This is a genomic window from Roseovarius salinarum (assembly GCF_002834145.1).
GTDB lineage: Bacteria > Pseudomonadota > Alphaproteobacteria > Rhodobacterales > Rhodobacteraceae > Roseovarius > Roseovarius salinarum.
Map to the genome: position 1 here is coordinate 54,725 of NZ_PHNT01000004.1, position 55,821 is coordinate 110,545.

Annotated in this window: 55 protein-coding genes (2 of these 55 only partly in view); 41 read left to right on the plus strand and 14 right to left on the minus strand. The window is 68.7% G+C overall.

Annotated elements, in window-relative coordinates:
• From recF to CEF10_RS05705, 5 genes are all read left to right on the plus strand, one after another.
• A protein-coding gene (gene recF / locus CEF10_RS05685; protein ID WP_101067166.1) for a DNA replication/repair protein RecF crosses the window boundary here: on the plus strand, positions 1-165 show its final stretch. Its footprint begins 945 nt before the window's first position; 165 of the gene's 1,110 nt are visible here — the last part of the coding sequence; its start codon lies beyond the left edge, outside the window; it ends in the stop codon at positions 163-165.
• Entirely contained in the window at positions 162-596 is a 435-nt protein-coding gene (locus CEF10_RS05690) for a VOC family protein (protein ID WP_101067167.1), read from the plus strand. Before recF ends, CEF10_RS05690 begins: the two co-directional genes overlap by 4 nt.
• Entirely contained in the window at positions 593-1,213 is a 621-nt protein-coding gene (locus CEF10_RS05695; protein ID WP_101067168.1) for a LysE family translocator, read from the plus strand. The genes CEF10_RS05690 and CEF10_RS05695 overlap by 4 nt, the downstream gene beginning before the upstream one ends.
• A gap of 98 nt (positions 1,214-1,311) precedes the next feature.
• A complete protein-coding gene (gene gyrB / locus CEF10_RS05700; RefSeq protein ID WP_101067169.1) occupies positions 1,312-3,729 on the plus strand; it encodes a DNA topoisomerase (ATP-hydrolyzing) subunit B in 2,418 nt (805 codons plus the stop codon).
• Between the two features lie 441 nt (positions 3,730-4,170).
• A complete protein-coding gene (locus CEF10_RS05705) occupies positions 4,171-4,461 on the plus strand; it encodes a hypothetical protein (RefSeq protein ID WP_101067170.1) in 291 nt (96 codons plus the stop codon).
• A 78-nt stretch (positions 4,462-4,539) separates the two neighbouring features.
• On the opposite strand, the gene CEF10_RS05710 is transcribed toward CEF10_RS05705, so the two are convergent.
• From CEF10_RS05710 to CEF10_RS17160, 3 genes are all read right to left on the minus strand, one after another.
• Positions 4,540-4,905, minus strand: coding sequence for a cupin domain-containing protein (locus CEF10_RS05710; protein ID WP_101067171.1), 366 nt, complete (start codon positions 4,903-4,905; stop codon positions 4,540-4,542).
• A 47-nt stretch (positions 4,906-4,952) separates the two neighbouring features.
• A complete protein-coding gene (locus CEF10_RS05715) occupies positions 4,953-5,354 on the minus strand; it encodes a group I truncated hemoglobin (RefSeq protein ID WP_101067172.1) in 402 nt (133 codons plus the stop codon).
• A 164-nt stretch (positions 5,355-5,518) separates the two neighbouring features.
• Positions 5,519-5,644 carry a tautomerase family protein gene (locus tag CEF10_RS17160; protein WP_108723455.1) on the minus strand — a complete coding sequence of 42 codons (126 nt, stop codon included), beginning with the start codon at positions 5,642-5,644 and terminating at the stop codon, positions 5,519-5,521.
• A gap of 184 nt (positions 5,645-5,828) precedes the next feature.
• Here CEF10_RS17160 and CEF10_RS05725 point away from each other — a divergent pair, with 184 nt between their 5' ends.
• Entirely contained in the window at positions 5,829-6,527 is a 699-nt protein-coding gene (locus tag CEF10_RS05725) for a winged helix-turn-helix transcriptional regulator (protein ID WP_101067173.1), read from the plus strand.
• A gap of 76 nt (positions 6,528-6,603) precedes the next feature.
• Here the strand turns inward: CEF10_RS05725 and CEF10_RS05730 are convergent, their stop codons facing one another.
• Positions 6,604-7,512 carry a hydrogen peroxide-inducible genes activator gene (locus CEF10_RS05730; protein ID WP_101067294.1) on the minus strand — a complete coding sequence of 303 codons (909 nt, stop codon included), beginning with the start codon at positions 7,510-7,512 and terminating at the stop codon, positions 6,604-6,606.
• A 91-nt stretch (positions 7,513-7,603) separates the two neighbouring features.
• Between CEF10_RS05730 and CEF10_RS05735 the strand changes: the two genes are divergently transcribed.
• The 7 genes from CEF10_RS05735 (at position 7,604) to cydX (ending at position 15,717) form a co-directional block, all read left to right on the plus strand.
• Positions 7,604-8,263 (plus strand): peroxiredoxin, encoded by a 660-nt coding sequence (locus tag CEF10_RS05735; protein WP_408638422.1) that lies wholly within the window; start codon positions 7,604-7,606, stop codon positions 8,261-8,263.
• 71 nt (positions 8,264-8,334) lie between these two features.
• On the plus strand, positions 8,335-9,213 hold the full coding sequence (locus CEF10_RS05740) for an MBL fold metallo-hydrolase (protein WP_101067174.1): 879 nt from the start codon (positions 8,335-8,337) through the stop codon (positions 9,211-9,213).
• A 137-nt stretch (positions 9,214-9,350) separates the two neighbouring features.
• Entirely contained in the window at positions 9,351-11,015 is a 1,665-nt protein-coding gene (locus CEF10_RS05745; RefSeq protein ID WP_232796416.1) for an ABC transporter ATP-binding protein/permease, read from the plus strand.
• Positions 11,012-12,661, plus strand: coding sequence for an amino acid ABC transporter ATP-binding/permease protein (locus tag CEF10_RS05750; protein WP_101067175.1), 1,650 nt, complete (start codon positions 11,012-11,014; stop codon positions 12,659-12,661). The genes CEF10_RS05745 and CEF10_RS05750 overlap by 4 nt, the downstream gene beginning before the upstream one ends.
• A gap of 129 nt (positions 12,662-12,790) precedes the next feature.
• Positions 12,791-14,401, plus strand: coding sequence for a cytochrome ubiquinol oxidase subunit I (locus CEF10_RS05755; protein ID WP_101067176.1), 1,611 nt, complete (start codon positions 12,791-12,793; stop codon positions 14,399-14,401).
• A gap of 5 nt (positions 14,402-14,406) precedes the next feature.
• Complete coding sequence (gene cydB, locus CEF10_RS05760) at positions 14,407-15,567, plus strand: cytochrome d ubiquinol oxidase subunit II (RefSeq protein WP_101067177.1); 1,161 nt, start codon at positions 14,407-14,409, stop codon at positions 15,565-15,567.
• Positions 15,568-15,582: 15 nt separating this feature from the next.
• A complete protein-coding gene (gene cydX, locus CEF10_RS05765; protein ID WP_101067178.1) occupies positions 15,583-15,717 on the plus strand; it encodes a cytochrome bd-I oxidase subunit CydX in 135 nt (44 codons plus the stop codon).
• Between the two features lie 63 nt (positions 15,718-15,780).
• On the opposite strand, the gene CEF10_RS05770 is transcribed toward cydX, so the two are convergent.
• Positions 15,781-16,257, minus strand: a complete 477-nt coding sequence (locus CEF10_RS05770) for a MarR family winged helix-turn-helix transcriptional regulator (protein ID WP_101067179.1) — start codon at positions 16,255-16,257, stop codon at positions 15,781-15,783.
• Between the two features lie 304 nt (positions 16,258-16,561).
• Here CEF10_RS05770 and ectA point away from each other — a divergent pair, with 304 nt between their 5' ends.
• The 9 genes from ectA to CEF10_RS05815 all read left to right on the plus strand — a co-directional run bounded on the left by ectA (position 16,562) and on the right by CEF10_RS05815 (position 26,463).
• Positions 16,562-17,050 (plus strand): diaminobutyrate acetyltransferase, encoded by a 489-nt coding sequence (gene ectA / locus CEF10_RS05775; protein ID WP_408638423.1) that lies wholly within the window; start codon positions 16,562-16,564, stop codon positions 17,048-17,050.
• Between the two features lie 50 nt (positions 17,051-17,100).
• Positions 17,101-18,390, plus strand: a complete 1,290-nt coding sequence (ectB, locus tag CEF10_RS05780) for a diaminobutyrate--2-oxoglutarate transaminase (RefSeq protein WP_101067181.1) — start codon at positions 17,101-17,103, stop codon at positions 18,388-18,390.
• Between the two features lie 4 nt (positions 18,391-18,394).
• A complete protein-coding gene (locus CEF10_RS05785) occupies positions 18,395-18,787 on the plus strand; it encodes an ectoine synthase (protein ID WP_101067182.1) in 393 nt (130 codons plus the stop codon).
• 41 nt (positions 18,788-18,828) lie between these two features.
• The gene (locus CEF10_RS05790; protein ID WP_101067183.1) at positions 18,829-20,274 is read left to right on the plus strand and encodes an aspartate kinase; all 1,446 of its coding nucleotides are present in this window, start codon (positions 18,829-18,831) and stop codon (positions 20,272-20,274) included.
• Between the two features lie 138 nt (positions 20,275-20,412).
• Complete coding sequence (locus CEF10_RS05795) at positions 20,413-21,117, plus strand: GntR family transcriptional regulator (protein ID WP_101067184.1); 705 nt, start codon at positions 20,413-20,415, stop codon at positions 21,115-21,117.
• Positions 21,107-22,015 carry a dihydrodipicolinate synthase family protein gene (locus CEF10_RS05800; RefSeq protein ID WP_101067185.1) on the plus strand — a complete coding sequence of 303 codons (909 nt, stop codon included), beginning with the start codon at positions 21,107-21,109 and terminating at the stop codon, positions 22,013-22,015. The genes CEF10_RS05795 and CEF10_RS05800 overlap by 11 nt, the downstream gene beginning before the upstream one ends.
• Positions 22,012-23,502, plus strand: a complete 1,491-nt coding sequence (locus CEF10_RS05805) for an aldehyde dehydrogenase (RefSeq protein WP_101067186.1) — start codon at positions 22,012-22,014, stop codon at positions 23,500-23,502. The genes CEF10_RS05800 and CEF10_RS05805 overlap by 4 nt, the downstream gene beginning before the upstream one ends.
• Positions 23,503-23,567: 65 nt before the next feature.
• On the plus strand, positions 23,568-25,118 hold the full coding sequence (locus CEF10_RS05810) for a trimethylamine methyltransferase family protein (RefSeq protein WP_101067187.1): 1,551 nt from the start codon (positions 23,568-23,570) through the stop codon (positions 25,116-25,118).
• Positions 25,119-25,122: 4 nt separating this feature from the next.
• Complete coding sequence (locus CEF10_RS05815) at positions 25,123-26,463, plus strand: NAD(P)/FAD-dependent oxidoreductase (RefSeq protein ID WP_101067188.1); 1,341 nt, start codon at positions 25,123-25,125, stop codon at positions 26,461-26,463.
• Positions 26,464-26,519: 56 nt separating this feature from the next.
• Here CEF10_RS05815 and cueR read toward each other — a convergent pair whose 3' ends face one another.
• Both cueR and CEF10_RS05825 read right to left on the minus strand, forming a co-directional pair.
• Positions 26,520-26,906, minus strand: coding sequence for a Cu(I)-responsive transcriptional regulator (cueR, locus tag CEF10_RS05820; RefSeq protein WP_101067189.1), 387 nt, complete (start codon positions 26,904-26,906; stop codon positions 26,520-26,522).
• Complete coding sequence (locus CEF10_RS05825; RefSeq protein ID WP_101067190.1) at positions 26,903-29,410, minus strand: heavy metal translocating P-type ATPase; 2,508 nt, start codon at positions 29,408-29,410, stop codon at positions 26,903-26,905. The genes cueR and CEF10_RS05825 overlap by 4 nt, the downstream gene beginning before the upstream one ends.
• Before the next feature lie 156 nt (positions 29,411-29,566).
• On the opposite strand from CEF10_RS05825, the gene ade reads away from it, so the two are divergent.
• The gene (gene ade, locus CEF10_RS05830; protein WP_101067191.1) at positions 29,567-31,276 is read left to right on the plus strand and encodes an adenine deaminase; all 1,710 of its coding nucleotides are present in this window, start codon (positions 29,567-29,569) and stop codon (positions 31,274-31,276) included.
• A gap of 3 nt (positions 31,277-31,279) precedes the next feature.
• Here ade and CEF10_RS05835 read toward each other — a convergent pair whose 3' ends face one another.
• The 4 genes from CEF10_RS05835 to cbbR all read right to left on the minus strand — a co-directional run bounded on the left by CEF10_RS05835 (position 31,280) and on the right by cbbR (position 35,356).
• Positions 31,280-31,687 (minus strand): PaaI family thioesterase, encoded by a 408-nt coding sequence (locus tag CEF10_RS05835; RefSeq protein WP_101067192.1) that lies wholly within the window; start codon positions 31,685-31,687, stop codon positions 31,280-31,282.
• Entirely contained in the window at positions 31,684-32,715 is a 1,032-nt protein-coding gene (locus CEF10_RS05840; RefSeq protein ID WP_101067193.1) for a phosphotransferase family protein, read from the minus strand. Before CEF10_RS05840 ends, CEF10_RS05835 begins: the two co-directional genes overlap by 4 nt.
• Positions 32,715-34,355, minus strand: a complete 1,641-nt coding sequence (locus CEF10_RS05845) for a long-chain fatty acid--CoA ligase (RefSeq protein WP_101067194.1) — start codon at positions 34,353-34,355, stop codon at positions 32,715-32,717. The genes CEF10_RS05840 and CEF10_RS05845 overlap by 1 nt, the downstream gene beginning before the upstream one ends.
• Before the next feature lie 62 nt (positions 34,356-34,417).
• Positions 34,418-35,356, minus strand: a complete 939-nt coding sequence (cbbR, locus tag CEF10_RS05850; protein ID WP_101067195.1) for a LysR family regulator CbbR — start codon at positions 35,354-35,356, stop codon at positions 34,418-34,420.
• A gap of 111 nt (positions 35,357-35,467) precedes the next feature.
• Here cbbR and CEF10_RS05855 point away from each other — a divergent pair, with 111 nt between their 5' ends.
• The 14 genes from CEF10_RS05855 to CEF10_RS05920 all read left to right on the plus strand — a co-directional run bounded on the left by CEF10_RS05855 (position 35,468) and on the right by CEF10_RS05920 (position 49,742).
• Positions 35,468-36,469 carry a class 1 fructose-bisphosphatase gene (locus tag CEF10_RS05855; RefSeq protein ID WP_408638429.1) on the plus strand — a complete coding sequence of 334 codons (1,002 nt, stop codon included), beginning with the start codon at positions 35,468-35,470 and terminating at the stop codon, positions 36,467-36,469.
• A 32-nt stretch (positions 36,470-36,501) separates the two neighbouring features.
• Positions 36,502-37,374 (plus strand): phosphoribulokinase, encoded by an 873-nt coding sequence (locus CEF10_RS05860; RefSeq protein WP_101067197.1) that lies wholly within the window; start codon positions 36,502-36,504, stop codon positions 37,372-37,374.
• Between the two features lie 13 nt (positions 37,375-37,387).
• Positions 37,388-39,379 (plus strand): transketolase, encoded by a 1,992-nt coding sequence (gene tkt / locus CEF10_RS05865; protein WP_101067198.1) that lies wholly within the window; start codon positions 37,388-37,390, stop codon positions 39,377-39,379.
• A gap of 19 nt (positions 39,380-39,398) precedes the next feature.
• On the plus strand, positions 39,399-40,397 hold the full coding sequence (gene gap / locus CEF10_RS05870; protein ID WP_101067199.1) for a type I glyceraldehyde-3-phosphate dehydrogenase: 999 nt from the start codon (positions 39,399-39,401) through the stop codon (positions 40,395-40,397).
• A 1-nt stretch (position 40,398) separates the two neighbouring features.
• Positions 40,399-41,607, plus strand: coding sequence for a phosphoglycerate kinase (locus tag CEF10_RS05875; RefSeq protein WP_101067200.1), 1,209 nt, complete (start codon positions 40,399-40,401; stop codon positions 41,605-41,607).
• Positions 41,608-41,620: 13 nt separating this feature from the next.
• Entirely contained in the window at positions 41,621-42,700 is a 1,080-nt protein-coding gene (fba, locus tag CEF10_RS05880; RefSeq protein ID WP_101067201.1) for a class II fructose-bisphosphate aldolase, read from the plus strand.
• 24 nt (positions 42,701-42,724) lie between these two features.
• The gene (locus CEF10_RS05885; protein ID WP_101067202.1) at positions 42,725-44,191 is read left to right on the plus strand and encodes a form I ribulose bisphosphate carboxylase large subunit; all 1,467 of its coding nucleotides are present in this window, start codon (positions 42,725-42,727) and stop codon (positions 44,189-44,191) included.
• A gap of 110 nt (positions 44,192-44,301) precedes the next feature.
• Positions 44,302-44,691 carry a ribulose bisphosphate carboxylase small subunit gene (locus CEF10_RS05890; RefSeq protein ID WP_101067203.1) on the plus strand — a complete coding sequence of 130 codons (390 nt, stop codon included), beginning with the start codon at positions 44,302-44,304 and terminating at the stop codon, positions 44,689-44,691.
• Positions 44,692-44,767: 76 nt separating this feature from the next.
• Positions 44,768-45,694 (plus strand): CbbX protein, encoded by a 927-nt coding sequence (gene cbbX / locus CEF10_RS05895; RefSeq protein WP_101067204.1) that lies wholly within the window; start codon positions 44,768-44,770, stop codon positions 45,692-45,694.
• On the plus strand, positions 45,691-46,389 hold the full coding sequence (gene rpe / locus CEF10_RS05900) for a ribulose-phosphate 3-epimerase (RefSeq protein ID WP_101067205.1): 699 nt from the start codon (positions 45,691-45,693) through the stop codon (positions 46,387-46,389). The genes cbbX and rpe overlap by 4 nt, the downstream gene beginning before the upstream one ends.
• Before the next feature lie 22 nt (positions 46,390-46,411).
• Complete coding sequence (locus CEF10_RS05905; protein WP_101067206.1) at positions 46,412-46,957, plus strand: thioredoxin family protein; 546 nt, start codon at positions 46,412-46,414, stop codon at positions 46,955-46,957.
• On the plus strand, positions 46,954-47,613 hold the full coding sequence (gene gph / locus CEF10_RS05910) for a phosphoglycolate phosphatase (protein ID WP_101067207.1): 660 nt from the start codon (positions 46,954-46,956) through the stop codon (positions 47,611-47,613). Before CEF10_RS05905 ends, gph begins: the two co-directional genes overlap by 4 nt.
• A 2-nt stretch (positions 47,614-47,615) precedes the next feature.
• On the plus strand, positions 47,616-48,317 hold the full coding sequence (locus tag CEF10_RS05915; protein ID WP_101067208.1) for an HAD-IA family hydrolase: 702 nt from the start codon (positions 47,616-47,618) through the stop codon (positions 48,315-48,317).
• A 21-nt stretch (positions 48,318-48,338) separates the two neighbouring features.
• Positions 48,339-49,742 carry an acetylornithine deacetylase/succinyl-diaminopimelate desuccinylase family protein gene (locus tag CEF10_RS05920; RefSeq protein WP_101067209.1) on the plus strand — a complete coding sequence of 468 codons (1,404 nt, stop codon included), beginning with the start codon at positions 48,339-48,341 and terminating at the stop codon, positions 49,740-49,742.
• A gap of 11 nt (positions 49,743-49,753) precedes the next feature.
• On the opposite strand, the gene panC is transcribed toward CEF10_RS05920, so the two are convergent.
• Positions 49,754-50,596, minus strand: coding sequence for a pantoate--beta-alanine ligase (gene panC, locus CEF10_RS05925; protein ID WP_101067210.1), 843 nt, complete (start codon positions 50,594-50,596; stop codon positions 49,754-49,756).
• Positions 50,593-51,420, minus strand: coding sequence for a 3-methyl-2-oxobutanoate hydroxymethyltransferase (gene panB / locus CEF10_RS05930; protein WP_101067211.1), 828 nt, complete (start codon positions 51,418-51,420; stop codon positions 50,593-50,595). The genes panC and panB overlap by 4 nt, the downstream gene beginning before the upstream one ends.
• Before the next feature lie 127 nt (positions 51,421-51,547).
• Here panB and CEF10_RS05935 point away from each other — a divergent pair, with 127 nt between their 5' ends.
• Positions 51,548-52,294 (plus strand): SDR family oxidoreductase, encoded by a 747-nt coding sequence (locus CEF10_RS05935; RefSeq protein WP_101067297.1) that lies wholly within the window; start codon positions 51,548-51,550, stop codon positions 52,292-52,294.
• A gap of 8 nt (positions 52,295-52,302) precedes the next feature.
• Here CEF10_RS05935 and CEF10_RS05940 read toward each other — a convergent pair whose 3' ends face one another.
• Positions 52,303-52,974: an NnrU family protein gene (locus CEF10_RS05940; protein WP_101067212.1), complete on the minus strand. Its 672-nt coding sequence runs from the start codon at positions 52,972-52,974 to the stop codon at positions 52,303-52,305.
• A gap of 144 nt (positions 52,975-53,118) precedes the next feature.
• On the opposite strand from CEF10_RS05940, the gene CEF10_RS05945 reads away from it, so the two are divergent.
• The 3 genes in view from CEF10_RS05945 to dxs are tightly spaced (at most 33 nt apart) and all read left to right on the plus strand, a layout consistent with a single transcriptional unit that may run on beyond the window.
• Positions 53,119-53,361: an exodeoxyribonuclease VII small subunit gene (locus CEF10_RS05945; RefSeq protein WP_101067213.1), complete on the plus strand. Its 243-nt coding sequence runs from the start codon at positions 53,119-53,121 to the stop codon at positions 53,359-53,361.
• A gap of 4 nt (positions 53,362-53,365) precedes the next feature.
• On the plus strand, positions 53,366-54,232 hold the full coding sequence (locus CEF10_RS05950) for a polyprenyl synthetase family protein (RefSeq protein WP_101067214.1): 867 nt from the start codon (positions 53,366-53,368) through the stop codon (positions 54,230-54,232).
• Between the two features lie 33 nt (positions 54,233-54,265).
• On the plus strand, positions 54,266-55,821 hold the 5' portion of the coding sequence (dxs, locus tag CEF10_RS05955) for a 1-deoxy-D-xylulose-5-phosphate synthase (protein ID WP_101067215.1). Its footprint extends 376 nt past the window's final position; 1,556 of the gene's 1,932 nt are visible here — the first part of the coding sequence; its start codon is at positions 54,266-54,268; the stop codon falls past the right edge of the window.

The following is a 55,821-nucleotide window of genomic DNA, read 5'->3' on the forward strand; positions in this document are numbered from 1 at the left end:
GCGGATCGTCGCGCCGCGCTATACGATGAGGTCTGCGCGCTGGGCGCGCAGGCGTGGATGACCGCGACCGGGCCGGAGCTGTTCGCGGAGCTGGGTGACCGGGCCCAGCATCTGCATGTGACTGAAACCAACGGCGAAAGCCGCATCGAGGAGGTGGACCCATGACCCTGCCGCAGCGCGTAAGCGTGATCACCCTCGGCGTCGCGGACCTTGAGCGCGCGCGGGCCTTCTACGAGGCGCTGGGCTGGACCCCGGCAATCGTGCAGGAAAGCATCGTGTTCTTCCAACTGCAGGGGCAGGTTCTTGGCCTGTTCGGGCGTGCGGATCTCGCGGCGGACCAGGGCCGTGCCGGGGCAGACCTCGGCACCGGCGCCGCGAGCCTTGCGCAGAATTTCGCCAGCGAAGCGGAGGTCGATGCCGCCTACGCGGCTGCGCTTGCGGCCGGGGCAACGGCGCTCAAGGCCCCGCAAAAGGCATTCTGGGGCGGTTACGCGGGGTATTTCGCCGATCCTGACGGCCATGTCTGGGAACTGGCGTTCAACCCGTTCTGGCCGCTCGATCCGGATGGCACGTTAAGCCTGCCGGAGGCGCAATGACGATCTCGGCGGGCGATGCCGCGCTTTATGCCGGCGCGCTTCTCGTGCTGTTCCTGACGCCCGGGCCGGTCTGGGTGGCGATGCTGGCCCGGTCGCTGTCTGGCGGGTTCCATGCCGCCTGGCCGCTGGCGCTGGGCGTGGTGGTGGGCGACGTGCTCTGGCCGTTTCTTGCCATCCTCGGCGTCAGCTGGATCGTCTCGGTTTTCTCCGGGTTCATGACGGCACTCCGCGTCGTGGCTTCGCTGGTATTCCTCGGGATGGGCGCGATGCTGATCCGGCACGCCGACGCGACGATCACCGCCGACAGCCGGCTGACGCGGCCGGGCATGTGGGCGGGGTTCATGGCCGGGCTCGCCGCGATCCTGGGGAACCCGAAGGCGATCCTTTTCTACATGGGGGTGTTGCCCGGGTTCTTCGACCTGGGCGCCATCACCCCCGCCGACATCGCCGTGATCGTCGCACTGTCCTTCGCGATCCCGCTGGTGGGCAACCTGGGGCTTGCGCTTTTCGTGGACCGGATCCGCGGCCTGATGACCTCTCCGGCGGCGCTGCGCCGGACGAACGTGATCTCGGGCGCCCTGCTGATCGCGGTGGCGCTGATCATCCCCTTCAGCTAGGCGCGGCATCGCCCGTGTGCGCGCAAAATGTAGCGTATTCGCGTGACATTCTGCCCCACGGATCGTATAAGATGGCGAAAATCTCAAGGAAGGTCCGAATGTCCGAAGCCGCCCGCAGCGAAGATGCATACGGCGCAGAATCCATACGGGTTCTCAAGGGGTTGGAAGCTGTTCGCAAGCGCCCCGGCATGTATATCGGAGACACCGACGACGGCTCCGGCCTGCACCACATGGTATACGAGGTCGTGGACAACGGCATCGACGAGGCACTGGCCGGTCACGCCGACGCGGTGACGGTGACGATCCATCGCGACGACAGTGTCTCGGTCACCGACAACGGACGCGGCGTTCCGGTGGAAATCCACGAGGACGAAGGCGTCTCGGCCGCCGAGGTCATCATGACGCAACTGCACGCCGGCGGGAAGTTCGACCAGAACTCCTACAAGGTATCGGGCGGCCTGCACGGGGTGGGGGTCTCGGTGGTCAACGCCCTGTCCGACTGGCTGGAACTGCGGATCTGGCGGGCCGGCAAGGAACACCTTGCCCGGTTCGAGCATGGCGAGACGGTGGAGCACCTGCATGTCGTGGACGACGCCGGCGACCGCACCGGCACGCAGGTGCGCTTCCTGGCCTCCACCGACACGTTCTCGAATCTCGACTACAACTTCGAGACCCTGGAGCGGCGCCTGCGCGAACTGGCGTTCCTGAACTCGGGCGTGCGGATCGTGCTGCGCGACGAACGCCCGGAGGAGCCGCTCGAGGCCGACCTGCATTACGACGGTGGCGTGCGCGAATTCGTCAAGTACCTGGACCGGCACAAGACCCCGATGCTACAGGACCCGATCTTCGTCGAGGGTGAGCGCGACGGCATCTCGGTCGAGGTCGCGATGTGGTGGAACGACAGCTACCATGAAACCGTGCTGCCATTCACCAACAACATCCCGCAGCGCGACGGGGGCACCCACATGGCCGGTTTCCGCGGGGCGCTGACCCGGACGATCCAGAAATACGCGCAGGACAGCGGGATCGCCAAGAAGGAAAAGGTCAGCTTCACCGGCGACGACGCCCGCGAGGGGCTGACCTGCGTTCTGTCGGTCAAGGTGCCCGATCCCAAGTTCAGCTCGCAGACCAAGGACAAGCTCGTCAGCTCCGAGGTGCGGCCGGCGGTCGAGGGCCTCCTGGGCGAACGGCTGTCGGAGTGGTTCGAGGAGCACCCGAACGAGGCCAAGACCATCGTCGGCAAGATCATCGAGGCCGCCCAGGCCCGCGAGGCGGCACGCAAGGCGCGCGAGCTGACGCGGCGCAAGACGGCGATGGACGTCAATTACCTTGCCGGCAAGCTCAAGGACTGTTCGGAAAAGGACCCGGCCAAGACCGAGCTGTTCCTGGTCGAGGGTGACAGCGCCGGCGGGTCGGCCCAGACCGGCCGTGACCGGGCCACACAGGCGGTGCTGCCGCTGCGCGGCAAGATCCTGAACGTGGAGCGCGCGCGCTTCGACCGGATGCTGTCCAGCCAGGAGATCGGCAACCTGGTCATGGCGCTGGGCACGGGGATCGGGCGTGACGAGTTCGATATATCGAAACTGCGCTACAACAAGATCGTCATCATGACGGACGCCGACGTGGACGGCGCGCACATACGGACGTTGCTTCTGACGTTCTTCTACCGCCAGATGCCCCAGATCATCGAGCAGGGGCACCTCTACATCGCGCAGCCGCCGCTCTACAAGGTCTCGCGCGGCAAGTCAGAGGTCTATCTCAAGGACGAACCGGCACTCGAGGACTACCTCATCCAGCAGGGCACCGAGGAGGCCGTTCTGCGGCTCGGCTCGGGCGAGGAGATCATCGGTGCGGACCTCGTGCGCGTCGTGGAAGAGGCACGCCAGGCCCGCCGCATCCTCGAGGCGTTCCCGACGCACTATCCCCGTCATATCCTGGAGCAGGCAGCGATCGCCGAGGCCTTCCTGCCGGGCCGTGCCGATGCCGACCTGCAGGGCGTGGCCGATGCCGTGGCCGCGCGGCTGGACATGATCGCGGTGGAATACGAGCGCGGCTGGCAGGGGCGGCCCACGCAGGACCACGGCATTCGCCTGACCCGCGTGGTGCGCGGAGTGGAAGAGGCCCGCACGCTCGACGGGCCCATCCTGCGCGGCGGCGAGGCGCGGATGATCGGCCAGATGACCGGCTCCCTGCGAGAGATATACGAAACCCCGGCCACCCTGGTGCGAAAGGACCGCAGCCAGTTGATCCACGGGCCGCTGGGCCTTCTCGACGCGATCCTGAAGGAAGGCGAGAAGGGCCTGACCCTGCAACGCTACAAGGGCCTGGGCGAGATGAACCCGGACCAGTTGTGGGAAACCACGCTCGACCCCGAGGCGCGCACGCTGCTTCAGGTCAAGATCGACGATGTCGCCGAGGCCGACGACCTGTTCACCAAGCTGATGGGCGACGTGGTCGAGCCGCGGCGGGAGTTCATCCAGTCCAACGCGCTGAGCGTCGAGAACCTCGATTTCTGAAGTGCTATACGGCGGCCTGACAAAAACGGCGCCCCCGAAGGCATAGTAATGCCGTTGCGGCTTGTATGGTGGCGCCCGTGTATCCATGGCTGCTGTGCAACTCCATGAAACACGAGAACGTGCCGCGCCTGCCGGAGGCGCGCCACGACAGAGGCTAATGACCGGTGCTTCGGGCAAATTTCCAGGCCCGGGGGTTCAGGGGGCGTGGTGATCGAGACATGCCCTGGCTACCACGTGCGAAAAAATTTGCTTGGAGATCACGAAAAATGCCATCACGCCGAGGCCGCTAACCATCTGAAAGACCGAGTGACCTGACGAAAAAAATACGCGCTTGCCTGGAGCGCGGCGCCTTCCTGTCCCCGCGCCTTCAGCACGTTTGGTTGCCCGCGCTGTTCCTCTTGCTGGTGATCACGCACGTCGCCCGGCCCTGACATCCCGGGGATGAGCGCCGGGGCCACATTCGCACTGGTCGGCACGGCTGTGCTTGTCGGCGGCCCGATCCACGAGATCGGTGCCGGCCTCGCGGTCGCGGGCGGTCCCGGAGTTCTGGGCGTGTTGCTTCGGCTGGGGCGACGCCAAGCTTTTGCCCTGTCGTTCATTGCCCTGATAGGGATTGCGCCGGGGGCGCTTCTGGATGCGCTGGTCAAGTTCGTGCTGGCCGCCGTGTCTTTCGCGTCCGTCCGGGGTGGCAGCTATCTCATCCTGCTTCTGGCGCGCCGGCGTGTGCTTTGAGCCTGCGATGTGGCCCGGTCCGATGCGCGGCCGCCGTAGCCGTAATGGGCCAGCGCCGGGCCGAGACGCGCCGGTCGCTCAGTGTTCGTGGGCAGGCCCCTCGAACAGGATCATCTCGACGCGTTCCGAGCCATCGACGCAGGCGTCATGACCGGGCGGAATCTCGAAGAAATCGCCGGTCTCGATCAGCGTTTCGGCGCCGGTTTCAACCATGCGCACCATCAGCCGGCCGGCGATGCAATAGCCCGTGTGGCGCATGGGGCATGAATCGGGCGAGCCGAGCAGCGGCTTTTCATCGTTCTCCCAGGTCCATCCGGGCTCGAAAACCGCGTACATGCCGGCGGTGCCGTCCCGCATCCTGACGATGTTGATGCCGCCCATTTCCTGCATGTCGAGCGCCTCGTCGGGGCGTTCGAACCGTCTTGTCTCGATCGTGTTGTCCATGGCTTCTCAGCCTTCTTCTGCCTGCTGGCGGGGCCCGGCCCCTTCTCCTAAACGTGAAGGATTTCGGATTTCAGCGGATAGAGGATTGCCAGAACCTCGTTCCGCGTCTCTTGGTCATGGCCCAGCCCCTCCATCGTGGCGAGTGTATCGTCGATTGCGGCCATGTATTCCGCCGCGTCGATGTTCATGCCGCGATGCGTCTGCGTCATGCTGCGCCCGCCATAGGTGCCGGGCCCACCCGTGTGCACGGCGAAGAACGTGCAGATGTGCTGCTTGATTTCCTCCACGTGCTCGGGGTCATCGATATACGGCTGGAACCGTGCCCGGATGACCGGGTTCTGCAGATGTGCGTCTACCATCCCGTCGACGATCCGCCTGATCCCGGCGGACGCGCCCAGGCGTTCATAGAGTGAAACCGCGCTCAGCTGTTCGGCCGTTGATGTCGTCAAGGTGTGCTCCTTCCCGGTTCGGTTGGATGGATCTGCGCGGCCCGGCGTCGACGGGCCGCGTGCGGGGATTACGCGGGCTGTGCCCTCGCTTTCTTGACGTCGGCGGCGGTCATTGGCTTGCCGCCGATCCCCCAGGCCCCGCTCGCGATCTCCTGGACGCGGACCTAGGTCACGTTGCGCATGGCCTCGCCCTCGATGCGGACCATCGTCTCCGTGACCTCCTCGATCATGCGTCGCTTCTCGTCGGCGCCGAAAACGCCATCGATCAGTTGAATGTCCACAAGTGGCATGGCTGGCTCCCCTGGCTCGGTGTTGCGTCGGTCGCAAACGATGCGACCCGGTACAGGCAGACTGCACTTGCCGGGCGCGGCTCGGCCAGTTCACGAACTGAACCCCGGCTGATACAGACTCTGAACTGGCCGGCGCGCATGCCGCCTTGGTAGGCTCGCGGAACGCCGAGGGAGGGCGCCCAGGATGACGAACGCGAGTTACCAACAGTTCTGCCCTGTCGCGATGGCGGCGGAAGTCCTTTGCACGCGGTGGACGATGGTCTTGCTGCGAGAGCTTGTCGCCGGCTCCACCCGCTTCAACGAATTGCGCCGCGGCGTGCCGCGCATGTCGCCGGCCCTGCTGTCGAAACGCCTCCGCGAACTCGAGGCGGCCGGGATCGTCGTGCGCGAACCGTTGCCGCAGACGCAGGATTTCGACGCCTACCGGCTGACGCAGGCCGGCCGGGATCTGCAGCCGGTCATCGAGGCCATTGGCATGTGGGGGCAAAAATGGGTGGAGGCCGAACCGACGCTCGAAAACCTCGATCCCGAGTTGCTTATGTGGGACATGCGGCGCAACCTCGACACGGACCCGGTTCCCGCCAGGCAGACCGTTTTCGAATTCATCTATCCCGAATTGCCGCCGTCACAGCGCAACTGGTGGCTTATCGTGGAACCTGACCGAACGGTGGATCTGTGCCATGTCGATCCGGGGTTCGATGTCGATCTTTTCATCAACTCGGATCTCAGGACGATGACAGAGATCTGGCTGGGGCTCAGGACGGTCGCGCGCGCCGTGGACGACGGATCGGTTTCGATGGTGGGGCATACCGAGCTTGCCGACACCATGCAGTCATGGCTTGGCCTCAGCCCGTTCGCGCAGCAGAAGAAACTGGCCGTGTGATCCCGCGGGCGGGAAACGCCGCGATGCGTGAAACCCGGGGATGCCCGCCAAAACGCGCATCGCCCGTCACGACGTGTCAGGCGGTGCGCATGGCATCTCGGCTTTGTGTCAGAAGCGCAGCAAGATCCCGGAACAGCCCCGCGCGCGCCGATGTCTTGCGCCACGCCATGACAACGTGGCGCGGACAGGCGTCCGCCAGCGGGGCCAGGCGAAGCTGGCTGCCGCGCGCCGCGCCGGCGTCGATCGATAGGTCCGGCAGAAGCGTGATGCCCAGCCCCTCGGATACCATGGCGATCAGCGTGGACAGGCTGGTGGCCGAAAAGCTTTCGTCGGGCCGGATGTCGGCGCCGGGATAGGCCGACAGGGCATGCCGTTGCAGGCAGTGACCCTTTTCCAGCAGCATCAGCCGTTTGCCCGTCAGCACCTCGCCGGTCACTGCGCCGTCGGGCACCTCTGCCTGTGAGGGTGGCGCGGCAAGATGATAGCCGTCATCGAACATGAAGGCCGTTTCCAGGTTGCCGATCTCGAAGGGCTGCGCGATCACCACGGCGTCAAGGCGGCCGCCATGCAGCCCGTCCAGCAGCGACTCGGTCATTTCCTCGCGCAGGAACAGCCGCAGGTTCGGAAAGGCGTCGCGGATCCGCGGCAAAGCGCGCGGCAGCAGGAAGGGGCCTATGGTGGGTATCGCGCCCAGCGTCAGGTCGCCGGCATGCGGCTTGCTCTGTTCGGCGGCGAGCGTTTCGATGTCCTGCGCGCCGATCAGCAGGCGGCGGCCGCGCTCGGCGATCTCCCGGCCCACCGGTGTCATGATGACACTGCGCCGCGTGCGTTCGGCCAGCTGCACGCCGAGTGTGCCCTCGAGTTCACGCAGGCCCGCCGACAGCGTGGGCTGGGTGACATTGCAGGCTTCCGCGGCGCGCGAAAAGTTCAACTCGTCCGACAGCGCCACGAGGAAACCGATCTGGCGCAGGCTGATACCCGGCATGGACATAGGAATTTCCTATCACTGTAAGTCTTTTAATTCATTTCAAATATAACAACGGGTCGCCTATGTCTACGGCATCGCAAGAAACCGGATGGAGAACGACATGACCGAGACGAACCAGAGCCCCGCCATGCCGCGGCTGAACGAACCCGCCCCGGCCTTCGACGCCCCGACCACCGACGGCCGCAAGACGCTCGAGGATTACAAGGGCAAGTGGCTGATCCTGTTCTCGCACCCGGCGGACTTCACGCCCGTGTGCACGACCGAGTTCATCGGCTTCGCCCGGAAGCAGGACGAGTTCAGCGCGCTGGGCGCCGAGCTGCTGGGCCTGTCGATCGACAGCCACTACAGCCACATCGCCTGGATGCTGAACATCAAGGAGAAGTTCGGCGTCGAGATCACCTTCCCGATCATCGCCGATCTCAACATGAAGGTGGCACAGGCCTACGGCATGATCCAGCCGGGCGCCTCCGACACGGCGGCCGTGCGCGCGACCTTCATCATCGACCCCGAGGGCGTGCTGCGCGCCATGGTCTACTACCCGATGAACGCGGGCCGGTCCGTGGACGAGATCCATCGCCTGCTCGTGGCGCTGCAGACGGCCGACGCCAACCAGTGTGCGATGCCCGAGAACTGGAAACCGGGCGACGCGGTGATCGTGCCGCCGCCGGCCACCGCCGAAGGCGCCGAGACGCGCGCCGCCGAAGGTTACGACACGGTGGACTGGTACTTTTCCACCCGCCAACTGTAAGCCACGCCCCCGCCCACGCAAGACACCCCGGCGCGTTGCGGCGCGCCGGGGCCACAGGAAAGGCCCCCGAGATGACCCATCACCCCATCGTCAAACCCTTCTGGGACCAGCCGACAGGCAGCTGGCAGTACGTGTTCCACGACCCCGCGACCATGAAGGGCGCCATCGTGGACCCGGTGCTGAACTTCGACGCGCAGGCCGGCGCCACCGCCACGACCAGCGCGCAGGAAATCCTCGACCACGTGAACGACAGCGGGATCGAGATCACCTGGATCCTCGACACCCATCCGCACGCCGATCATTTCTCGGCCGCGCCGTGGCTGAAGGCGCAACTCGGCGCGCCGACCGCGATCGGCGAACGCGTCACCGAGGTGCAGGCGCTGTGGAAGGAGATCTACAACCTGCCGGATGATTTCCCGACCGACGGGTCGCAGTGGGACAGGTTGTTTGCCGACGGCGACGAGTTCATGGTGGGCGAGATCCCGGTGCGCGTGATCTTCTCGCCGGGCCACACGCTGGCCTCGGTCACCTATGTCGCGGGCGATGCCGCCTTCGTGCACGACACGCTGATGATGCCCGATTCCGGCACCAGCCGGGCGGATTTTCCCGGCGGCAGTTCCAGGGCGCTCTACGACTCGATCCAGCGCATCCTCGCGCTGCCCGACGAGACACGCGTCTTCGTGGGCCACGACTACGCCCCCGAGGGGCGCGCGGCGGCCTGCGAGGCGACGGTCGCCGAGCACAAGGCCGATAACGTCCACCTCAGGGATGCGCCCTCGGAGGCCGAGTACCGCGCCGTGCGCGATGCGCGGGACGCGACCCTGCCGCTTCCCAGGCTCATAATGGCGGCGTTGCAGGTCAACATCCGCGGCGGCCGGCTGCCGGAGCCCGAGGACAACGGCCGGGCATTTCTGAAGATCCCGCTCGACCGGTTCGAGGCGCGGACGTGAGCGCCCGCACGCCGGTGCGCAGCGACATGGGCGCGCGCCGGCGTTTCGGGCGTTGACGCGCCGGCCCGTTCGGGCATTTGTTTGCGCTGCGCGACAAAGATGGCCGGCGCAATGCGCCGGCGTTCCCGGGACGACCCATGACGCAAGGCGAAACAGGCGATCCGGCCAAGCAGCGGCTTGGCGCGATGGAGGCGCGGGCGGCCACCGCCACCCGGCGGGCCGCCGCGCTGGCCGTGCTGGCGCGCGCGCTCTGGGCGGGCCAGGCGCTGGCCGTGGCCTGGGCCGTGCACGGCTGGGTGCAGCCAGAGCCCGTGCCGGGCTTCGGCGCCGCCGCCCTGTTCCTGGGCGTCGGCCTTCTGCGCGCGGTGCTTGACCACCTGGGTGCCGGCGTGGCCTTCCGGGCCGCCGACCGGCTGGTTGCCGAGGAGCGCGCGGCGCTGCTCGCGCGCGAGGCACGGCGTGCGGACGCGCCGGCGGCGTCGGCGTCCGTCGCGGCGCTGGCCGCGCAGAAGCTGCCGATGCTGGTGCCCTACCTCACGCGCTATCGCGTGGCTTTCGCGCAGGTTGCCGTGATCCCTGGCCTGTTCCTTGTGCTGACACTGTCGGTGTCGTGGATCGCGGGCCTCGTGCTGCTGGTGGCCGGCCCGCTGATCCCGCTGTTCATGGCGCTGGTCGGCTTCGCCGCGCGCGAGGCCAGCACAAGGCAGATGGTCGAGATCGGCGACATGAACACGCTTCTGATGGATCGCCTGGCCGCGCTGACCGACATCCGTCTGCTGAACGCGACGGAGCGGTCCGTTTCGGATTTCGAGGCGCGCGCCGAGGGGCTGCGCCAGCGCACCATGGCGGTGCTGCGCGTGGCCTTCCTGTCGTCCACCGTGCTGGAGCTGTTCGCGGCGCTCGGCGTGGCGATGGTGGCCGTCTACACGGGGTTCTCGCTTCTGGGCGAGATCACGGTGGGCGCCTGGGCCACGCCGCTGACATTGGGCGGGGGCGTGTTCATCCTGTTGCTGGCGCCCGAGTTCTTCCAGCCGCTGCGCGACCTGGCCGCGGCCTGGCACGACCGGGCTGCGGCGTTGTCCGTGGCGGGGGAACTGGCCGAGCTCGAGGCGGGCGCATCTGCCACCTGCCTCGGCACCGGGGGGCCGGCGGCCCCGCTGGACGGGCCGGCGACGGTCGTGATGCAGGGCGTTCGCGTGCGGCAGGGCGACCGGGTGCTGCACCTGCCCGACATCGCCGTTGAGCCGGGTGACGCCGTGGCGCTGGCCGGTCAAAGCGGATCGGGAAAATCGACCGCACTGGCCGCGATCGCCGGGCTGCGCCCGGTCGATTCAGGGCGGGTCGAGGTGGCAGGCCGGACGCTCGACGACGCGACGGCCGATGCCTGGCGCGCCCGGCTGACATGGGTGCCGCAAACGGTGCATTTCCCCGACGAGACGCTGCGCGCCTTCCTCGACGTGCGCCGGACCGGGGGCGACCCGTCCGGGGCGTTACGGGCCGCCCGCGCCGATCACGTCGTGGCCCGCCTGCCCGAGGGCCTGGAGACGCGCCTGGGCGAAACCGGCGCCGGCGTCTCGGGCGGTGAGGCGCGCCGCCTGCTGCTGGCCCGGGCGATCATGGCGCGCGCGGACGTCGTGCTGGCCGACGAGCCGACGGCGGATCTGGACCCCGCGACCGCGTCGGACATTGCCGCTGTCCTGCGCAGGCTGGCGGATGACGGCGTGACGGTCATCGTGGCCACCCACGACACCGACCTGGCCGGCGCGATGGATCGCGTTATCCGGATGGAGGGCGCGGAATGAGGCAGATGTGGCAAGCCTTACGCCTCATCTGGTCGGCCGCCCCCCGGGCGATGTGGCGCGGCGCGGCGCTTTCGATCTGCGTGCTGGCCATGGGCGCGGCACTGCTTGGCGTGTCGGGTTGGTTCATCACCGCCACCGGGCTGGCTGGCCTGGCGGGCATCGGCATCGCCTTCGACGTGTTTCGCCCCAGTGCCGCCATCCGCTTTCTCGCGCTCGGCAGGGCCGGCGCGCGTTACGGCGAGCGTCTGTTGACCCATGATGCGACATTGCGGGCGCTGTCGGCGCTGCGTGTGCATCTGCTGCGCCGACAGGCCCGGTCGGGCTTCGAGGCGATGCAGCGGCTGCGCGGCAGCCTTGCGCTGTCGCGGATCACGGCGGACGTGGACGCGCTTGACGGGATCGTGCTGCGTCTTGCCTTGCCGGTGCTGGCCGGGGTGCTTGTCCACCTTGGCGCCTTCGCGGCGCTGTGGTGGCTCGTGATGCCGGCCGTTGCCGGGGCCGTGACCGCGGGATACCTGCTGGGCGGCGGTGCCGTGCTCGTGTGGTTGGCCATCGTGACACTGGCGCCCTCGGCCCGGGCGGAGGATGCGCTTCAGGCCCTGCGGCGGGGCGCCATCGACATGCTGCGCGGGCGCGCCGACCTGCTGGTGCACGGTCGGGTGCAGGAGCGGCTGGCGCGGATCGCGGAGACCGACACGCGGGCGAGAGCCGCCCAGGCAGCGCTCGACCGCGCCGAGCGGGCCGGCGGGCTGATGTTGTCAGGTCTCGTGGCGGCAATCTGCGCCGCGGCGCTTGCCATGGCCGGCGCGGCGGTCGTGGCCGGGGGGCTTGACCCCGCGGCAGCGGCCATCGGCTTTTTCGTTGCCCTGGCGCTGGCCGAGACCGTTCTGCCGCTGCGCCGGGGCGTTGCCGAGGCGGGGCGGATCCGGGTGGCCGCGCAGCGCGTTCTGGGCGGGCCGGCGCCCGCGGCCGAAACCGGGGTGCACGCGCGCCCGCCAACGGACGGCAACGCGCCGGCCCTGCGCGTGCGGGGCCTTTCCTTCCGGCGGGCGGGCGCCCGGCACGCCGTGTATTCCGGTGTCAGCTTCGACGTGGCGGCGGGCGAAACCGTGGCCCTGAGCGCCCCGAGCGGGGCAGGCAAGAGCACGCTGCTCGCGCAGGTGGCGGCGCTGTTGCCGGTGGAGGCGGGGGCGGTGCGCGTGCTCGGATGCGCTGTCGGGGATTGGCCCGAAACGGAACTGCGACGCGTTCTGGCCTTCGTGCCGCAGCGCAGTGCGCTGATCTCGGGCACGGTGTTCGACAACCTTGCGCTTGCGCGTGCAGAAGTGTCCCGGGCCGAGGCCATGCAGGCGCTCGAGGCGGTTTCGCTGCGCCGGGTCATCGAGGATCGCGGCGGGCTCGACGCCCGGCTTGGCGAAGGTGGCGCGGGCCTGTCGGGCGGCGAATCGCGTCGCCTCGTCCTGGCGCGCGCGCTTCTGCGGCAGCCGAAGGTGCTATTGCTGGACGAGCCTACGGAAGGGTTGGACAGCGCAACGGCCCGGGCCGTGCTGGACGGGCTGCGCGGTGCCCTGCCACAGGCGGCCATCGTCATGGCCTCGCACCGCGCCGAGGAGCGCGGGGCGGCGGATCGCGTGGTCAGCTTGTAAAGTTACATCAAAAATTCAGAATATATTTGATCCGGATCAAATCGGGGTGCTGCGGTCTGCGTTAGGGAATCAAAATGATGTTTCCTGAAAGCATCTTTTGATCCGGGGGCAAACCGAGGAGCCGGTAAGATGGAACTGGATGTTGTCGAGCTGTCACGGCTGCAATTCGCCATGACGGCCATGTATCACTTCCTCTTCGTGCCGCTGACGCTGGGCCTGTCGGTCCTCGTGGCGATCATGGAGACGGTCTATGTCATGACGAACCGCCCGATCTGGCGGCAGATGACCAAGTTCTGGGGCACGCTGTTCGGCATCAACTTCGTTCTGGGCGTGGCCACGGGCATTACCATGGAATTCCAGTTCGGCATGAACTGGAGCTACTACAGCCACTACGTCGGCGATATCTTCGGCGCCCCGCTGGCCGTCGAGGGGCTGATGGCCTTCTTCCTCGAGGCGACCTTCGTCGGGCTGTTCTTCTTCGGCTGGGACAAGCTCAGCAAGGTCGGCCACCTGACGGTCACCTGGCTGGTGGCGATCGGCTCGAACCTGTCGGCGCTGTGGATCCTGATCGCCAACGGCTGGATGCAGAACCCCGTGGGCGCGGTGTTCAACCCCGACACCATGCGCATGGAAATGACGAGCTTCTTCGACGTGGTCTTCAACGAGGTGGCGCAGGCCAAGTTCGTGCACACCGTCAGCGCGGGCTACGTCACCGCGGCCGTGTTCGTCATGGGCGTGTCGGCGTGGTACATGCTCAAGGGCCGGCACATGGAGCTGGCGCGGCGCTCGATCACCGTGGCGTCGAGCTTCGGGCTGGCGGCGGCGCTGTCGGTCGTGGTGCTTGGCGATGAATCGGGTTATTCGGCCACGCACACCCAGAAGATGAAGCTGGCCGCGATGGAGGGCATGTGGGAAACCCACGAGGCCCCCGCGCCGTTCACCGCCGTGGGCTTTCCCGACACCGAGGCGCGCGAGACGCACTACAAGGTCGAGGTTCCGTGGGTCATGGGGCTGATCGGCACCCGGTCGCTGACGCAGGAGATCCCCGGCATCAACGAGCTGGTCGCCGAATCGCGGGAGAAGATCCGCGACGGCATCCTGGCCTATGACGCGCTGATGACGATCCGCGACGCGCGGGGTGATGCGCCCGACGCCGTCCGCGCCGAGTTCGAGCGCAACTCGGACGACCTCGGCTACGCATTCCTGCTCAAGCAGTACGTGGACGACCCGCGCGAGGCCACGGATGCCCAGATCGCCAAGGCGGCCGAGGACACGATCCCCGGCGTCGGGCCGCTGTTCTGGGCGTTCCGCATCATGGTCGGGCTGGGCTTCGGTTTCATCGCTGTCATGGCCTATTTCTTCGTCCAGACCTCGTTCAGGGGCATGCGCTATCCGCGGCCGGCGCTGTGGCTGGCGGTCATCATCATCCCCGCGCCGTGGATCGCGGCCGAACTGGGTTGGTTCGTGGCCGAGTACGGCCGCCAGCCGTGGACGGTGGACGGGGTGCTGCCCACCGCGCTGTCGGCCAGCCACCTGAGCGTGGCGGACCTCGCGATCACGCTGGCGGGCTTCGTGACGTTCTACACCGTCCTTTTCGTCATCGAGATGGGGCTGATGCTGAAATATATCCGCCGCGGCCCGGCCGAGGACGTGGAGGAAACCGAAGCCTGGATGGCACGCCACGAACACCGCCTGCGCACCCATGACGGCAACCTGCCCGGCGCAACCCCTGCGGAGTGAGAGAAATGATCCTGCATGAACTCATAGACTTCGAAATCCTGCGCGTGATCTGGTGGGCGCTCCTTGGTGTCCTGCTGATCGGCTTCGCGCTGACCGACGGCTTCGACATGGGGGTGGGGGCGCTTCTGCCCTTCGTGGCCCGAACGGATGTCGAGCGCCGCATCGCCATCAACACGGTCGGCCCGGTCTGGGAGGGCAACCAGGTCTGGTTCATCCTGGGCGGCGGCGCGATCTTCGCCGCCTGGCCACCGCTCTATGCCGTCAGCTTCTCGGGCTTCTATCTGGCGATGTTCGTCGTGCTCGCTGCGCTGATCCTGCGGCCGGTGGCCTTCAAGTACCGCTCCAAGCGCGACTCCGCGCGCTGGCGCGAGGGCTGGGACTGGGCGCTGTTCGTCGGCGGCGCGGTGCCCGCGCTGCTGTTCGGCGTGGCGGTGGGCAATGTCCTGCTCGGGGTGCCGTTCCACCTGACCGACAATCTGTTCCCGATGTACGACGGCGCCTTTCACACCAAGTTCCTCGGGCTGTTGCGACCCTTCGCGCTGCTGGCGGGCGTGGTGTCGCTGGCGATGCTGCTGATGCACGGCGCGGCGTGGCTGTCGCTCAAGGCCGAGGCGCCTGTGGCCGAACGCGCCCGGCGTTACGGCACATGGGCGGGCATCGTGGCCGCGGCCGGATACGCGCTGGCGGGTCTTTGGCTGGCCGTCGGCATCGATGGGTTCCAGTTCGCCGGCGAGGTCGTTCGCGACGGGCCGTCGAACCCGCTGCATTCCGAGGTCGTGCGCGGCGGCTCGTGGCTGTCGGCCTATGCCGAGCGGCCGTGGATCGTGGTGGCCCCCGTGATGGGCTTTGCCGGTATCGCGCTGGCCGTTCTGGGCCTGCGGGCGGGTCGCGAGGTGTCCACGCTGCTTTGGTCCAAGATGGGGATCCTCGGGATCATCTCGTCGGTCGGGCTGACGATGTTCCCGTTCATCCTGCCGTCGACGGTTGACCCCGACAGTTCGCTGACCGTCTGGGACAGTTCGTCGTCTCACCTGACGCTGTTCGTCATGCTCGTGATGACGGTGATCTTCATGCCGCTGATCCTGGCCTACACGGCATGGGTCTACAAGGTACTCTGGGGCAAGGTGACCGAGGCGGACGTGACCGGCTCGGGCCACAGCTACTGACAAGGAGGGCAAGAAATGTGGTATTTCGCATGGCTCCTCGGCCTGCCGCTGGCCGCGATGTTCGCGGTGCTCAACGCGATGTGGCTGGAGATGCGCGAGGACGCGAAGCTCGCCGAGGAAACCGAGGACACCGCCGCCGAGCGTCCCTGACGGCGGGGCCTGCCGGGGTGGGCCGAACGGTCGGCCCGCCCCGGCCTTTTGAAGCAACCGGGGTCAGTGTGACCGGTCGATGTCGCCGACGGCAAGCACCGGCGCGGCGTCGATCTCCTCGGCGTCGAGCATGGCCGCGACCTTCTCGAGAACCGCGACGATCATCGCCTGTTCCCAGTCGTCCAGCGCCTCGAACTGCTTGACGTAGCGCTGTTGCAGCGCGTCGGGCGCGGCCTTGACCTTGTGACGGCCGTCCTCGGTGATCTCCAGCCGGGTCTGGCGCCGGTCACGTTCCGACCGCGTGCGCGTGAGCAGCCCCTTGCGCTCCAGCTTCTTGATCAGCGCGGACACGGTGGCCTGCGTGACCCCCATCCGGGTCGACAGCTCGGTCGGGGTCGCGTGGCCCTTTTCCGAGACGATCTGAAGCACCCGTAACTGGACCGAGGTCAACCCCGCCTCGCGCGCGAGGTCACGGGCGTACATCTCGGTGGCGCGCAGGATGCGCCGCAGGGCGATAAGGCTGACATCTGTGCGGTCCATGGCGTGCTCCTCGGCGAGACCGCAACAATTTAGCGTATTCCGCGCCGGGCGCAATCCTCGACGCGACCGGTGCCGAACCCGGTGGCGCACAAAGCCTTAGTCCGAATGAAGCAGTTTCCGGGCAGTATCGTGAACCATACTAAGGACATTAATACGTAAATAGCGCGCTATCGCGGGTCGGGGAAGAATATTACTTAGCCTATTGAAAAATTATGCGCGCCCCTTATACTATGCTCAACGAAGCAACAAGGGACCTGTGACAGTGCATAGCATTCAGGGATCGAAAACCGACTCGCCGATCGTCTTGCGCAAACCCGACCGCGAAGACGGCTCCGCCATCTGGGACCTGATCGCGGCGTGCCATCCGCTCGACGAGAACTCGATGTACTGCAACCTCATCCAGTGCGATCACTTCCGCGACACCTGCGTGCTTGCGGAGATCGACGGCGAACCGGTCGGCTGGATCTCGGCCTACGTCATGCCGCAGGATCCCGAGACGCTTTTCGTCTGGCAGGTCGCCGTGTCCGAGAAGGCACGTGGCCGGGGGCTGGGCACGCGCATGCTGTCCGAGTTGTTCGCCCGCGATGCCTGCGAGGGCGTCACGCGCCTGCAGACGACGATCACGATTTCCAACGATGCCTCCTGGGCCCTGTTCGGGCGCTTCGCCCGCGCACAGGGCGGCAAGCTGCGCAGCGAGCCGCACTATACCCGCGAGGATCACTTCGACGGTCGCCACGCCACCGAGCACATGGTGACCATCGAATTCGCCAAGGCGCTCGAGCGCGCCGCCTGACACCGGGCCGCCCGCGCCGCGCCTTAACTCTCCCAGAACGAGGAATAATCATGTCGACTGACACGTCAGCCGAAATCGCAATCTTCGACCGTCGCGAATCCGAAGCGCGCAGCTACTGCCGCGGGATGCAGTCGGTCTTCACCAAGGCCCAGGGCTCCGAGATGACGGATGCCGACGGGCGCAGCTACATCGACTTTCTGGCGGGGTGTTCCTCGCTGAACTACGGGCACAACGACCCGGACATGAAGGCCGCGCTGATGGATCACATCGCCGGCGACGGCATCGCGCACGGCCTTGACCTGCACACCGAGACCAAGGCGGGCTTCCTGAACGCTTTCGAGGAGCACATCCTCAAGCCGCGCGACATGGATCACCGCGTGATGTTCACCGGCCCCACCGGCGCCAACGCCGTCGAGGCCGCGATGAAGATCGCCCGCAAGGTCACTGGGCGCAACAACATCATCGCCTTCACCAACGGTTTCCACGGCGTCACCCTGGGTGCGTTGTCGGCCACGGCCAACGGCTATCACCGCGGGGGTGCCGGCACGACGCTGGACGGTGTCACCCGCATGCCCTTCGACGGGTACATGGGTTCGGGCTGCGACACGACGAAGTTACTCGAGGCGATGCTGACCGACGGGTCCAGCGGCATGGACGCGCCGGCCGCGATCATGCTGGAAACCGTTCAGGGCGAGGGCGGCCTGAATGCGGCGGATCCGGAATGGATCAAGCGCGTGGCCGAGCTGGCCCACGAACACGGGGCCCTGCTGATCGTGGACGACATCCAGGCCGGGTGCGGCCGCACGGGCAGCTTCTTCTCGTTCGAGGAGATGGGCATCATGCCCGACATCGTGACCATGGCGAAATCGGTTTCCGGCTTCGGCCTGCCGATGGCGCTGACGCTGGTGCGCCCCGAGTACGACATCTTCGGCCCGGCCGAGCACAACGGGACGTTCCGCGGCAACACGCACGCCTTCGTCACCGCGCGCGTCGCGATCGAGAAATTCTGGTCCGACGACAGCTTCCAGAAGGAAATCGGTGAAAAGGCCGACATGCTCGAGCAGTCGCTGGAGCAACTGGCCCAGATGGTGCCGGGCGCCTTCCTGAAGGGCCGCGGCATGATGCGCGGCGTGGACGTGGGCACCGGAGAGCTGGCCGAGGCGATCTGCGGCCGCGCCTTCGAGAAGGGACTGGTGATCGAGACCTCGGGATCCGACGACCAGGTGGTCAAGGTGCTCGCGCCGCTGACCACCCCGAAGGAAACCTTCCGCAAGGGTCTCAACATTCTTCTGGACGCCGCGCGCGACGTGACGGCCCAGGCCAAGTTCGCGGCGGAGTGACCCGATGATCGTACGTGATTTCGACGACGTGGTGGAACAGGGTGGCGCGGTCTCCGACGCGCACTGGACCTCGGTACGCATGTTGCTGGCCGATGACGGGATGGGCTTTTCGTTCCACATCACCTTCCTCGAGGCCGGCTCCGAGCACACATTCGAGTACAAGAACCACCTCGAAAACGTCTACTGCGTCCAGGGCAAGGGGTCGATCACCGACCACGCCACAGGCGAGACGCACGCGATCAAGCCGGGGACGATGTACGCGCTCAACGAGCACGACCGTCACACCCTGCGTGCCGACGAGGAACTCGTCATGGCGTGCGTCTTCAACCCGCCGGTCACCGGCAGGGAGGTCCACCGCGAGGATGGCTCCTATGCCGCGCCGGACGACATGAAATGAGCAGAGGCGCCCGGCAGCGCGCCTGACCGGGTGAGACACAGTTGGATTTTCAGAACCATACCGTGGAAAAGATCGGCGGCACCTCGATGTCGCGGCTGGACGAGCTGCTGAAAACGCTGTTCGTCCGTGACACGGACAAGGAAACCTACAACCGCATCTTCGTCGTGTCCGCCTTCGGCGGGATCACCGACAAGCTGCTGGAACACAAGAAGACGGACGAGCCGGGCGTCTACGCCCGCTTCGCCAACGAGGAGGACGATCACGGCTGGCTCGACGCGCTGTCCGAGGTCGGCCATGCCATGCGCGCGGCCCACCAGGACATCCTGGCCCACCAGGCCGATCGCAGCGATGCCGACGACTTCGTGCGCGACCGCGTCGAAGGTGTGCGAAGCTGCCTGATGGACCTTCAGCGCCTGTGTTCCTACGGCCATTTCCGGCTGTCGCAGCACATGATGTTGACCCGCGAACTGCTGTCGGCGCTGGGCGAGGCGCACTCGGCCTATGTCGCCGTTCTCGCGCTGCGCCGCGAGGGCGTGAACGCACGGTTCGTGGACCTGTCGGGCTGGCGCGACGAGCGCGAACTCGACCTCGACGCACGCATCCGCGACGGGTTCGACGGCGTCGACCTGGAAACCGAACTGCCGATCGTCACCGGCTACGCGCAGTGCGCGGAGGGCCTGATGCGCGAATTCGACCGCGGCTATTCCGAGGTCACCTTCAGCCGTATCGCAGCCCTGACGGCCGCGCGCGAGGCGATCATCCACAAGGAGTTCCACCTCTCGTCGGCCGACCCGAAGCTGGTCAGCGGCGGGCGCGTGCGCAAGCTGGGGCACACCAACTACGACGTGGCCGACCAGCTGTCCAACCTCGGGATGGAGGCCATCCACCCCAAGGCGGCCAAGACGCTGCGCCACTCGGACGTGCCGCTGCGCGTGACCAACGCCTTCGAGCCGCACGACCCCGGCACGCTGATCGACGATTGCCCGGCCGACACGCCGGGTGCCGAGATCGTCACCGGCCTCGATGTCCGCGCGCTGGAGCTGTTCGAGCAGGACATGGTCGGCGTGAAGGGCTACGACGCGGCCATCCTCGAGGTGCTGACGCGGCACGGTGTGCGCATCGTCTCGAAGACCTCGAACGCCAACACGATCACGCACTACGTCGACGCGCCCCTGCGCGCCGTGCGCCGTGTCGAGAAGGACCTGAACACGCTCTACCCGAATGCCGAGCTGGCGGTGCGGCCGATGTCCATCGCTTCGGTCATCGGGCGCGACCTGAAGGGCCTCAACGTCCTGGGCGAAGGTCTGAAGGCGCTGGCCGCGGCGGATATCGAGGTTCTGGGCGCGCACCAGACGACGCGTTCCGTGGACGTGCAGTTCGCCGTGCCGCGGGAGTCGCATGACGCCGCGATCGGGGCGCTGCACGCCGCGCTGGTGCCGCAGGAGCCCGCCGAGACGCCCGAGGCGCCCGCCGCGAAGGCCGCCTGACAACCCGACTGCGGGATTGACATGAATGATGCGCCGCCGGCCTGCGGGCCGGCGGCGTTTTTCGTGCGGGGTCGGTCGCGTTCGGGACTCGACATTTGAATACCGATTGTATACGTCATGTATTCGAAAGGAGTTGCCATGACGACCGACCGCAAGACAGACTGCCTCGAAGACCTGCGCATGCGCATACTGCGGCAGGACATCGCGCCGGGCGCGGACCTCGACGAGACACAGCTTTGCAAGGAATACGGCATCTCGCGCACGCCGATGCGCGAAATATTCCAGCGGCTCGGAGGCGAAGGGTACCTCGTGCGTGCCCAGAACCGCACGGCCAAGGTCGCATCGATGGACATCGCCACCATGCGGATGTTCTTCCAGACAGCGCCCCTGGTCTATGCCAACATCGCGCGGCTGGCGGCCGAGAACCGGCGCAGCGACGAGATCGCGACGCTTGCACGGATCCAGGACGGCTTCCGCGCCGCCACGGCCAAGGGTGACGCGGGCGAGGCGGCGATCCTGAACCATCGGTTCCACCTGCAGATCGGCGAGATGGCCCACAACCCTTACCTGCTGCCCAGCCTCAAGCGGATGCTGATCGACCACACCCGGCTGAGCCAGACGTTCTATCGCCCCGCCTCCGCCGACGAGAAGCTGCGCGTGGCGAAGGCCTGCGAACAGCACGACGCGATGATCACGGCGATCGAGCGGCAGGAACCCAGCCTCGCCGTGGAACTCACGCTGGAACACTGGGACCTGTCGCGCGACCGGCTCGAACGGTTCGTGTCGCCCGATCCCTTGCCCGTCGACGTGGTTGCGATGAAGGAACGTCGGGATGCGCTTTGAAGGTATCTGGACGCCCGTCGTCACCCCCTACCAAGAGGATTTCAGCCTCGACCGCGCGGCCCTGGCCGACACGGTCGAACACCTGATCGGGGCGGGGGTGCACGGGCTGATCCTTGCCGGTACAACCGGCGAATACTACGCCCAGACGCCACAGGAACGCGTCGAGATGATGGGCGAGATGGCCGGTCTGGTGAAGGGGCGCGTGCCGCTGGTCATCGGCACCGGCGCCATGCGCACCGAGGACAGCATTGCCTATGCCGAGGCCGCCAAGGCCGCCGGCGCCGACGCGATCCTGATCGCCACGCCGCCCTACGCCTGCCCCACGGGGCGCGAGATCGCGCTTCACGCGCTGGCGGTGGACCGCGCGGCGAACCTGCCGGTCATCCTCTACAACTACCCCGACCGGATGGGCGCCATGATGGACGAGGCGTGCCTCGACCGGCTGGGCCGCTCGCCCAATTTCGCCGCGATCAAGGAAAGCTCGGGCGACATCAACCGCGTGCACCTGCTGGCGCGCGATTATCCCCACATCGGGCTGTTGTGCGGCATGGACGACCAGGCGCTGGAATTCTTCGCCTGGGGCGCGCGCGGCTGGGTCTGCGCGGGCTCGAACTTCGCGCCCGAAGCACACATCGCGCTGTACGAGGCCTGCGCGCTCGAAGGCGACTTCGACAAGGGCCGCCGGATCATGAAGGCGATGATGCCGCTGATGCGCGTGCTGGAACAGGGCGGCAAGTTCATCCAGTGCATCAAGCACGGCCTGACCCTGCGCGGCATCCCCGCCGGCCCGCCGCGGCGGCCGCTGCACCCGCTCAACAAGGATGACAAGCGCGCGCTGGAGGAAGTGATCCGCACCATGAACCGCGCCGTGGCCGACATCACAGGAGAGGCGCAATGACCGATCTTCTCACCCGCGAGGAATACGCGGCCATCGCCGCCGATCTCGATCTGCCCGCCGCGCCATTCGTCGAGGGAAAGTTCCGCAGCGGCAACGGCCCGGCGATGGACACCCGCAATCCCGCGAGCGGCAAGGTGCTCACGACCCTGAGCACGGCGGACAACACCGACGTGGATTTCGCCGTTCAGAAAGCGCGCGAGGCGTTCGAGCGGGGCGACTGGGCGCGCGCGCACCCGTCGGAGCGAAAGGACGTTCTCATCAAGCTGTGCAAGTACATCACCCGCCGGCGGCACGAGCTGGCGGTGATGGAAAGCCTCGATTCCGGCAAGCCCATCCGCGATTGCGAACTGATCGACGTGCCCGAGACGATCAACACCCTCAAGTGGCACGCCGAGTTGATCGACAAGATCTACGACCAGACCGGGCCGTCGGGCGACGACGCGGTCAGCATGATCGTGCGCGAACCCGTCGGCGTGGTCGGCGCCGTGCTGCCGTGGAACTTCCCGCTGATGATGCTGGCGTGGAAAATCGGCCCGGCGCTGGCCGCCGGCAACTCGGTGATCGTCAAGCCTGCCGAGCAGACCCCGCTGACTGCGCTGCGCGTGGCCGAACTGGCCCACATGGCCGGCGTGCCGCGCGGCGTGCTGCAGGTACTGCCCGGCGACGGCCCGCAGGTGGGCGAACCCCTGGGGTTGCACGGCGACGTGGACATGGTCAGCTTTACCGGGTCCACGGAAACCGGCCGGCGGTTCCTGCGCTATTCGGCCGACAGCAACCTCAAGAAGGTGGTGCTGGAATGCGGCGGCAAGAACCCGGCGGTTGTGCTGAAGGACGCCGAGAACCTCGACCATGTCGCCGGGCACGTGGTGGGTGCCGCCTTCTGGAACATGGGCGAGAACTGCAGCGCCAACAGCCGCCTCATCGTGCACGAGGCGGTGAAGGCCCCGCTGCTGGAGCGCATCCTTGCGCGGCTGCGCGACTGGCGCACCGGTGATCCGCTCGATCCCGCGAACCACCTGGGCGCGCTGGTCGATCCCGCGCATTGCGAGAAGGTGCAGGCCTATCTGACCGGGCAGGCGCTGGCCGGCGGCGCGGCGGAAGGGCCTTTCGTGCCGCCCACGGTCTACGAGGTGGCCGCCGACGACCCCCGCGCGCGGGAGGAGATCTTCGGCCCCGTATTGTCGGTCATCCCCGTGGCCAGCGATGCCGAGGCGATCGCGCTGGCCAACGACACCGATTACGGGCTGACGGCCAGCGTGTTTTCCGCGAACGCCCGCCGCGCGCTCCGCGCCGCGCGCGACATCCGCGCGGGCACGGTCACGGTCAACTGCTACGGCGAGGGCGACATCACCACGCCCTTCGGCGGCATGAAGCAGTCCGGCTTCGGCGGGCGCGACAACGGGATACACGCCCACGACCAGTTCACGGAAATCAAGACGATCTGGATCGACCTGACCGACCCCGCGGACGGGGACAACCTGGAATGACGCGCGCCCGGCGCACGCTCATCAGCCCCAAGGGCTGATGGGCGAGCCCGGTGCAGGAGGAGTGGATGACCGTGACCGAGACGAAACCCGCCCGCCGCGGGCGCGGCGCCCGCAAGGCCAGCCGCCAGACCCGCGACATCGCCATGCTTCCCGCGCTCGCGCGGCGCCTGCCGCTGGTCGAGCCGATGACGCCCGAGCAGATCGCGCGGATCGACGCGGCCTCGATGCACATTCTCGAAAACGTCGGCGTGGTGTTCCGCGACCCGGTCGCGCTGGAGGACTGGCGCGGCGCCGGCGCCCGGGTGGAGGGCGAGACCGTCTATCCCGATCGCGGTCTCGTGCGCGACCTGATCGCGACGATCCCCGAAACCTTCACGCTGCACGCGCGCGACCCGGCCAAGAGCCTGCCCTTCGGCGGCAACCACGCGATCTTCGTGCCGATGACCGGCGCGCCCTACCTGCGCGATCTCGACGACGTGCGCCGCAACCCGACGCTGGCCGACCTCGCGGATTTCCACCGGCTGGCGCACATGCTGCCGGGGCTGCATTCGAGCGCGCACCACATCGTGGAACCCTACGACCACCCGATCAGCCAGCGGCACCTGCGCATCACCTATTCGTCCATGAAGCATTCCGACAAGACCTTCATGGGCATGACCACCAGCCCCCGCAACGCCGAGGACGTGCTGGAGATGTGCGCGATCCTCTTCGGCGCGGACCACATGGAGGACCACCCGGTCGTCACCGGAAACTGCAACGGCAACTCGCCGCTGGTCTGGGACGAAACCATGCTGGGGGCCATGCGCGCCTTCGCCCGGCGCAACCAGCCGGTGCTGTGCTCGCCCTTCGTGCTGGGCGGTGCCAACACGCCGGCCTCGGTCGCGCCCACCGTCGCCCAGCTCAACGCCGAGGCGCTGAGCGCGCTGGCCTACACCCAGATCATCCGCCGCGGCGCGCCGGCGATCTACGGCCACTACCTGTCGACGGTGTCGATGAAATCCGGTGCGCCGATGGCCGGCACGCCCGAGATCAGCCTGATGAACCTGATGATCGGGCAGATGGCACGGCATTACGGCGTGCCGTGGCGCAGCTCCACGACGCTCGGCGGGGCCAAGACGTTCGACGCGCAGGCGGGCTACGAATCCGCCAGCACGCTCATGGCGTTGCAGATGGCCGGAACCAACTACATGTGGCACGCCGCCGGGTGGAACGAGGCGGGGATGCACTGTTCGATGGCCAAGTTCGTGGTCGACGCCGAGCAATGCGCGATGGCCCACCGGCTCGCCTCCGGCATCCGCTGGGACGATTTCGACGAGGCGGTCGCGGCGGTGGCGGATGTCGGTCCCGGCGGGCATTACCTGGGGCACCCGCACACGCTGGAGAACTTCCAGCGCGCGTTCTTCATGCCCGAGCTGTTCGACAACAACGCCTTCGAGCAATGGCAGGCCGAGGGCGCGCGGGAAATCACCGCGCGCGCGCTCGCCCACGCCCGCCAGTTGCTGGAAACCTACGAGGAACCGAAGCTGGACCCGGCCGTGGACGAGGCGCTGCAGGACTACATCGCCCGGCGCGAGCGCGAGATCCCGGCGGCCGACGCCCTCAACCAGGAGCATTGATCCGATGGGTGCGACCACGGTCTCCCGCCTGCCGGTCGATCCCGGCCCCGCCGCCTGGAACGAGATCCTGCCCCCGCCGGCGCCGGCCGGGGCACTCGACGGGCCCACCACGGCCGACTGGCTGATCGTCGGCGGCGGCTTCGCCGGGCTGGCGGCCGCGCGTCGGCTGGCACAGCTGTATCCTGGCGACCGGATCGTGCTGCTCGAGGCGCGGCGCATCGGGCAGGGGCCGGCCGGGCGCAACACCGGATTCATGATCGACCTGCCGCACGACCTGTCCTCCGACGATTACGGCGGCGCGGTGGACAGCGACCGCGCGCAGACCCGCGCGAACCGCGCGGCCATCGATTTTGCCGCCGGGATGGCCGCCGAGTTCGAGCTGGGCGACGAGGCGTTCACCCGCTCGGGCAAGACCAATGCCGCCGCGACGGAAAAGGGCGACCGGCACAACCGGGACTATGCCGCGCACCTGGACCGGATGGGCGAGGCGCACGCGTGGCTCGACGCCGCACAGATGCACGAGATGACCGGAACCGGTTACTACAGCAGCGGCGTGCACACCCCCGGCACGGCGATGATCCAGCCGGCGCTGTTCGTGCGCGGTGTGGCCGCCGGTCTGGCCTCCAACCGCGTGCGGATCCACGAGGACAGCCCCGTCGTGCGCCTCGCCCGCCATGGTGACTGGGTGGCGGAAACGCCGACGGGCCGGGTGACCGCGCCCCGCGTGATCCTGGCCGTCAACGGCCACGCCGAAAGCTTCGGCCACTTCCGCGGGCGGTTGCTGCATGTCTTCACCTACGCGTCGATGACGCGCGCGTTGACCGGTGACGAGGTCCGGCGGCTGGGCGGACAGCCGCGGTGGGGTGTCACGCCGGCGGACCCGATGGGCACGACCGTCCGGCGCATCGCGGGGCAGGGGGGCGACCGGATCGTGGTGCGCAATCGCTTCACCTGCGATCCCGCGATGGAGGTTTCCGAAGCGCGGATCGCACGCGTCGGCCGGGCCCACGACCGCGCCTTCGCCGCCCGGTTTCCCATGCTGGACGGGGTTGAGATGCAGTATCGCTGGGGCGGGCGTCTCTGCCTGAGCCGGAACGGCGTTCCGGCGCTGGGCGAGGTCGAGGAGGGGCTTTTCTCCGCGTGCTGCCAGAACGGGCTGGGCACCGCAAAGGGCACGCTGCACGGGATGCTGACGGCCGATCTGGCCTCGGGGCGCGGGTCGGCGCTGCTGGACGAGGTGATGGCCCAGCCCGCGCCGAAACCGCTGCCGCCACGCCCGCTGACATGGCTGGGCGCCAACGCCGTCATGCGCTGGGGCGAGTTCAGGGCGGGCCGCGAGATGTGACCCGTTGCAGGGCCGCCGGCGCCCGTTGCGCCGAAAGCCTGGCGGGTTGGCGGGCGTCAGTCCTTCGCCAGGTCCTTGAGGATCGGGCAGTCGGGCCGGCTGTCGCCGGCGCAGGAGTGGATCAGGTCGCGCAGCGTGTCGCGCATGGCCTCGAGCAGGGCGATCTTCCCCTCGACGGTCTCCAGGTGCTGCTGCGCCAGCCGTTTGACATCCGCGCTGGCCCGGTTCTCGTCCTCGTAGAGCGCGAGAAGGGTGCGGCAATCCCCGATCGAGAAGCCAAGCGCCCGCGCGCGGCCGAGGAAGGCCAGCTTGTGGAAATCGGTTTCCGCGAACACGCGGTATCCGCTGGAATCACGCGCGGGACGGATCAGGCCGATGTCCTCGTAGTACCGGATGGTCTTGGCCGGCAGGCCCGTGCGGTCCGCGATCTCGCCGATGGTCATGTCGCCTCCTTCAACCGTGGTGCCGCGGCGGGCGCGGCGCCGTCGGGCGCGTCCGCGCCCGGCGCCATGGCCGGGGCCAGCCGCCGCAGCCTCAGCGCGTTGCCCAGCACGAAGACGGACGACAGCGCCATCGCGCCGGCCGCCAGCATGGGCGACAGCAGCGTTCCCGACACCGGGTAGAGCACGCCGGCGGCCACCGGGATCAGCGCGGTGTTGTAGGCGAACGCCCAGAACAGGTTCTGCCGGATGTTGCGCATGGTCCGGCGAGAGACGTCCAGCGCGTTGACCACGCCGCCGAGGTCACCCGACATCAGCACCACGTCGGCGGTTTCGATCGCCACGTCGGTGCCGGTGCCAACGGCAACGCCGCTGTCGGCCTCGGCCAGCGCGGGCGCGTCGTTGATGCCATCGCCGACGAAAGTGATCGCGCCGGCCCCGTCGCGCAGCCTGCGCACGGCCTTGGCCTTGCCCTCGGGCGGCACCTCGGCGCGGACGTGATCGATTCCCAGCTGGCGGGCGATGGCGTGCGCGGTCGCCTCGGTGTCGCCGGTGATCATGGCGACCTCGCGCCCCGATGCGCGCAGGGCGGCGATGGCATCGGCGCTCGACGGCTTGACTGGGTCGGCGATGGCGAAAACCGCCACCAGCGCGCCGTCGACGGCCGCGAACACCGGCGTCTGACCACCGGCGGCAAAGGATTGCGCCCGGTCCGACAGCGGCGCGGTGTCGATGCCTTCATCCGCCATCAGCCGCCGGGCGCCCACGCGGATCTCGTGCCCGTCGACCTGCGCGCTCAGCCCGTGTCCGGTGATCGCCTTGAAGGCGGTCACATCGGGCAGCGTCATATCGGCGGCTTCCGCCGCGATGGCGCGCGCCAGCGGGTGTTCCGATTTCGACTCCGCGGCGGCCACCAGGCGCAGGACATCGTCCCGGTCCGCCCCTTCGGCCATCGCGATGTCGGTCACGCGCGGCGCGCCCTCGGTCAGCGTGCCGGTCTTGTCGAAGGCCACGAGCCGCGCGCCGTCGAGCCGCTGCAGCGCATCGCCCTTGCGGAACAGAACGCCCATCTCGGCCGCGCGGCCCGTGCCCACCATGATCGAGGTCGGCGTGGCCAGACCCATCGCGCAGGGGCAGGCCACGATCAGCACCGAGACCCCGGCGACCAGCGCAAAGGTCAGCGCGGGTGCCGGACCGAAGATCAGCCACGCGATCACCGTGGCCAGCGCCGCCGCGATGACGGCCGGCACGAAGACCGCGACCACCCTGTCGGCCAGGGCCTGCACCGGCAGCTTGGCGCCCTGCGCCTGCTCGACCATCTCGATGATCTGCGCGAGCACCGTGTCGCGGCCCACCTTCGTGGCGCGGAACGTCAGTGCCCCCTCGCCGTTGATGGTGCCGCCAACGACCGTGTCGCCCTCGGCCTTGGCCACCGGCACCGGTTCGCCCGAGATCATGCTTTCGTCGACGTAGGACCGGCCGCCCGTCACCTCGCCGTCAACGGCGATCTTCTCGCCCGGGCGGACGTGGATGATGTCGCCCACCACGATCTCGTCCAGCGGGCGTTCCCCGACCGTGCCGTCGCGTTCCACGCGCGCGGTGCGCGGCTGCAGCCCGACCAGCTTCTGGATCGCGGCGCCGGTGCGGCCCTTGGCGCGGGCCTCCAGCCAGCGGCCCAGCAGGATCAGGGTGACGATGACCGCCGCGGCCTCGAAATACACCGCGCGCGTCCCCTCGGGCAACAGGGCGGGCGCGAACAGCGCGACCGTCGAATAGAGCCAGGCGGCGCTCGTGCCCATCGCCACGAGGCTGTTCATGTCCGGTGCCCCGCGCAGCAGGGCGGGCCCGCCGACGGCGAAGAACCCGCGCCCGGGCCATGCCAGCACGAGCGTCGTCAGCACGAACTGGATGAACCAGCCGTTCCGGCGCCCCAGCGTGTCGTCGATGAGCTCGGCCATGCCGGGGATGAAATGGCTGCCCATCTCCATGACGAAGACCGGCAGGGTGAGCGCGGCGGCGATCAGCATGGACCGGCGCGCCCCGGCGATCTCGGCCTGGCGGGTCTCGGCGCGGTCGCGGGTGCCGCCGCTTTCGGGGTGTGCGGGATAGCCCGCGTCGGTCACCGCACGGGCCAGTTCGGCCGGGTCGGCGGCGCCCGACAGGATGCGGACCTTCGCCGTTTCGGCGGCCAGGTTCACGGAGGCGTCCAGGACACCCGGCATGGCGGTCAGCGCCTGCTCGACCTTGCCGATGCAGGACGCACAATGCATCCCCTCGATCCGCAGGGTCACCGTGTCCTCGGCGGCGGGATAGCCCGCCTCGTCCAGGGCCTCGGACACGGCCCGCGGGTCGATATCGGCGGGGGCGACCTGCGCGGTGCGATTGGCGAAGTTCACCGTGGCGTCGCGAATGCCGGGCACCGCGCCCAGCGCGCGTTCGGCCCGGCCCGCGCAGCCGGCGCAGCTCAGCCCCTGAACCTCGAAAGTCATGCGGTCTGTCGATGCCATGAAACGGCCTTTCGTCGCGTTGCTGCAACGCAGATAAGGGTTCCAGTCACTGGAAGGTCAAGGGTGCCGTCGCAATTCCCTGCCGACGGCCCGGGCATATGGCCAATCCCGCGCCGCATGCCTAGACTTTCAATGCGGGCAAACGGGAGGCGGCCGATGACACTGTCGCAGGATCAACTGGAAACCCTGATCGCGCAGGGGCGGGGCGAGGTCCCGGCCGAGACCGTCTTGCGCGGCGGTGAGGTGTTCAGCCCGGTCACCGGCGAGATGATCGCGGGCGACGTGGCCATCGGGGCCGGCGGGCGCATCGCCGGTATCGGCGAAACCTATGATGGACGAACGGTGATCGACGTTGCGGGCCGTATCCTCGTGCCCGGGTTCATCGACACGCACCTGCACATCGAAAGCTCGCTCGTCACCCCGCAGGAGTTCGACCGCTGCGTCGCGCCCCGTGGTGTGACCACGGCGATCTGCGACCCCCACGAAATCGCGAACGTGGTGGGGGCCGACGGCATCCGCTACTTCCAGCGCGCAAGCGAACACACCCTGATGGATATCCGGGTGCAGCTGTCGTCCTGCGTGCCATCGACCGAAATGGAAACCGCCGGTGCGCGGATCGAGGCCGCCGATCTGGCGGCGCTGCGCGGGCATCCCTCGGGCATCGGGCTGGCGGAATTCATGAACTATCCCGGCGTGATCCACCGCGACCCGGGCTGCATGGCCAAGCTGATGGAGTTCGCCGGCGGGCACATCGACGGGCACGCGCCGCTGTTGTCGGGGCGCGACCTGAACGCCTACATCGCCGCGGGCATTGCCACCGAGCACGAGGCGACCACCGCCGACGAAGCGCAGGAGAAACTGCGCAAGGGGCTGCGCATCCTGATCCGCGAGGGGTCGGTGTCGAAGGACCTGCACGCGCTGGCGCCGTTGCTGACCGAGCGGAATTCGCCCTACCTCGCAATGTGCACCGATGACCGCAACCCGCTCGACATCGCCGAGCAGGGGCACCTCGACCACATGATCCGCACCGCGATCGCGCTGGGCGCGCCGCCGCTGGCGGCCTACCGCGCGGCCACCCTGTCGGCGGCCGAGGCGTTCGGTCTCAAGGATCGCGGGTTGATCGCGGCCGGGCGGCGCGCCGACATCGTGGTACTGGACAGCCTTGAGGACTGCCGCGCCGGGATGGTGTTCTGCAACGGCGTCCTGGCCGACGACGCGGCCTTCGCCGCCAGGGATCCCGTCGCGCCGGTGGGGCGCGGCTCGGTCAAGGCGCCACGCGTTGCGGCCAAGGATTTCCGCAGCACGTCGAACAAGGCGGAAACCGACGTGATCGGGATCCGAGAGGGGCAGATCCTGACCGATCACCTGCATGAACGGATCGCCGTGCAGGATGGCGACAAGCGCCCCGATCCCGCGCGCGACCTGGTCCGCATCGCGGTGATCGAACGCCACGGCCGCAACGGCAACATCGCCACCGGGTTCGTCAGGGGCTTCGGGCTGCGGGCCGGGGCCATTGCATCCACCGTCTGTCACGATCATCACAACATCGCCGTGGTGGGCGCCGATTACGCCGACATGGCGGTCGCCGCCAACCGGCTGGGCGAGATCGAGGGCGGCTTTGCCGTGGTGCGTGACGGTGCCGTGCTCGCCGAACTCGCGCTGCCCGTGGCCGGGCTGATGAGCCCCGAGCCCTTCGAGGTGGTGCGCGACGCGCTGAAGGAGCTGCACGCCGCCGCCAGCAGCCTTGGCGTGACGCTGGACGAGCCGTTCCTGCAGCTGGCGTTCCTCGCGCTTCCGGTGATCCCCAGCCTCAAGATCACCGACCGCGGGCTGGTGGACGTCACCCGGTTCGAGATCATCGCCTGAGCCTCAGCCGCGGTAGCGGAACACCCCCGTCGCCGTGGCCACGAGCGCGCCGTCGTCGTCGCGCACCGACCCTTCGGCGAAGTAGGTCTTGCGCCCGCCGCCCGTTCGCCGGCCTTCCGCGATCAGCCGCGTGCCGCCGGCCTGGCCCAGGTAGTTGACGGTCAAAGACAGCGTCAGTGCCATCTGCCGGCGGTCGGGGTCGCCCGTGTAGCAGCCGGCGTAGCCCATCGCGCTGTCCAGCAGCGTGGCATGCACGCCGCCGTGCGGCAGCCCCTGCCGGTTCATCAGGACCGGCCGCAGGGGCAGCTCCACCCGCGCGAAATCGGGCGCCCAGTCCGTCAGCTCGAAGCCGAGGTGGGCTTGCAGCGGGTAGATGTCCTCGCCGTCGCGGGGATCATCGCGGGCGGTCATGATTCGCGCTCCGCCGCGGCGAGACCGCCGCGCGCGAAATCGGGTACATGCGCGCCCAGCCGCAGGCCGCGCTCGGGGTCCGACGCGTTGCCGTCGAGGGCGCGTTTCTTCACCCCCTGCAGGATTGCCGCCATGCGGAAATGCGCAAAGGCGAGGTAGAAGCCGAAATCCGGTATGCCGTCCAGCCCCCGCCGCGTGCAGTAACTGTCGATGAACGCCGCGTCGCTCCACAGGCCTTCCGCCGCGCGGTCCACGCCGGCCAGCCCGCGGCCGTCCGCGCCGGCGGGCATCGACCATTGCATGATGACGCCGGCAAGGTCGGCATAGGGGTGGCCGATGGTCGACAGTTCCCAGTCCAGCACGGCGCGGCAGGCTGCGCTGTCGGGGGCGAACAGCAGGTTGTCGATGCGGAAATCGCCGTGGACCAACCCGCGCTGGCCGTCATCCTCGGGCATCGCGGCGCCAAGCCAGTCGATCAGCGCGGTCATCTCCGGCAGATCCTCGGTCCGCGTGGCGTGATACTGCTTCGTCCACCGGTCCAGCTGGCGCTGGAAATAGTTCCCGCGCGGGCCGAAATCACCCAGTCCCGTCGCCTCGAGGTCGACCTCGTGGATGGCGGCGAGCACGCGGTTCATCTCGTCGATCACCGCGCCGCGTTGGTCCCGGGGCACCTCGGGCAGGCGCGGGTCGTCGAAGGTGCGCCCGGTGACCGCGTCCATGACGTAGAACGCCGACCCGATGACGGAATCGTCCTCGCACAGCACGTGCATGCGCGCCACGGGCACCTCGGTGCCGGCCAGGGCGCGCTGCACGCGGAACTCGCGGTCCACGGCATGGGCGGATTTCAGAAGGGTGCCCGGGGGCTTGCGGCGCAGGACGTAGGCCTTGCCCGGCGTATCCAGCCAGAACGTCGGGTTGGATTGCCCGCCGGGGATCTTGCGCGCCTTGACCGGGCCGGCGAAGCCGGGTAGATGCGCCGTCAGCCATCTGTCCAGCGCGTCCAGATCGAGGTCTGCGGACTGTGCCATCACGTGGCCTCGCGCAGTTCGGGCAGGACGTAATCGGCGAACCGTTCACGCAGTGTGAGCTTGGAGATCTTGCCGGTGGCCGTCAGCGGCAGGTCGTCGACGTAGATCACGTCGTCGGGCATCTGCCACTTGGCGAAATGCGGGGCCATGTGGGCGTGCAGATCCTCAAGCGCCGGGCGGTCCTCGCCCGCGGGCACGGCGACGAGGACGGGGCGTTCGTCCCACTTGGGGTGCGGGATCGCGATCACCGCGCAGGCGTGGATCGCCGGGTGCGAGGTGGCCGCGTTTTCCAGGTCGATGGAGCTGATCCACTCACCACCCGATTTCACGAGGTCCTTGGCGCGGTCGCGGATCGTCAGCAGCCCGTGGGGATCGACGGACGCCACGTCGCCCGTGCCGAACCAGCCTTCGCCGTCCATCGCGGCGCGCGTGGCGCCGGGGTTCTCGAAGTATTCCGAGATCACCGTGTTGCCGCGTACGTAAAGCTCTCCCGTGGTCTGCCCGTCATGCGGCTGGCGACGGCCGTCGTCGTCGACGATCTTGAAGTCCACGCCGAACAGGCGCCGCCCGGCGTTGCATTTCATGTCGATGCGCGTCTGCTCGGGCGCGTCCTGCATGCGGGGGGGCAGCACGCCATGGGTGCCGATGGGGCTCATTTCCGTCATGCCCCAGGCCTGGCTGACGGTGACGCCGCGCGCCTCGTAGGCCTCGATCATCGCGCGCGGCGCGGCCGACCCGCCGACCACGAGGTCGGCAAAGCCCTCGGGCACGCGGCCCTGCGCCTCGATCTCGGACAGCAGCCCGGCCCAGACGGTGGGCACGCCCCAGCCGGAATAGACCCTTTCGGCATCCATCAACGAAAACAGGCCGGGGCCGTCGAGGTTCGGCCCCGGCATGACGAGGGTCATCCCGGTCAGCGGCGCGTTGTAGGGTAACCCCCACGCGTTGACGTGGAACATCGGCACCACCGGCATGATCCGCCGCCCCGCGCGGAAGCTGGTGGTCTGCGACAAGGGCACGGTCAGCGCGTGCAGCACCGTGGAGCGATGCGTGTAAAGCGCGCCCTTCGGGTGGCCGGTGGTGCCGGACGTATAGCACAGCCCCGCCGCCGTATCTTCGGGCACCTCGGGCCAGTCGATCCCGGCCGGCTGGTCGGCCAGAAGCTCCTCGTAGCACAGCGCGTCCAGCGGCGTGTCGGGCATGTGGGCGCGGTCGGTCATGATGACCAGCCTCAGGTCGGCGGGCAACTGGTCGCGCAGACCCTCGACCAGCGGCACGAAGGTCAGGTCGACGAACAGCAGGCGGTCGTCGGCGTGGTCGATGATGTAAAGGATCTGTTCGGCCGGCAGGCGCGGGTTGATGGTATGACAGACCGCGCCGATGCCGGCGACACCGAAGTAGAGCTCGAAGTGCCGGTGGCCGTTCCACGCCAGCGTCGCCACGCGGTCCCCCGTGCCCACGCCCAGCCCGTGCAGTGCATTGGCCAGCTGCGCGGTGCGGGCCATGATCTGGGGGTAGGTGGCGCGGTGAACATCGCCTTCGGTCCGTGCCGAGACGATCCCGGCGTCGGCGTGAACCTCCGCCGCGAAGGCCAGGATGTCGATGATCCTGAGCGGCCTGTGCATCATTTTTCCCTGCATGTGCCTCCCCCTGTGTCGCGTCCGGGCGACGTTGGCACAGCGCCGTGCGCCGATCAATTGCGTTACGGCGCGGGGTCCGGTGCGCCGGGAAGGAAGCTGCCCTGGAGATCCGAGATGTAGGACCACACCGTTTTCAGGGTCGGGGTCATGTCCAGGTCGCGCCGATGCAGCAGGTACCACTGCCGCATGATCGGCAGCCCCGGCGCGTCGAGCGTGACCAGCCGGCCGCTGCGCAACTCCTCGGTGACCGTGTGCTGCGAGATCATCGCGATGCCCAGGTTCGCCATGACCGCCTGCTTTATGGTCTCGTTCGAGTTCATCTCGATCAGTCGGTAGGGCTGGCCTTCGCCCAGCCGGTCCAGGTACCGGGTCATCAGGATGCGGGTGCCCGAGCCCGGCTCGCGCGCGATGAAGGTTTCGTCCAGCAGCCGGGCGGCGGCGATGCCGCGCGCGCCGGCCAGCGGGTGCCCCGGCGCGGCGATCAGGACGTGGGGGTGCGGGCCCACCGGGTCCGACACCACGGCGGGGCTGCGCGGTGTCCGGCCCATGATCGCAAGTTCGATCGACCGGTCCTGCAGCGCGGCGATCGTCGCGTCGCGGTTGCCCACCTTGAGAACGATCTCGATCTTCGGAAAGGCACTGTGCAGGCGGGCGACCAGCCCTGGGGCGAAATACTTGCCGGTGCTGACCACGCCGAGGACGACGACGCCCGACTGCCCCGACCTCAGGGCGGTGATCTGGTCGGCGCAGCGGGTGAGCGTGACGCGAACGGTCCTTTCGGCATCGAGGACCGCGCGGCCTTCCGGCGTGGGAACCGGCCCGCGGCTGTCCGACCTGTCCAGCACCGTGGCGTTCAGCGCCGTCTCCAGCGACCGCAACTGCGTGTGTACCGCCGGCGGCGTCAGCCCGAGGCTTTCTGCCGCACCCGTGATCGACCCTTGGTCGGCCACCGCCCTGAGGGCCCGCAATTGCTTCAAAGTCAGGGCTTCGATCCGCGGCATTAAATTTTCCTTACTCCAAAATCCCGATTATTAAATTCTTTTAGTATTCATTTTCTGGAATAGCAAGATTGTTGCGCACCCAGCCCGGCAATCGGATCAGAAACCATGCAGATGCAGAAAAACCCGCTCCAGAGCCGCCAGGTTCCCGCCACGTTGCAGCCCTTGATGAACGCGCTGGGACGGGTGGCCGGCGACATCGCGGCGACGATCGCCCGTGGCCAGCTCGGCGCGGCCCTGGGCGACGCGGTGGGTCAGAACGCCGACGGTGATGCGCAGAAGGCGCTGGATGTGCTTGCCGACGAGCGGTTCATGGACGCCCTCGGCGGCACGGGCGTGCGGTGGTATGCCTCCGAGGAGCAGGAAGCGCCGGTCGCCGTTGACCCGCTGGGTCGCTATGCCCTGGCGATCGACCCGCTCGACGGGTCGTCCAACATCGACGTGAACGTTTCCGTCGGAACGATCTTTTCGGTCTTCGAGGCCGCCGAGGCGGCCGAGGCGAGCTTCCTGCGGCCGGCGTCCGAGCAGGTGGCGGCAGGGTATTTCATCTACGGGCCGCGCTGCTGCCTGGTGGTGACCTTCGGTGACGGCACCCTGCTGTTCCAGCTCGACCCGGAGGCAGGCCGCTTCGTGCTCGTGGACGACGCCGTTCGCATCCCGCAGACGGCTTCGGAGTTCGCGATCAACGCCTCCAATTACCGTCACTGGTCAAGGCCCATCCGCGCCTACATCGACGATTGCCTCGCCGGGGAAGAGGGGCCGCGCGACAAGAATTTCAACATGCGCTGGGTCGCCTCCCTGGTCGCCGAGGCACACCGCATCGTCACCCGCGGCGGCATCTTTCTCTACCCGGCCGACGGGCGCGACGGCTACGCCGACGGGCGGCTGCGCATGGTCTACGAATGCGCGCCCATCGCCTTCGTCGTCGAGCAGGCCGGCGGGCAGGCCACCGACGCCTGCGACGCGATCATGGGGAAGGCCGCCACGTCGCTGCATGCACGCACGCCGCTTGTCTTCGGATCGGCCGACAAGGTGCAGCGCGTCGCCGCCTATCACGACCTGCCCGAGCACGAGGTCTCGGCACTTTTCGGCAAGCGCGGGCTGTTCCGCGCCTGAGCCGCGACCGCACCAGGGAGGAGAACAGGACGATGAGCAAGAAACACCCCATCATCTCGGTCACCGGGTCCTCGGGCGCGGGCACGAGCACGGTGAAATCCACCTTCGACCAGATCTTTCGGCGCGAAGGCGTGAACGCGGTCTCGATCGAGGGCGACGCGTTCCACCGCTACAACCGCGCCGACATGAAGGCCGAGCTTCAGCGCCGCTACGACGCCGGCGACCACACCTTCAGCCACTTTTCCTACGAAGCCAACGAACTGGGCGAGCTGGAGCGCGTGTTCCGCGAGTACGGCGAGACCGGAGAGGGCCGCACGCGCCATTACGTCCATGATGCCGAGGAGGCCGAACGCTACGGCGTGGCCCCGGGCCATTTCACCGAGTGGGAGGCGTTCGAAAGCGGCAGCGACCTGCTTTTCTATGAAGGCCTGCACGGCGCGGTGGCCAACGACGAGGTCGACCTCGCCCGGCTGGCCGACCTGAAGATCGGCGTGGTGCCGGTGATCAACCTCGAATGGATCCAGAAGATCCACCGCGACAAGGCCAGCCGCGGCTATTCCACCGAGGCGGTGACCGACACGATCCTGCGGCGCATGCACGCCTACGTGCATTGCATCTGCCCGCAATTCTCGCACACCGACATCAACTTCCAGCGCGTGCCGGTGGTGGACACCTCGAACCCGTTCATCGCGCGCTGGATCCCGACGGCGGACGAAAGCATCGTCGTGATCCGCTTCAAGAACCCGCGCGGCATCGACTTTTCCTATCTCACCTCGATGATCCACGGCAGCTGGATGAGCCGCGCGAACTCGATCGTCATCCCGGGCGGCAAGCTCGACCTGGCGATGCAGCTGATCTTCACCCCGATGATCGAACGCCTCGTGCGCGAGGCCAGGCGCGCCTGAGGAGGAGAACCCCATGAACAAGCAGACCGCGATTTCCACCGAGGCCGAGGATCTGATGGCCAACGCCATCCGGGCACTTGCGATGGATGCCGTGGAGGCCGCGCAATCGGGCCACCCCGGCGCGCCGATGGGCATGGCCGACGTGGCCACGGTGCTTTTCAACCGGTTCATTCAGGTCGATCCGGCCGCGCCGCGCTGGCCCGACCGAGACCGTTTCGTGATGTCGGCCGGGCACGGATCGATGCTGGTCTACGCCATCCATCACCTTCTGGGATACGCCGACATGGGGCTCGACCAGCTGCGCAGCTTCCGCCAGCTGGGCGCCCGCACGGCGGGCCACCCCGAGTTCGGCCACGCCGACGGGATCGAGACCACCACCGGGCCGCTGGGGCAGGGCATTTCCACCGCGGCCGGCATGGCGTTGGCCGAGCGCATGGCCAACGCCCGCTTCGGCGACGATCTGGTGGATCACTTCACCTATGTCATCGCCGGCGACGGCTGCCTGATGGAAGGCATAAGTCACGAGGCCATCGATTTCGCCGGCCACCAGAAGCTGGGCCGGTTGATCGTCCTGTGGGACGACAACGCGATCACCATCGACGGGTCGACGGACCTGTCCACATCGACCGACCAGTGCGCGCGCTTCGCCGCGAGCGGCTGGCACACCCTGCGCGTCGACGGCCACGACAAGGATGCCGTGGCGGCCGCGATCGGGGCCGCCCGCGCCGCGGGGCGCCCCTCGCTCATCGCCTGCCGCACCACCATCGGTTTCGGCGCGCCCACCAAGCAGGGCACCGCCGCCACCCACGGCGCGCCCCTGGGCGCCGAGGAGATCGCGGCGGCCCGCCATGCGCTGGGGTGGCCGCATGGCCCCTTCGAGATCCCGCAGGAGGTCCATGACGCCTGGGCCGCCGTCGCGGCGCGCGGGGCCGCCGCGCACGCGGACTGGCAAAAGCGCCATGCCGCAAGCAGCGGCCGGGCCGATTTCGATGCCGCGCAGGCCGCGCCCGACGCCGCCGCGCTCGGTGCCGCCATCGCGGCCCACAAGCAAGGGCTTTCGGCCGAGGCGCCCAGGGTCGCCACGCGCAAGGCCAGCGAAATGGCGCTCGAGGTGCTCAATGCCACGCTGCCCAACACCCTGGGCGGCAGCGCCGACCTGACGGGGTCGAACAACACGCGGACCAAGGCGATGGTGCCGGTGGCGCCGGGCGACCACGCGGGCGACTACATCCACTACGGCGTGCGCGAACACGGCATGGCCGCGGCGATGAACGGGATCGCGCTGCACGGCGGCTTCCGGCCCTACGGCGGCACCTTCCTGGCCTTCGCCGACTACTGCCGCCCGGCGATGCGGCTGTCGGCGCTGATGGGCCAGCCGGTGGCCTATGTCATGACGCACGACAGCATCGGCCTGGGCGAGGACGGCCCGACCCACCAGCCGGTGGAGCACATCGCCTCGCTGCGCGCGATGCCCAACCTCGACGTGTTCCGCCCCGCCGACGCGGTGGAAACAGCCGAAGCCTGGGAACTGGCGATGACAAGTGGCGCGACCCCGTCGGTCCTGTGCCTGTCGCGGCAGGCGGTGCCCACGCTGCGCACCGAGCACACCGCGGAAAACCTCGTGGCGAAGGGCGCTTACGTCCTGCGCGAACCCGATGGCGCGCGCGACGTGACCCTGATCGCCACCGGCTCGGAGGTGGAGATCGCATGCGCGGCCGCCGACTTGCTGGCGGCCGAGGGCTGCAGGGTGGCGGTTGTTTCCGCCCCTTGTTTCGAGCGTTTCGCGGCCCGGCCTGCCGTTGACCGCGCCGCCGTTCTAGGCAGCGCGCCGCGCGTGGGCGTGGAGGCGGCCGTGCGCCAGGGCTGGGGCGATCTGCTGGGCTGCGACGGTGCCTTCGTCGGCATGGACGGGTTCGGTGCCTCGGCGCCCGGTCCGCAGCTTTACACCCACTTCGGGATCACCGCCGAGGCCGTGGCCGATGCCGCGCGCGGCCTGCTGAGCTGAACTGAGGAGACGGATCGACATGACAGTACGCGTCGCCATCAACGGTTTCGGCCGGATCGGCCGCTGCACGCTGGGGCACATCGCCGAAAGCGCGCGCAACGACGTCCAGGTGGTCGCGATCAACGCGACCGGCCCGATCGAGACAAATGCGCACCTACTGAAATACGACAGCGTCCACGGCCGGTTCCCCGGCGAGATCCGGATCGACGGCGACACGATGGACGTGGGCCACGGGCCGATGCGCGTCCAGTCCACCCGCGATCCCGCGCAACTCGACTGGGGTGGCGTGGACGTCGTTCTGGAGTGTTCGGGCGCCTTCAACTCGCGCGAGGCCAGCGCGGTGCACCTCGACCGTGGCGCGCGCAAGGTGCTCATCTCGGCGCCGGCGGCGGGTGTCGACCGGACGGTCGTCTTCGGGGTGAACCACCGCGCGCTGCAGCCGCAGGAGCGTGTCGTCTCCAACGGATCGTGCACCACCAACTGCCTTGCGCCGCTGGCCAAGACACTGAACGACGCCGTGGGCATCGAGGCGGGGCTGATGACCACGGTGCATTCCTACACCGGCGATCAGCCGACTCTGGACCGGCGCCATGCCGATCTCTACCGCGCGCGCGCCGCGGCGCAGAGCCTGATCCCGACCTCCACCGGCGCGGCCAGGGCCATCGGCGAGGTGCTTCCCGAACTCGCGGGCAGGCTTGACGGGTCGGCCATCCGGGTGCCCACGCCCAATGTGTCGGCCGTGGATCTGACCTTTGCCGCCGCCCGCGACGTCACCGCCGAGGATATCAACGCGATCATGGCCGAGGCCGCCGAGGGATCGATGCGCGGCATCGTCAGCCACGAGACCGAACCGAAGGTCAGCGTCGATTACAATCACGACACCCATTCGTGCAACTTCGCCGCCGACCAGACAAAGGTCATGGGCCGCAGGCTCGTCCGCGTCATGGCGTGGTACGACAACGAGTGGGGCTTTTCCTGCCGCATGGCCGACAATGCCGTGCACATGGGAGGGCTGTGAGATGCAAAACATCCCCTCGATCACGGATTTCGACGTGCGCGGCAAGCGCCTTGTCGTGCGGGCCGATCTCAACGTGCCCACCGAGGGCAAGCGCGTCACCGACGCCACGCGGATCTCGCGGTTCGCAGCGGGCATGCGCCCGTTGCTGGCGCGGGGTGCGCGCCTGGTGATCCTGACGCATTTCGGCCGGCCCATGGGCGACATGAACCCCGAGCTGTCCGTCGACAAGCTGCGCCCCCTGCTGGCCGAGGCGCTGGGCGTGCCGGTGCGCTTCTCGGACGTGTCCGCCGACCGCGCCACCCGGATCCACGCCGAGGGCCTGGCCGACGGCGAGGCCCTGCTGTGCGAGAACGTGCGCTTCAACACCGGCGAGGAGGAAAACGACCCCACGCTCGCGCATGCCTTCGCGCAGCTGGGCGACATCTTCGTCAACGACGCCTTTTCCTGCGCTCACCGCGCGCACGCCAGCACAGAGGGCATCGCGCGGCTGATGCCCGCCGTCGCCGGCCCGCTGATGATGGAGGAAATCGCGGCGCTCACCGAGGCGCTGGAGGCACCGCACGGCCCCGCCGTTGCCATCGTCGGCGGCGCGAAGGTCTCCACCAAGATCGCCGTGCTGAAGAACCTCGTGACCAAGCTTGACGGCGTGATCGTGGGTGGGGGCATGGCCAACACCTTCCTGCATGCCGCCGGCGCGCCGATGGGCCGGTCGCTGCACGAGCCCGACCAGCTGGACACCGTCGCCGAGATCCGTGCGCTGGCCGACGAGTCGGGCTGCACCCTGTACCTGCCGCGCGAGGTCGTTTGCGCGGCCGAGTTCGCGCCCGGCGCTGCCGCGGAAACGGTGGGCGCCGACGCCTGCCCGGCCGACAGGTTGATCCTGGATGCCGGTCCCGGCGCGGTCGAGGATTTCAAGGCCGTGCTGGGCCGCGCCCGCACGATCCTGTGGAATGGTCCGCTGGGCGCCTTCGAGATCCGGCCGTTCGACCGCGCGACGGTGGAACTGGCCCGGTACGCCGCGCGGCGCACCGCCGCGGGCGCGGCCGTCTCGGTCGCCGGCGGCGGCGATACCGTGGCCGCGCTCAACCACGCCGGGGTCGCGGGCGATTTCACCTATGTCTCGTCGGCCGGCGGCGCCTTCCTCGAATGGATCGAGGGCCGGACGCTGCCCGGCATCGCCGCGCTCACCCGTACCGACCAAGCTGCCTGAAAGGAGGCAAGGAATGGCACTCATCACGCTACGACAACTTCTCGATCACGCCGCCGAACGGGGTTACGGCGTGCCCGCCTTCAACATCAACAACATGGAACAGGGCCTGGCGATCATGAAGGCCGCCTCGGCCGTGGACGCGCCGGTGATCATGCAGGCCAGCAAGGGCGCGCGGAAATACGCGGGCGACGTCATGCTGCGTCACATGGTGCAGGCGCTGGCCGAGATGTACCCCGACGTGCCGATCTGCCTGCACCAGGACCACGGCAACAACGAAGCCACATGCATGAGCGCGATCCGCCACGGGTTCACCAGCGTGATGATGGATGGATCGCTCGAGGCGGACATGAAGACGCCGGCCAGCTACGACTACAACGTCGCCATCACCGAGCGCGTGGCGCGCATGGCCCACTGGGTCGGTGCCAGCGTGGAGGGCGAGTTGGGCGTTCTGGGCAGCCTCGAGACCGGCGAGGCCGGCGAGGAGGACGGCTCCGGCGCCGCGGGGACGCTTGGCCACGACCAGTTGCTCACCGACCCCGACCAGGCGGTGGATTTCGTCGCGCGCACGGGCTGTGACGCGCTGGCCATCGCCTGCGGCACCAGTCACGGCGCCTACAAGTTCACGCGCAAGCCCACCGGCGACATCCTGTCGATGGCAACCATCGAGGCGATCCACGACAAGCTGCCGGACACGCACCTGGTGATGCACGGGTCCAGTTCCGTGCCGCAATACCTGCAGGACCTGATCAACGGGTCGGGCGGCGAGATGCCCCAGACCTACGGCGTGCCGGTCGAGGAGATCGAGCGCGGCATCCGCCACGGCGTGCGCAAGGTGAACATCGATACCGACTGCCGCATGGCGATGAGCGGCCGGTTCCGCAAGGTCGCGCAGGACAGCCCGCAACAGTTCGACCCGCGCAAGTTCCTCGTGCCCGCGATGGAGGAGATGGAGGCGCTGTGCCGCGACCGGTTCGAACGTTTCGGCACCGCGGGCAACGCGTCGCGGATCAAGGCGATCGCGCTGGACGAGATGGCCGAACGCTACGCCAGCGGCGCGCTGGCCCCCGCAACCCGCGCGGCCGCGGCCGCCTGACAGATCACCCGAGGAGGAAAGACCATGAACAAGCCAAGCGATCCCAAGGAAGTCAAGGGCAAGGCGCGTTACCAGGCCGGCGTCCTGAAGTATGCCCAGATGGGCTACTGGGACGGGGATTACGAGCCCAAGGAGACCGACGTGCTCGCCCTGTTCCGCATCACCCCGCAGGAGGGCGTGGACCCGATCGAGGCCGCCGCGGCGGTGGCGGGCGAAAGCTCCACCGCGACCTGGACCGTGGTCTGGACCGACCGGCTCACCGCCTGCGACCAGTACCGCGCCAAGGCCTACCGCGTGGAGCCGGTGCCGGGGCAGGAGGGGCAGTACTTCGCCTATGTCGCCTATGACCTGATCCTGTTCGAGGAAGGCTCGATCGCCAACCTGACGGCCTCGATCATCGGCAACGTGTTCAGCTTCAAGCCGCTCAAGGCGGCGCGGCTGGAGGACATGCGCCTGCCCACCGCCTACGTGAAGACGTTCAAGGGCCCGGCCACCGGGCTGGTGGTCGAACGCGAACGCCTCGACAAGTTCGGCAAGCCGCTGCTGGGCGCCACGACCAAGCCCAAGCTTGGCCTGTCGGGCAAGAACTACGGCCGCGTCGTCTACGAGGGGCTCAAGGGCGGGCTCGACTTCATGAAGGACGACGAGAACATCAACTCGCAGCCCTTCATGCATTGGCGTGACCGCTTCCTCTACTGCATGGAAGCGGTGAACAAGGCCGCCGCGGAGACCGGCGAGATCAAGGGCCACTACCTGAACGTGACCGCCGGCACCATGGAGGAGATGTACCGCCGCGCCGAGTTCGCCAAGGAGCTCGGCAGCGTCATCATCATGGTCGACCTGATCGTGGGATGGACGGCGATCCAGTCGCTTTCGGAATGGTGCCGCCAGAACGACATGATCCTGCACATGCACCGCGCCGGTCACGGCACCTACACCCGCCAGAAGAGCCACGGCATCAGTTTCCGCGTGATCGCGAAATGGCTGCGGCTGGCGGGCGTCGACCACCTGCATTGCGGTACGGCCGTCGGCAAGCTCGAGGGGGACCCGTTGACGGTGCAGGGCTACTACAACGTCTGCCGCGAGATGCACAACGAGGTTGACCTGCCCCGCGGCATCTTCTTCGAGCAGGACTGGGCGAGCACCCTGAAGGTGATGCCGGTGGCCTCGGGCGGCATCCACGCCGGCCAGATGCACCAGCTTCTGGACCTGTTCGGCGATGACGTGGTGCTGCAGTTCGGCGGCGGCACCATCGGTCACCCGATGGGCATCCAGGCCGGCGCCACCGCGAACCGGGTCGCGCTGGAGGCGATGGTGCTGGCGCGCAACGAGGGCCGCAACATCCGCGAGGAAGGCCCCGAGATCCTGCGCGACGCCGCGAAGTGGTGCAAGCCGCTGGAGGCCGCGCTGGAGACCTGGGGCAACATCACCTTCAACTACACCTCGACCGACACCTCGGACTTCGTGCCGACCGAATCGGTGGCGATGTGAAACCCGGCGCGGGCGCGGTGCGCAAAATTCTTGTGAAGAATTTTGCCAAGAGTTTTCCGCGAAAACTCTTGGGTGCCGCCCCCGCCCTGCATGCAACAGGAGACAGACAGATGCGTATCACCCAAGGATGCTTTTCGTTCCTGCCCGACCTGGACGACGCCCAGATCTCGGCGCAGGTGGAATACTGCCTCGAAAACGAGTGGGCGATCGGGATCGAGTACACCGATGACCCCCATCCCCGGAACACCTACTGGGATATGTGGGGCAACCCCATGTTCGACCTGCGCGACCCCAAGGGCGTGATGATGGAGCTCGACGACTGCCGCAAGGCGCATGGCGACAAGTACATCCGTATCAACGCCTTCGACAGCACGCGCGGCTTCGAGACGGTGCGGATGTCCTTCATCGTCAACCGCCCCGACACCGAGCCCCGGCTGCACATGCAGCGCACGGACTTCGAGGGGCGCAGCCAGAAGTATGCCTGGGACGTGCGCGGCTGACCGTGCGCGGGCGGGGGGCTTTGCGCCCCCCGCACCCCCCGCAGAGTATTTCGTGGCAAGATGAAGGAGATGCGCGATGACGGCCGAGACAGCAGGACAAGCGCCGCAGACCGTCGACCTGGCGGCCCAGTACGAGTCCTCGGGCGTGGCCGAGGTGCTGCGCGAACTCGACGCGGAACTCATCGGGCTGGCGCCCGTCAAGCAGCGCATCCGCGAGACGGCCGCGCTGCTGCTGGTGGACCGCGCCCGCCGCGACATGGGGCTGGCACAGGAGGCGCCGACGCTGCACATGTCGTTCACCGGCAATCCCGGCACGGGCAAGACGACGGTGGCGCAGAAGATGGCGGGATTGCTGCACCGGCTGGGCTACCTGCGCAAGGGGCACCTGGTGAGCGTCACGCGCGACGACCTTGTGGGCCAGTACATCGGCCACACCGCGCCCAAGACCAAGGAGGTGCTCAAGAAGGCGATGGGCGGCGTGCTGTTCATCGACGAGGCCTATTACCTCTACAAGCCCGACAACGAGCGCGACTACGGCCAAGAGGCCATCGAGATCCTGCTGCAGGTGATGGAGAACAACCGCGACGACCTGGTGGTCATCATGGCGGGCTATGCCGACCGGATGGACAAGTTCTTCCGGGCAAACCCGGGGTTCCGGTCGCGCATCGCCCATCACGTCGAGTTTCCCGACTACGGCGACGCCGAGCTGGCGGAGATCGCGGCGCAGATGCTGGAGGCGCAGAACTACCGTTTCGATGACGGCGGGCGCGCGGCCCTGGCCGAGTACATCGCGCTGCGCCGCGCGCAGCCGCATTTCGCCAACGCCCGGTCGATCCGCAACGCGCTGGACCGGGCGCGCCTGCGGCAGGCGAACCGCCTGTTCGAATCCGGCGGCGGGCCGCTGGACGCCGAGGCGCTTTCCACGATATCCCGAGAGGACATCCGCGCGAGCCGCGTCTTCGGCGGCGGGCTCGACGTTGACAGAAAGGACGCCGCAGAATGAGTTTCGACCGCTCCGTCAAGATCGCGCCCTCGATCCTGTCCGCGGATTTCGCGGACTTCGGCCGCGAGATCCGCGCCATCGAGGACCAGGGCTGCGACTGGGTGCACGTGGACGTCATGGACGGCCACTTCGTGCCCAATCTCACCTTCGGGCCGCCCCTGTGCAAGGCGATCCGCCCGCACATCCGCACGCTCATGGACGTGCACCTGATGATCGCGCCGGTGGATCCCTACATCGATGCCTTCGCGGAGGCCGGGGCCGATATCATCACCGCCCACCTCGAGGCCGGACCGCACGTGCACCGCACGCTTCAGGCGATCCGTGGCGCCGGGGCCAGGGCCGGGCTGGCGCTCAACCCGGGCACGGGGATCGAGGACGTGGAATACCTTCTCGACATGGTCGACCTGGTCTGCGTGATGACGGTGAACCCGGGCTTCGGCGGGCAGGCGTTCATCGAAAGCCAGGTCGACAAGGTGCGCAGGCTGCGCGAGATGATCGGCGACCGGCCCGTGCACATCCAGATCGACGGCGGCATCACGCCCGGGACCGCGCCGCTGATGGCAGCGGCGGGGGCGGACGTCTTCGTGGCCGGATCGGCCGTCTTCAAGGGCGGCAGCGCGGTCGATCCGGCGCCCTACGGTGTCAATATCCGCGCCATCCGCGCCGCTGCCGAGGACGCCCGCACGGCCGCCTGACCAGGAAACAAGGAGACGCGCCATGGCAACGCAGACGCCCGTTTGCGATTTCGGCTGGCCGGCGGCCGATTTCTCGCTTCCCGGCACCGACGGGAAGACCCACACGCTGGCGGACGTGCGCGGCGAGACGGGCACGCTGATCATGTTCATCTGCAATCACTGCCCTTACGTGCAGGCGGTGCTTGACCGCATCAAGCGGGACGCGCGCGACCTTCGGGCGCTCGGCGTGGGCGTGGCGGCCATCAGCAGCAACGACGCCGACGCCTACCCGGCCGACAGCTTCGAGGAAATGAAGAAGCTCGACCTGCCGTTCCCCTATCTCCACGACGAAAGCCAGGAAGTCGCGCGCGCCTATGGCGCGGCCTGCACGCCGGATTTCTTCGGCTTCAACGCGGACCTGGAGCTGCAATACCGCGGCCGGCTGGACGCCTCGACCAAGCAGGCCGGCCCGGCGGACCTGCGCCGCGACCTGTTCGAGGCGATGACGCAGGTGGTGGAGACCGGGGAAGGCCCGGCCGAGCAGATCCCCTCGATGGGCTGTTCGATCAAGTGGAAGGCGGCGTCGTGAAGGCGGCGGTCTTCGACCTGGACGGCACGCTGATCGACAGCGCGCCGGACATCCACGCCGCCGTCAACCGCATGCTGGCCGAGGAGGGACTGCCCCGCCTCGACCTGGCCACGGTGACCGGGTTCATCGGCAACGGGCTGCCCAGGCTCGTGGAGCGGGTGATCGACCGGCTCGGTGTCGCCCCCGACCAGCACGCGCGGCTGACGCAACGCACGCTGGTCCTTTACAACGCGCAGCCCAGTGCACTGTCGCGGCCTTTCCCGAACCTTGCAGGCGCGCTGGACGCGTTGCGCGCACAGGGCTGGGCGCTGGGCGTGTGCACCAACAAGCCGCTGGCGCCGGCACGGGACATCCTGCGCGACTTCGGCCTCGACGGGCATTTCGCGGCCGTGGTGGGCGGCGATTGCCTCGCGGTGAAGAAGCCTGATCCCGCGCCTCTGACCCTGGCATTCGAGCGGCTGGGCGCCGCGCGAGGCCTCTTCGTGGGCGACAGCGAGATCGACGCCGAGACCGCCGCGCGCGCCGGGGTGCCCTTCGCGCTGTTCACCGAAGGCTACCGCAAGCGCCCGGTGGCCGAGTTGCCCCACAGCTTCGCGTTCTCGGATTTCGCCGAACTGGCGGCACTCGCGGGTGGTGCGCTCGACCGGGCGGGCTGAGCATGCCGCTGCGCGCGCTGATCCTCGACGTCGACGGCACCCTGGCCGAGACCGAGGAGGCGCACCGCGCTGCCTTCAACGCCACCTTCGCGCGTTGGGGGCTGGGGTGGCACTGGTCGCGCGACACCTACCGCGAGCTGCTGCGCACCACCGGTGGCAAGGAACGCATCCGCGCCTTCCAGGGGGCGGAGGGGCCGCTGGGCGACGCGGAGATCGCCGCGCTGCACGCGGAAAAGACGCGGGCCTACGCCGGGATCCTCGCCCGCGGCGATCTTTCATTGCGCCCCGGGGTGGCCGACCTGATCGCCGGGGCGCGCCGCCGCGGCTGGCGCGTGGCGGTGGCGACGACCACGACGCGTCCCAACGTCGAGGCGCTGTGCCGCTGCTGCTGGGACAGCCCGGCCGACGCGCTGTTCGACGTGATCGTGGCGGGCGACGAGGTGGCGGCCAAGAAACCCGCGCCCGACGTCTATGACCTGGCGCTGTCGCGGCTGGCCCTGCCGCCGGGCGATGGCCTGGCATTCGAGGACAGCCGCAACGGGTTGCTGTCGGCGCGCGCGGCGGGCCTGCGCGTCGTGGTGACCCCGTCGGCCTACACGGACGCCGAGGATTTCCGCGAGGCCGACCATGTCTTTCCCGATCTGGCCGCGGCCGGGTTGCGGGACGTGCTGCGCCCTTGCCGCAACGCCCGCAGCACCGCATAGTCGGCCCGGAAGGGAGCCGCCATGCCCGCCCCGGAGGCGCTGACATCGGAGATCGAGGCGCGGCGCGACGAGATCGTTGCGCTGACACAGGATTTGATCCGCATTCCCACGCTCAACCCGCCCGGGGCGGAGTATCGCGCGATCTGCGAGTTGCTGGCCGACCGGCTGCGGCGCACGGGATTCGAGACATGCATGATCCGCGCCGAGGGTGCGCCGGGCGACAGCGATCGCTACCCGCGCTGGAACGTGCTCGCCCGACGCGAAGGGGCGCGGCCGGGTCCCTGCGTGCATTTCAACGGCCATGTCGACGTGGTCGAGGTTGGGCACGGCTGGACGGTCGACCCCTTCGGCGGCACGCTGCGCGACGGGCGCGTCCACGGCCGCGGGGCCTGCGACATGAAGGGCGGGCTGGCCGCGGCCATCGTGGCCGCCGAGGCCTTCATCGCCCTTTGCCCGGATCACGCGGGTGCGATCGAGGTGTCGGGCACCGCCGACGAGGAATCGGGCGGCTACGGCGGCGTCGCCCACTTGGCCGAGCAGGGGGTCTTCGCCCCGGGGCGCGTGGATCACGTCATCATTCCCGAGCCGCTGAACAAGGACCGCGTCTGCCTGGGCCATCGCGGCGTGTGGTGGGCCGAGATCGAGACGAAGGGCGAGATCGCCCACGGTTCGATGCCCTTCCTCGGCGATTGCGCGGTGCGCCACATGGGTGCCGTGATCGCCGAGATGGAAGCGCAACTTTTCCCGGCGTTGGCGGCGCGCCGCACCGAGATGCCGGTCGTGCCCGAGGGCGCGCGGGCCTCCACGCTGAACCTCAATTCGATCCATGGCGGCGCGGTGGAGCCCGCGCCGGGTGACACCGGGCTGCCCAGCCCCTGCGTGCCGGACCGCTGCCGCATGGTGATCGACCGCCGTTTCCTGATCGAGGAGGACCCGGCCGCGGTCGAGGACGAGGTGCGCGCCCTGCTCGAGGGGTTGCGCGCGCGCCGACCAGGGTTCGACTACGGCCTTCGCGAGCTGTTCCGCGTGGTGCCGACCATGACGGACCGCGAGGCACCGGTGGTGCAGGCGGTTTCGCGGGCGGTGCGCGCGGTGCTGGGGCGCGAGGCCGCGCATGTCGTCAGCCCCGGGACCTACGACCAGAAACACATCGACCGCATCGGGCGGTTGAAGAACTGCATCGCCTACGGCCCCGGCATACTCGACCTCGCGCACAAGCCCGACGAGTGGGTGGGGGTCGAGGACATGGTGCATGCCGCACAGGTCATGGCGCTGGCGCTGGACGAGTTGCTGGGGCTTGAACGCCGCCCGGCCACGCGCCCGCCCGCCCACCCCGCGCGGCCGGGCGGCGGTGGCGGTGCGCGGTCGCATGCGCCGGAGGCAGATGCCGAAGTGCCTCCGGCGGGAGTATTTCGGCCAAGGTGAAGCCGGGGGGATCAGACCGCGATGTTGTCGATCAGCCGCACCCCGGCGAGCCAGGCCGCGGCGAACAGGCGCGCGGGCCGCGTCGGCCGGTCGAGCAGGGCGAGGTCGTCGTTCGCGCGGATCTCGAGGTAGTCGATCTGCGTGAAGCCCGCCGCCTGCAGCCGCGTGACGGCGCGCGCGCGCAGCGTGGAGAAGTCCGCGCCTTGCGAGACCCCTTCGGCGATGCTCTCCATTTCCTCGTGCAGGCGCGGGGCGGCGGTGCGCGCGCGGTCCGACAGAAGCAGGTTGCGCGAGGACATGGCCAGCCCGTCGATTTCCCGGATCGTCGGGCAGCCGTGCACGGTGACGGGAATGTCGAGGTCGGCGGCCATCCGGCGCACCACCTGGAGTTGCTGGAAATCCTTTTCCCCGAAGAAGGCGTCGGTGGCCGAGGTCTGGAGGAACAGCTTGGTCACCACCGTCGTCACGCCGTCGAAATGGCCGGGGCGGTGGGTGCCCTCCATCACGTCCGTGAGCCCGGCGACGGACACGCCCGTGGCGAAGCTGTCGGGATACATCTCCTCGGGATGGGGGACGTATAGCACGTCGACCGCGAAACGTTCCAGCCGCCCGGCGTCAGTCGCCTCGTCGCGGGGGTATTTCTCGAGGTCGGAGGCGTTGTTGAACTGCTTGGGGTTCACGAAGATCGTGGCGACCACGCGGTCGCAGGTCGCCTTGGCGGCCCCGACAAGCGACAGGTGCCCGTCGTGCAGCGCGCCCATGGTGGGCACCACGCCGATGCGTTCGCCTGCCCGCTGCCAGGGCCGCGTTGCCGCGCGCAGGTCGGCCCGGGTGCGCAGCACGGGCGGGGTCATTCGCCCTGCGCCCTGTCGGCGAATGTGTGTTCGGGCTCGGGGAAGCGGCGCGCGCGCACGTCGGCGGCATAGGCGGCGATCGCGGCCTCGCCGTCCTCGCCCAGCGTCGCGTAACGCTTGACGAACTTCGGCTTGAAGGCCGTGAAAAGGCCCAGCATGTCGTCGACCACGAGCACCTGCCCGTCGCAGCCCGCCGAGGCGCCGATGCCGATGGTCGGGATCTCGATGCCCCCGGTGATCCGGTCGGCCAGGGTTGCGGGCACCTTTTCCAGCACCACCGAGAACGCGCCGGCCCCGGCCACGGCCCGGGCATCGGCCACCATCGCGTCGGCCTGTGTGTCGCGGCCCTGCACCTTGTAGCCGCCAAGCGTGTTGATCGACTGCGGCGTCAGCCCGAGATGCGCCATCACCGGCACGCCGCGGGCGGTGAGGAACGCGATGGTCTCGGCCATGTGCGCCCCGCCCTCGAGCTTGACCGCCGCCGCGCCGGTCTCGCGCATCAGGCGGGCGGCGTTGGCGAAGGCCTGTTGCGGGCTTTCCTCGTAGCTGCCGAAGGGCATGTCGATGACCATCATGGCCTTGTCCAGCCCGCGCGCCACGGCGCGGCCGTGCATCTCCATCATCTCCATCGTCACGCCGAGCGTCGAGGGCAGCCCGTGCAGCACCATGCCCACGGAATCGCCGACGAGCACCACGTCGCAGTGCGCGTCCATCATCCGCGCGACCGGCGTCGTGTAGGCCGTGAGGGTGACGATGGGCGTGCCGCCCTTCATCGCCCGGATGTCATCGGGCATCGGTGCGGTCTTGCGGGCAGAGGCGCTCATGGGGTCGGTCCGGTGTCATGCTGCATGGCAGCATTGCCTAGCAAGACTGCGGGGCGGAATCCAGCGTTGTTGTCACCCGCGCGGATCGGCGGCAAGCTGGCGCGGTGCAACGGTGCAGGAGGACGGCATGCGGCTTGACGGGAAGACGGCGCTGGTGACCGGTGGGGCGAGCGGGTTCGGCGCGGGCATCGTGCGCGCCTTCGCCGACGCGGGCGCGCGCGTCATGGTGGCCGATATCGACGGCACGGGCGCCGAGGGCCTCGCCGCCGAGCTGGGCGAGCGGGCCGTCGCCTGCACGGTGGACGTGTCCGACGCAGGCAGCGTGGCACGGATGGGCCGGGCGGTTCAGGGCGCCTTCGGCGGCCTGGACATCCTGGTGAACAACGCGGGCATCACCCATCTGCCGCAACCGCTCGAGGACGTGGCGGAGGCCGAGTTCGACCGGGTCTTCGCGGTCAACTGCAAGTCGGTCTACCTGACGGCTCGCGAAATGGTGCCGGGGATGAAGGCGCGCGGGGCGGGCGCGGTGCTGAACGTGGCCTCGACCGCCGGCGTCAGCCCGCGGCCCAACCTGAACTGGTACAACGCCTCCAAGGGGTGGATGAACACCGCCACTCGCACCATGGCGGTGGAACTCGCGCCGTCGGGCGTGCGGGTGAACGCGCTCAATCCCGTGGCGGGCGAGACGCCGCTGCTGCCGCGGTTTCTGGGCGAGGATACGCCGGAGATGCGGGCAAAGTTCCTGTCCACCATCCCGCTGGGGCGGTTCTCGACCCCGCAGGACATGGGCGCGGCGGCGGTGTTCCTTTGCTCTGACGAGGCGTCGATGATCACCGGCGTCTGCATGGAGGTCGACGGCGGCCGCTGCATCTGAGGCGTCGCTCAGGGCCAGGGTACCACGCCGATGACGGGCCCGTGCAGCGCCAGAAGCCCGAGGTAGAGCCCGAGCGCCGCCGCCACCTGCCACGCCCGGGGGCGCAGCCGGGTCAGCCCGGCAAGGGAGATCCGGGCGGTGTTGCGCGCCAAAGTCGCCCAGGCGTCCGCGCCGAGCGTGCGGCGCTTGCGCCGGTCGATCAGGGCCATGCCGGCCCAGGCGAAAACGGCGAAGAGCCCGAACAGGATCATGTGCGCGAGGTCGCCGTTGGCCAGGAAATGCGCGCCCGCCCAGAGCATCAGCGCCAGCAGCAGGGGATGGCGCGTGACGGCGAGGACGCCGGGGCGCCCGGGGTCGAAGGGACCCCGCCCGAGCCCGCCGAAGGACAGCGGGTTGTGGATGCTCATCCCGGCCACCACCAGTGCGCAAGCCACGGGCATCGCGACGACCGGCAACCAGTGCAGGGGCACGCTGTAGGGAATGACCGGCACGAAGGGCGCGCGGCCGGCCGCCACGATCAGCCACGCCAGCACGGCGACCGAGGCGATGCTGTAGAGGACGAGGTAGCCGCGCAGCCCAAGCCGCGCCACCAGCCACGGCCGCACCGGCGGGCGCACGGGAACGGCGTGCGACAGCAGGAAGACGGCCAACGCCGCCGCGAATTCGCCCCAGCCGGTCATTGCGGAATCCTTTCCGGCGGGCACTGGCCGCGCCCGCGTGCGGCGGCACCCTCGGGGCGGCGCGGGGTGCTGTCAACCGAATTGAACCCGCCTGCGGGCGCGGTTATGGTGCCCGCCACACCCCCGGACCGAGGACCGCGCGCGATGAGTGAGACGCCCGTTTCAGAGATGAGCTTCGAGGACGCGATGAAGGAGCTCGAGCAGGTTGTCGGCCAGCTCGAGCGGGGCGACGTGGCGCTGGAGGATTCGATCAAGCTTTACGAGCGGGGCGCGGCGCTCAAGAAACGCTGCGAGGAAAAGCTGCGCGAGGCCGAGGAGAAGGTCGCGGCGATCACGCTCGATGCCGAGGGACAGCCCGCCGGGACGACCGCGGTCGAAGGGAAATAGCGCCATGCAGGACCGGCGCGCCGAGGTCGCGGCGCAGGTGGGCGCGCATCTGGCGCGCGTGCTGGACGGGGTCGGCGACGGGCCGGTCGCCGCGGCGATGCGCTATGCCACCGATGGCGGCAAGCGCATCCGCGCGCTGCTGGTGATGGAGGGCGCGGCGCTGCACGGGGTGCCGGCGGACCGTGCGCTGTGGCCCGCTGCCGCGATCGAGGCGATGCATGCCTATTCGCTGGTCCACGACGACCTGCCATGCATGGACGACGATTCCCTGCGCCGGGGCAAGCCCACAGTCCACGTGAAGTGGGACGAGGCCACCGCGGTGCTCACCGGCGATGCGCTGCAATCGCTGGCTTTCGAACTGGCCGCCCACCCCGAGGGTGCCGAGACGTCGCAGGCGCGTGCCGCGCTGGCGCTGGGGCTGGCGCGGGCGGCGGGCGCAAAGGGCATGGTGCTGGGGCAGGCCCGCGATATCGCCGCCGAAAGCGCGGGCGCGCCGCTGACGCTGCAGGAGATCGAGCAATTGCAGGCCGGCAAGACCGGCGCGCTGATCGAATGGGCGGCGACGGCCGGGCCCGTGATGGCCGGTGGCGATCCCGCGCCGCTTGTGGCCTATGCGCGGGCGCTGGGGCTGGCCTTCCAGATCGCCGACGACATCCTCGACGTCGAGGGGGACACGGCCACGACGGGCAAGGCCGTCGGCAAGGACGCCGCCGCCAACAAGGCCACCTTCGTGTCGCTCCTGGGGCTCGACGGTGCGCGGGCACGTGCCGACGGGCTGGTTGAAGATGCCTGTGACGCCCTATCTGTGTACGGAGAAGGCGCCGATACCTTGCGGCAAACCGCCCGCTTCGTTATCTCGCGGGAGACATAGCCGCACGCTTCATGCGCCGAAGGAGCGCAAGCCATGCCAGCCGCCCGCCCCGAGACCCCTCTTCTTGACCGCATCGAGTCGCCGGCCGATCTCAAGCGCCTGACCGATCCCCAGCTCGAGCAGCTTGCGCAGGAGTTGCGCGCCGAAACGATCAGCGCCGTGTCCGAGACCGGCGGGCACCTCGGCGCGGGGCTGGGCGTGATCGAGCTGACGGTGGCGCTGCACAGCGTTTTCGACGCGCCGCGCGACAAGATCATATGGGACGTCAGCCACCAGAGCTACCCGCACAAGATCCTGACCGGGCGGCGCGACCGTATCCGCACGATCCGGCAGGCTGGCGGCTTGTCGGGCTTCACCAAGAGATCGGAAAGCCCCTACGACCCCTTCGGCGCGGCCCACAGCTCCACCTCGATCAGCGCGGCGCTGGGCTTTGCCGTGGGCCGTGACCTGGGCGGCGTGTGCGAGACCGGGCTGGGCGATGCAGTCGCGGTGATCGGTGACGGCGCCATGAGCGCCGGCATGGCCTTCGAGGCGATGAACAACGCCGGGGCGCTGGGCAAGCGGCTGATCGTGATCCTGAACGACAACGAGATGTCCATCGCGCCCCCGGTGGGCGCGCTGTCGTCCTACCTCAGCCGGCTTTACGCCGGTGCGCCCTACCAGGAGTTCAAGGCCGCCGCGAAGGGCGCCGTCAGCCTGTTGCCGCCCCCCTTCCAGGAGGGCGCGAAGCGGGCCAAGGAACTGCTCAAGAGCGTGACCGTGGGCGGCACGCTGTTCGAGGAGCTGGGCTTTTCCTACGTGGGGCCCATCGACGGCCACGACATGGACCAGCTTCTGCCGGTCCTGCGCACCGTGAAGGCGCGGGCGACGGGGCCGATCCTGATCCACGCGATCACCCGCAAGGGCAAGGGCTACGCCCCGGCCGAGACGCGCGGTGACGGCGGCCATGCCACCGCGAAGTTCGACGTGGCCACCGGCGAACAGCAGAAGAAGCCGTCGAACGCGCCCGCCTACACCAAGGTCTTCGCCCGGACGCTGATCGACGAGGCCGCGCGCGATGACCGGATCTGCGCCATCACCGCGGCCATGCCCGACGGCACGGGGCTGGATCTCTTTGCCGAACGCTACCCCAGCCGGTGCTTGGACGTTGGCATCGCCGAACAGCATGCCGTGACCTTCTCGGCCGGGCTGGCGGCGTCGGGGATGCGGCCCTTCGCGGCGCTTTATTCCACATTCCTGCAGCGCGGTTACGACCAGGTTGTGCACGACGTCGCGATCCAGCGGCTGCCGGTGCGTTTCGCCATCGACCGCGCCGGGCTGGTGGGGGCCGACGGGGCAACCCACGCCGGCAGTTACGACGTGGCCTATCTGGCGAACCTGCCCGGTTTCACAGTGATGGCCGCGGCCGACGAGGCCGAGCTCGTGCACATGGTCGCGACGGCGGCCGCGCACGACGACGGGCCGATCGCCTTCCGCTATCCGCGCGGCGAGGGCGTGGGCGTCGAGATGCCCGAGCGTGGCACGCCGCTGGAAATCGGCAAGGGGCGGCTCATCGCCGAAGGCGCGCGCGTGGCGATCCTGTCCTACGG

Excerpts from the sequence above, each read along its gene's own strand:
- CEF10_RS05705 (WP_101067170.1), top strand. The coding sequence starts at position 4,171 with ATGAGCGCCGGGGCCACATTCGCACTGGTCGGCACGGCTGTGCTTGTC.
- panB (WP_101067211.1), bottom strand. The coding sequence starts at position 51,420 with ATGAGCGCCTCTGCCCGCAAGACCGCACCGATGCCCGATGACATCCGG.
- ectB (WP_101067181.1), top strand. The coding sequence starts at position 17,101 with ATGTCGACTGACACGTCAGCCGAAATCGCAATCTTCGACCGTCGCGAA.
- tkt (WP_101067198.1), top strand. The coding sequence starts at position 37,388 with ATGAACAAGCAGACCGCGATTTCCACCGAGGCCGAGGATCTGATGGCC.
- CEF10_RS05745 (WP_232796416.1), top strand. The coding sequence starts at position 9,351 with ATGACGCAAGGCGAAACAGGCGATCCGGCCAAGCAGCGGCTTGGCGCG.
- fba (WP_101067201.1), top strand. The coding sequence starts at position 41,621 with ATGGCACTCATCACGCTACGACAACTTCTCGATCACGCCGCCGAACGG.
- gap (WP_101067199.1), top strand. The coding sequence starts at position 39,399 with ATGACAGTACGCGTCGCCATCAACGGTTTCGGCCGGATCGGCCGCTGC.
- gyrB (WP_101067169.1), top strand. The coding sequence starts at position 1,312 with ATGTCCGAAGCCGCCCGCAGCGAAGATGCATACGGCGCAGAATCCATA.
- CEF10_RS05845 (WP_101067194.1), bottom strand. The coding sequence starts at position 34,355 with ATGCAGGGAAAAATGATGCACAGGCCGCTCAGGATCATCGACATCCTG.
- CEF10_RS05695 (WP_101067168.1), top strand. The coding sequence starts at position 593 with ATGACGATCTCGGCGGGCGATGCCGCGCTTTATGCCGGCGCGCTTCTC.
- CEF10_RS05935 (WP_101067297.1), top strand. The coding sequence starts at position 51,548 with ATGCGGCTTGACGGGAAGACGGCGCTGGTGACCGGTGGGGCGAGCGGG.
- cueR (WP_101067189.1), bottom strand. The coding sequence starts at position 26,906 with ATGACCATCGGCGAGATCGCGGACCGCACGGGCCTGCCGGCCAAGACC.
- cbbR (WP_101067195.1), bottom strand. The coding sequence starts at position 35,356 with ATGCCGCGGATCGAAGCCCTGACTTTGAAGCAATTGCGGGCCCTCAGG.
- CEF10_RS05755 (WP_101067176.1), top strand. The coding sequence starts at position 12,791 with ATGGAACTGGATGTTGTCGAGCTGTCACGGCTGCAATTCGCCATGACG.
- CEF10_RS05950 (WP_101067214.1), top strand. The coding sequence starts at position 53,366 with ATGCAGGACCGGCGCGCCGAGGTCGCGGCGCAGGTGGGCGCGCATCTG.
- CEF10_RS05855 (WP_408638429.1), top strand. The coding sequence starts at position 35,468 with ATGCAGAAAAACCCGCTCCAGAGCCGCCAGGTTCCCGCCACGTTGCAG.
- CEF10_RS05940 (WP_101067212.1), bottom strand. The coding sequence starts at position 52,974 with ATGACCGGCTGGGGCGAATTCGCGGCGGCGTTGGCCGTCTTCCTGCTG.
- CEF10_RS05710 (WP_101067171.1), bottom strand. The coding sequence starts at position 4,905 with ATGGACAACACGATCGAGACAAGACGGTTCGAACGCCCCGACGAGGCG.
- cydX (WP_101067178.1), top strand. The coding sequence starts at position 15,583 with ATGTGGTATTTCGCATGGCTCCTCGGCCTGCCGCTGGCCGCGATGTTC.
- CEF10_RS05860 (WP_101067197.1), top strand. The coding sequence starts at position 36,502 with ATGAGCAAGAAACACCCCATCATCTCGGTCACCGGGTCCTCGGGCGCG.
- CEF10_RS05825 (WP_101067190.1), bottom strand. The coding sequence starts at position 29,410 with ATGGCATCGACAGACCGCATGACTTTCGAGGTTCAGGGGCTGAGCTGC.
- CEF10_RS05875 (WP_101067200.1), top strand. The coding sequence starts at position 40,399 with ATGCAAAACATCCCCTCGATCACGGATTTCGACGTGCGCGGCAAGCGC.
- CEF10_RS05920 (WP_101067209.1), top strand. The coding sequence starts at position 48,339 with ATGCCCGCCCCGGAGGCGCTGACATCGGAGATCGAGGCGCGGCGCGAC.
- CEF10_RS05945 (WP_101067213.1), top strand. The coding sequence starts at position 53,119 with ATGAGTGAGACGCCCGTTTCAGAGATGAGCTTCGAGGACGCGATGAAG.
- CEF10_RS05840 (WP_101067193.1), bottom strand. The coding sequence starts at position 32,715 with ATGGCACAGTCCGCAGACCTCGATCTGGACGCGCTGGACAGATGGCTG.
- cydB (WP_101067177.1), top strand. The coding sequence starts at position 14,407 with ATGATCCTGCATGAACTCATAGACTTCGAAATCCTGCGCGTGATCTGG.
- CEF10_RS05805 (WP_101067186.1), top strand. The coding sequence starts at position 22,012 with ATGACCGATCTTCTCACCCGCGAGGAATACGCGGCCATCGCCGCCGAT.
- cbbX (WP_101067204.1), top strand. The coding sequence starts at position 44,768 with ATGACGGCCGAGACAGCAGGACAAGCGCCGCAGACCGTCGACCTGGCG.
- CEF10_RS05735 (WP_408638422.1), top strand. The coding sequence starts at position 7,604 with ATGGAGAACGACATGACCGAGACGAACCAGAGCCCCGCCATGCCGCGG.
- CEF10_RS05800 (WP_101067185.1), top strand. The coding sequence starts at position 21,107 with ATGCGCTTTGAAGGTATCTGGACGCCCGTCGTCACCCCCTACCAAGAG.
- CEF10_RS05810 (WP_101067187.1), top strand. The coding sequence starts at position 23,568 with ATGACCGTGACCGAGACGAAACCCGCCCGCCGCGGGCGCGGCGCCCGC.
- CEF10_RS05730 (WP_101067294.1), bottom strand. The coding sequence starts at position 7,512 with ATGCCGGGTATCAGCCTGCGCCAGATCGGTTTCCTCGTGGCGCTGTCG.
- CEF10_RS05815 (WP_101067188.1), top strand. The coding sequence starts at position 25,123 with ATGGGTGCGACCACGGTCTCCCGCCTGCCGGTCGATCCCGGCCCCGCC.
- ade (WP_101067191.1), top strand. The coding sequence starts at position 29,567 with ATGACACTGTCGCAGGATCAACTGGAAACCCTGATCGCGCAGGGGCGG.
- CEF10_RS05750 (WP_101067175.1), top strand. The coding sequence starts at position 11,012 with ATGAGGCAGATGTGGCAAGCCTTACGCCTCATCTGGTCGGCCGCCCCC.
- CEF10_RS05885 (WP_101067202.1), top strand. The coding sequence starts at position 42,725 with ATGAACAAGCCAAGCGATCCCAAGGAAGTCAAGGGCAAGGCGCGTTAC.
- CEF10_RS05740 (WP_101067174.1), top strand. The coding sequence starts at position 8,335 with ATGACCCATCACCCCATCGTCAAACCCTTCTGGGACCAGCCGACAGGC.
- CEF10_RS05915 (WP_101067208.1), top strand. The coding sequence starts at position 47,616 with ATGCCGCTGCGCGCGCTGATCCTCGACGTCGACGGCACCCTGGCCGAG.
- CEF10_RS05725 (WP_101067173.1), top strand. The coding sequence starts at position 5,829 with ATGACGAACGCGAGTTACCAACAGTTCTGCCCTGTCGCGATGGCGGCG.
- CEF10_RS05890 (WP_101067203.1), top strand. The coding sequence starts at position 44,302 with ATGCGTATCACCCAAGGATGCTTTTCGTTCCTGCCCGACCTGGACGAC.
- CEF10_RS05770 (WP_101067179.1), bottom strand. The coding sequence starts at position 16,257 with ATGGACCGCACAGATGTCAGCCTTATCGCCCTGCGGCGCATCCTGCGC.
- CEF10_RS05785 (WP_101067182.1), top strand. The coding sequence starts at position 18,395 with ATGATCGTACGTGATTTCGACGACGTGGTGGAACAGGGTGGCGCGGTC.
- CEF10_RS05795 (WP_101067184.1), top strand. The coding sequence starts at position 20,413 with ATGACGACCGACCGCAAGACAGACTGCCTCGAAGACCTGCGCATGCGC.
- CEF10_RS17160 (WP_108723455.1), bottom strand. The coding sequence starts at position 5,644 with ATGCCACTTGTGGACATTCAACTGATCGATGGCGTTTTCGGCGCCGAC.
- CEF10_RS05905 (WP_101067206.1), top strand. The coding sequence starts at position 46,412 with ATGGCAACGCAGACGCCCGTTTGCGATTTCGGCTGGCCGGCGGCCGAT.
- rpe (WP_101067205.1), top strand. The coding sequence starts at position 45,691 with ATGAGTTTCGACCGCTCCGTCAAGATCGCGCCCTCGATCCTGTCCGCG.
- CEF10_RS05690 (WP_101067167.1), top strand. The coding sequence starts at position 162 with ATGACCCTGCCGCAGCGCGTAAGCGTGATCACCCTCGGCGTCGCGGAC.
- panC (WP_101067210.1), bottom strand. The coding sequence starts at position 50,596 with ATGACCCCGCCCGTGCTGCGCACCCGGGCCGACCTGCGCGCGGCAACG.
- CEF10_RS05835 (WP_101067192.1), bottom strand. The coding sequence starts at position 31,687 with ATGACCGCCCGCGATGATCCCCGCGACGGCGAGGACATCTACCCGCTG.